Source organism: Alkalimonas sp. NCh-2, from assembly GCF_039631345.1.
Classification (GTDB): Bacteria; Pseudomonadota; Gammaproteobacteria; order Enterobacterales; family Alteromonadaceae; genus Alkalimonas; species Alkalimonas mucilaginosa.
Genome location: NZ_JBDIUV010000007.1, coordinates 57,672 through 115,342, shown reverse-complemented (window position 1 = coordinate 115,342; position 57,671 = coordinate 57,672). Strand labels below are relative to the sequence as shown.

General features: G+C 53.0%; 47 protein-coding genes and 1 tRNA gene (2 of these 48 cut by a window edge). 28 read left to right on the top strand and 20 right to left on the bottom strand.

Annotated elements, in window-relative coordinates:
- The 3 genes from tolC to ABC502_RS16300 form a co-directional block, all read left to right on the top strand.
- Positions 1 to 1,238, top strand: the 3' portion of a protein-coding gene (tolC, locus tag ABC502_RS16310) for an outer membrane channel protein TolC (RefSeq protein ID WP_330087528.1). 91 nt of this gene lie to the left of the window's left edge; the window shows 1,238 of its 1,329 coding nt (coding positions 92-1,329); the start codon falls outside the window, past its left edge; the stop codon is at positions 1,236 to 1,238.
- A 127-nt stretch (positions 1,239 to 1,365) separates the two neighbouring features.
- Positions 1,366 to 2,289 carry an LpxL/LpxP family Kdo(2)-lipid IV(A) lauroyl/palmitoleoyl acyltransferase gene (gene lpxL / locus ABC502_RS16305; protein ID WP_330087527.1) on the top strand — a complete coding sequence of 308 codons (924 nt, stop codon included), beginning with the start codon at positions 1,366 to 1,368 and terminating at the stop codon, positions 2,287 to 2,289.
- 40 nt (positions 2,290 to 2,329) lie between these two features.
- Positions 2,330 to 2,902 (top strand): TcpQ domain-containing protein, encoded by a 573-nt coding sequence (locus ABC502_RS16300; RefSeq protein ID WP_330087526.1) that lies wholly within the window; start codon positions 2,330 to 2,332, stop codon positions 2,900 to 2,902.
- On the opposite strand, the gene glnE is transcribed toward ABC502_RS16300, so the two are convergent.
- A complete protein-coding gene (gene glnE / locus ABC502_RS16295) occupies positions 2,899 to 5,694 on the bottom strand; it encodes a bifunctional [glutamate--ammonia ligase]-adenylyl-L-tyrosine phosphorylase/[glutamate--ammonia-ligase] adenylyltransferase (protein ID WP_345916652.1) in 2,796 nt (931 codons plus the stop codon). The genes ABC502_RS16300 and glnE overlap by 4 nt on opposite strands.
- Complete coding sequence (locus ABC502_RS16290) at positions 5,694 to 6,623, bottom strand: CYTH domain-containing protein (RefSeq protein ID WP_330087524.1); 930 nt, start codon at positions 6,621 to 6,623, stop codon at positions 5,694 to 5,696. The genes glnE and ABC502_RS16290 overlap by 1 nt, the downstream gene beginning before the upstream one ends.
- Before the next feature lie 153 nt (positions 6,624 to 6,776).
- On the opposite strand from ABC502_RS16290, the gene ABC502_RS16285 reads away from it, so the two are divergent.
- Complete coding sequence (locus ABC502_RS16285) at positions 6,777 to 7,373, top strand: TIGR04211 family SH3 domain-containing protein (protein WP_330087523.1); 597 nt, start codon at positions 6,777 to 6,779, stop codon at positions 7,371 to 7,373.
- Between the two features lie 74 nt (positions 7,374 to 7,447).
- Here ABC502_RS16285 and ABC502_RS16280 read toward each other — a convergent pair whose 3' ends face one another.
- Complete coding sequence (locus ABC502_RS16280; protein WP_330087522.1) at positions 7,448 to 7,933, bottom strand: winged helix-turn-helix transcriptional regulator; 486 nt, start codon at positions 7,931 to 7,933, stop codon at positions 7,448 to 7,450.
- A 144-nt stretch (positions 7,934 to 8,077) separates the two neighbouring features.
- On the opposite strand from ABC502_RS16280, the gene putA reads away from it, so the two are divergent.
- Together putA and ABC502_RS16270 are read left to right on the top strand one after the other, a co-directional pair.
- A complete protein-coding gene (putA, locus tag ABC502_RS16275) occupies positions 8,078 to 11,848 on the top strand; it encodes a bifunctional proline dehydrogenase/L-glutamate gamma-semialdehyde dehydrogenase PutA (RefSeq protein WP_345916651.1) in 3,771 nt (1,256 codons plus the stop codon).
- Between the two features lie 70 nt (positions 11,849 to 11,918).
- Positions 11,919 to 13,061 (top strand): HD domain-containing phosphohydrolase, encoded by a 1,143-nt coding sequence (locus ABC502_RS16270; RefSeq protein WP_345916650.1) that lies wholly within the window; start codon positions 11,919 to 11,921, stop codon positions 13,059 to 13,061.
- A gap of 1 nt (position 13,062) precedes the next feature.
- Here ABC502_RS16270 and ABC502_RS16265 read toward each other — a convergent pair whose 3' ends face one another.
- Together ABC502_RS16265 and ABC502_RS16260 are read right to left on the bottom strand one after the other, a co-directional pair.
- The gene (locus ABC502_RS16265) at positions 13,063 to 13,818 is read right to left on the bottom strand and encodes a general secretion pathway protein GspB (RefSeq protein ID WP_345916649.1); all 756 of its coding nucleotides are present in this window, start codon (positions 13,816 to 13,818) and stop codon (positions 13,063 to 13,065) included.
- 90 nt (positions 13,819 to 13,908) lie between these two features.
- Positions 13,909 to 14,823, bottom strand: coding sequence for an AAA family ATPase (locus ABC502_RS16260; protein WP_330087518.1), 915 nt, complete (start codon positions 14,821 to 14,823; stop codon positions 13,909 to 13,911).
- A 77-nt stretch (positions 14,824 to 14,900) separates the two neighbouring features.
- On the opposite strand from ABC502_RS16260, the gene ABC502_RS16255 reads away from it, so the two are divergent.
- Together ABC502_RS16255 and ABC502_RS16250 are read left to right on the top strand one after the other, a co-directional pair.
- Complete coding sequence (locus ABC502_RS16255) at positions 14,901 to 16,118, top strand: multifunctional CCA addition/repair protein (protein ID WP_345916648.1); 1,218 nt, start codon at positions 14,901 to 14,903, stop codon at positions 16,116 to 16,118.
- A gap of 145 nt (positions 16,119 to 16,263) precedes the next feature.
- Positions 16,264 to 18,696 carry a helix-turn-helix domain-containing protein gene (locus ABC502_RS16250; RefSeq protein WP_345916647.1) on the top strand — a complete coding sequence of 811 codons (2,433 nt, stop codon included), beginning with the start codon at positions 16,264 to 16,266 and terminating at the stop codon, positions 18,694 to 18,696.
- A gap of 8 nt (positions 18,697 to 18,704) precedes the next feature.
- Here ABC502_RS16250 and ABC502_RS16245 read toward each other — a convergent pair whose 3' ends face one another.
- On the bottom strand, positions 18,705 to 19,127 hold the full coding sequence (locus ABC502_RS16245) for a secondary thiamine-phosphate synthase enzyme YjbQ (protein ID WP_345916646.1): 423 nt from the start codon (positions 19,125 to 19,127) through the stop codon (positions 18,705 to 18,707).
- A 183-nt stretch (positions 19,128 to 19,310) separates the two neighbouring features.
- On the opposite strand from ABC502_RS16245, the gene ABC502_RS16240 reads away from it, so the two are divergent.
- The 5 genes from ABC502_RS16240 (at position 19,311) to ABC502_RS16220 (ending at position 24,727) form a co-directional block, all read left to right on the top strand.
- Positions 19,311 to 19,709, top strand: coding sequence for a BlaI/MecI/CopY family transcriptional regulator (locus ABC502_RS16240; RefSeq protein WP_345916645.1), 399 nt, complete (start codon positions 19,311 to 19,313; stop codon positions 19,707 to 19,709).
- A gap of 1 nt (position 19,710) precedes the next feature.
- Positions 19,711 to 21,120, top strand: a complete 1,410-nt coding sequence (locus tag ABC502_RS16235) for a M23/M56 family metallopeptidase (protein WP_345916644.1) — start codon at positions 19,711 to 19,713, stop codon at positions 21,118 to 21,120.
- 8 nt (positions 21,121 to 21,128) lie between these two features.
- A complete protein-coding gene (locus ABC502_RS16230; RefSeq protein WP_345916643.1) occupies positions 21,129 to 22,535 on the top strand; it encodes a peptidoglycan DD-metalloendopeptidase family protein in 1,407 nt (468 codons plus the stop codon).
- 47 nt (positions 22,536 to 22,582) lie between these two features.
- Entirely contained in the window at positions 22,583 to 23,518 is a 936-nt protein-coding gene (locus tag ABC502_RS16225) for a polysaccharide deacetylase family protein (protein ID WP_345916642.1), read from the top strand.
- A 159-nt stretch (positions 23,519 to 23,677) separates the two neighbouring features.
- On the top strand, positions 23,678 to 24,727 hold the full coding sequence (locus tag ABC502_RS16220; RefSeq protein ID WP_345916641.1) for a PDDEXK nuclease domain-containing protein: 1,050 nt from the start codon (positions 23,678 to 23,680) through the stop codon (positions 24,725 to 24,727).
- Positions 24,728 to 24,801: 74 nt separating this feature from the next.
- Here the strand turns inward: ABC502_RS16220 and acnB are convergent, their stop codons facing one another.
- On the bottom strand, positions 24,802 to 27,399 hold the full coding sequence (gene acnB / locus ABC502_RS16215; protein WP_345916640.1) for a bifunctional aconitate hydratase 2/2-methylisocitrate dehydratase: 2,598 nt from the start codon (positions 27,397 to 27,399) through the stop codon (positions 24,802 to 24,804).
- A 272-nt stretch (positions 27,400 to 27,671) separates the two neighbouring features.
- Positions 27,672 to 29,750 carry a M13 family metallopeptidase gene (locus ABC502_RS16210; protein ID WP_345916639.1) on the bottom strand — a complete coding sequence of 693 codons (2,079 nt, stop codon included), beginning with the start codon at positions 29,748 to 29,750 and terminating at the stop codon, positions 27,672 to 27,674.
- A 201-nt stretch (positions 29,751 to 29,951) separates the two neighbouring features.
- On the opposite strand from ABC502_RS16210, the gene ABC502_RS16205 reads away from it, so the two are divergent.
- A complete protein-coding gene (locus ABC502_RS16205; protein WP_330087511.1) occupies positions 29,952 to 31,289 on the top strand; it encodes an MFS transporter in 1,338 nt (445 codons plus the stop codon).
- A gap of 37 nt (positions 31,290 to 31,326) precedes the next feature.
- On the opposite strand, the gene ABC502_RS16200 is transcribed toward ABC502_RS16205, so the two are convergent.
- From ABC502_RS16200 to folB, 4 genes are read right to left on the bottom strand one after another with little or no spacing between them, the layout of a single operon-like run.
- Positions 31,327 to 32,046 carry a DUF445 domain-containing protein gene (locus ABC502_RS16200; RefSeq protein ID WP_345916638.1) on the bottom strand — a complete coding sequence of 240 codons (720 nt, stop codon included), beginning with the start codon at positions 32,044 to 32,046 and terminating at the stop codon, positions 31,327 to 31,329.
- An 18-nt stretch (positions 32,047 to 32,064) separates the two neighbouring features.
- A complete protein-coding gene (locus ABC502_RS16195; RefSeq protein ID WP_330087509.1) occupies positions 32,065 to 32,871 on the bottom strand; it encodes an undecaprenyl-diphosphate phosphatase in 807 nt (268 codons plus the stop codon).
- A complete protein-coding gene (gene folK / locus ABC502_RS16190; protein ID WP_330087508.1) occupies positions 32,872 to 33,363 on the bottom strand; it encodes a 2-amino-4-hydroxy-6-hydroxymethyldihydropteridine diphosphokinase in 492 nt (163 codons plus the stop codon).
- Positions 33,363 to 33,716, bottom strand: a complete 354-nt coding sequence (gene folB, locus ABC502_RS16185; RefSeq protein ID WP_330087507.1) for a dihydroneopterin aldolase — start codon at positions 33,714 to 33,716, stop codon at positions 33,363 to 33,365. The genes folK and folB overlap by 1 nt, the downstream gene beginning before the upstream one ends.
- A gap of 123 nt (positions 33,717 to 33,839) precedes the next feature.
- On the opposite strand from folB, the gene plsY reads away from it, so the two are divergent.
- Complete coding sequence (gene plsY / locus ABC502_RS16180; protein WP_330087506.1) at positions 33,840 to 34,445, top strand: glycerol-3-phosphate 1-O-acyltransferase PlsY; 606 nt, start codon at positions 33,840 to 33,842, stop codon at positions 34,443 to 34,445.
- 7 nt (positions 34,446 to 34,452) lie between these two features.
- On the opposite strand, the gene tsaD is transcribed toward plsY, so the two are convergent.
- The gene (gene tsaD, locus ABC502_RS16175) at positions 34,453 to 35,466 is read right to left on the bottom strand and encodes a tRNA (adenosine(37)-N6)-threonylcarbamoyltransferase complex transferase subunit TsaD (protein WP_330087505.1); all 1,014 of its coding nucleotides are present in this window, start codon (positions 35,464 to 35,466) and stop codon (positions 34,453 to 34,455) included.
- Between the two features lie 163 nt (positions 35,467 to 35,629).
- On the opposite strand from tsaD, the gene rpsU reads away from it, so the two are divergent.
- The 4 genes from rpsU to ABC502_RS16155 all read left to right on the top strand — a co-directional run bounded on the left by rpsU (position 35,630) and on the right by ABC502_RS16155 (position 39,942).
- Complete coding sequence (rpsU, locus tag ABC502_RS16170; protein ID WP_091338499.1) at positions 35,630 to 35,845, top strand: 30S ribosomal protein S21; 216 nt, start codon at positions 35,630 to 35,632, stop codon at positions 35,843 to 35,845.
- A 199-nt stretch (positions 35,846 to 36,044) separates the two neighbouring features.
- Positions 36,045 to 37,793, top strand: coding sequence for a DNA primase (gene dnaG / locus ABC502_RS16165; RefSeq protein WP_345916637.1), 1,749 nt, complete (start codon positions 36,045 to 36,047; stop codon positions 37,791 to 37,793).
- An 84-nt stretch (positions 37,794 to 37,877) separates the two neighbouring features.
- Positions 37,878 to 39,719, top strand: coding sequence for an RNA polymerase sigma factor RpoD (gene rpoD, locus ABC502_RS16160; RefSeq protein WP_330087503.1), 1,842 nt, complete (start codon positions 37,878 to 37,880; stop codon positions 39,717 to 39,719).
- A 146-nt stretch (positions 39,720 to 39,865) separates the two neighbouring features.
- Positions 39,866 to 39,942, top strand: a tRNA-Ile gene (locus ABC502_RS16155).
- 319 nt (positions 39,943 to 40,261) lie between these two features.
- Here the strand turns inward: ABC502_RS16155 and ABC502_RS16150 are convergent.
- Complete coding sequence (locus ABC502_RS16150) at positions 40,262 to 40,519, bottom strand: hypothetical protein (protein ID WP_345916636.1); 258 nt, start codon at positions 40,517 to 40,519, stop codon at positions 40,262 to 40,264.
- Positions 40,520 to 40,784: 265 nt separating this feature from the next.
- Here ABC502_RS16150 and ABC502_RS16145 point away from each other — a divergent pair, with 265 nt between their 5' ends.
- Positions 40,785 to 41,378: a DUF502 domain-containing protein gene (locus ABC502_RS16145; protein ID WP_345916635.1), complete on the top strand. Its 594-nt coding sequence runs from the start codon at positions 40,785 to 40,787 to the stop codon at positions 41,376 to 41,378.
- Positions 41,379 to 41,497: 119 nt separating this feature from the next.
- On the top strand, positions 41,498 to 42,706 hold the full coding sequence (locus ABC502_RS16140) for a GGDEF domain-containing protein (RefSeq protein WP_345916634.1): 1,209 nt from the start codon (positions 41,498 to 41,500) through the stop codon (positions 42,704 to 42,706).
- A gap of 49 nt (positions 42,707 to 42,755) precedes the next feature.
- Here the strand turns inward: ABC502_RS16140 and ABC502_RS16135 are convergent, their stop codons facing one another.
- The 3 genes from ABC502_RS16135 to ABC502_RS16125 form a co-directional block, all read right to left on the bottom strand.
- Complete coding sequence (locus tag ABC502_RS16135) at positions 42,756 to 44,405, bottom strand: methyl-accepting chemotaxis protein (RefSeq protein WP_345916633.1); 1,650 nt, start codon at positions 44,403 to 44,405, stop codon at positions 42,756 to 42,758.
- 151 nt (positions 44,406 to 44,556) lie between these two features.
- A complete protein-coding gene (locus ABC502_RS16130) occupies positions 44,557 to 45,447 on the bottom strand; it encodes a ribose-phosphate diphosphokinase (RefSeq protein WP_345916632.1) in 891 nt (296 codons plus the stop codon).
- 5 nt (positions 45,448 to 45,452) lie between these two features.
- Positions 45,453 to 47,033 carry a thymidine phosphorylase family protein gene (locus tag ABC502_RS16125; protein ID WP_345916631.1) on the bottom strand — a complete coding sequence of 527 codons (1,581 nt, stop codon included), beginning with the start codon at positions 47,031 to 47,033 and terminating at the stop codon, positions 45,453 to 45,455.
- A 227-nt stretch (positions 47,034 to 47,260) separates the two neighbouring features.
- On the opposite strand from ABC502_RS16125, the gene ABC502_RS16120 reads away from it, so the two are divergent.
- The gene (locus ABC502_RS16120; RefSeq protein ID WP_345916630.1) at positions 47,261 to 48,301 is read left to right on the top strand and encodes a prolyl oligopeptidase family serine peptidase; all 1,041 of its coding nucleotides are present in this window, start codon (positions 47,261 to 47,263) and stop codon (positions 48,299 to 48,301) included.
- A 57-nt stretch (positions 48,302 to 48,358) separates the two neighbouring features.
- Here ABC502_RS16120 and ABC502_RS16115 read toward each other — a convergent pair whose 3' ends face one another.
- Positions 48,359 to 49,180, bottom strand: coding sequence for a M90 family metallopeptidase (locus tag ABC502_RS16115; RefSeq protein WP_345916629.1), 822 nt, complete (start codon positions 49,178 to 49,180; stop codon positions 48,359 to 48,361).
- 100 nt (positions 49,181 to 49,280) lie between these two features.
- On the opposite strand from ABC502_RS16115, the gene ABC502_RS16110 reads away from it, so the two are divergent.
- A complete protein-coding gene (locus tag ABC502_RS16110) occupies positions 49,281 to 49,733 on the top strand; it encodes a TerB family tellurite resistance protein (protein WP_345916628.1) in 453 nt (150 codons plus the stop codon).
- Positions 49,734 to 49,757: 24 nt separating this feature from the next.
- On the opposite strand, the gene ABC502_RS16105 is transcribed toward ABC502_RS16110, so the two are convergent.
- Complete coding sequence (locus ABC502_RS16105) at positions 49,758 to 50,081, bottom strand: hypothetical protein (RefSeq protein WP_330087484.1); 324 nt, start codon at positions 50,079 to 50,081, stop codon at positions 49,758 to 49,760.
- A 156-nt stretch (positions 50,082 to 50,237) separates the two neighbouring features.
- Between ABC502_RS16105 and ABC502_RS16100 the strand changes: the two genes are divergently transcribed.
- Positions 50,238 to 51,401 (top strand): cellulose-binding family II protein, encoded by a 1,164-nt coding sequence (locus ABC502_RS16100; RefSeq protein ID WP_345916627.1) that lies wholly within the window; start codon positions 50,238 to 50,240, stop codon positions 51,399 to 51,401.
- Here the strand turns inward: ABC502_RS16100 and ABC502_RS16095 are convergent.
- On the bottom strand, positions 51,381 to 52,820 hold the full coding sequence (locus tag ABC502_RS16095) for a PLP-dependent aminotransferase family protein (protein WP_330087482.1): 1,440 nt from the start codon (positions 52,818 to 52,820) through the stop codon (positions 51,381 to 51,383). The two genes, ABC502_RS16100 and ABC502_RS16095, sit on opposite strands and share 21 nt — an antisense overlap.
- 105 nt (positions 52,821 to 52,925) lie before the next feature.
- Here ABC502_RS16095 and ABC502_RS16090 point away from each other — a divergent pair, with 105 nt between their 5' ends.
- The 4 genes from ABC502_RS16090 to ABC502_RS16075 all read left to right on the top strand — a co-directional run.
- Entirely contained in the window at positions 52,926 to 53,855 is a 930-nt protein-coding gene (locus tag ABC502_RS16090) for an EamA family transporter (RefSeq protein ID WP_330087481.1), read from the top strand.
- A gap of 96 nt (positions 53,856 to 53,951) precedes the next feature.
- Positions 53,952 to 54,665, top strand: coding sequence for a helix-turn-helix domain-containing protein (locus ABC502_RS16085; RefSeq protein ID WP_330087480.1), 714 nt, complete (start codon positions 53,952 to 53,954; stop codon positions 54,663 to 54,665).
- A gap of 72 nt (positions 54,666 to 54,737) precedes the next feature.
- Complete coding sequence (locus ABC502_RS16080; RefSeq protein WP_345916626.1) at positions 54,738 to 55,856, top strand: efflux RND transporter periplasmic adaptor subunit; 1,119 nt, start codon at positions 54,738 to 54,740, stop codon at positions 55,854 to 55,856.
- A gap of 11 nt (positions 55,857 to 55,867) precedes the next feature.
- Positions 55,868 to 57,671, top strand: partial view of an efflux RND transporter permease subunit gene (locus ABC502_RS16075; RefSeq protein WP_345916625.1) — the 5' portion only. 1,274 nt of this gene lie beyond the right edge of the window; only the first 1,804 of its 3,078 coding nucleotides appear in the window; its start codon is at positions 55,868 to 55,870; its stop codon lies off the right edge, out of view.

Sequence of the window (57,671 nt, the reverse complement as noted above, 5' to 3'; positions counted from 1 at the left end):
AATTGGCTACGCAAAAAGATCCTGTTATTCAGCGGGCGGCTGCCAGTCGTGATGCTGCCGTAGCCCGTATTGATATCAGTAAAGCTAGTTTACTGCCCAGCATTGGCTTTAGTACTGGCTTAACCCGGGCTGATCAGCGTGACTGGACCTTTGGTGACGACAGAACCACCCTCAGTGGTCGTATTCAATTGGACCAAAGCATATATGACCGGCGCAACTGGCAAAACCTGGATATTGCCGAAAAGCAGGCATTACAAGCCCAGACATCTTACAACAGTGCAGCTCAAGCCTTGATCGTACGGGTTACCGATGCTTACTTCAATGTGTTAAAAGCCAAAGATGACTTAACCTTTATTCAAGCCGAAAAACGCTCCATTGAGCGTCAGTTGGAACAAACCAAGCAGCGCTTTGCCGTCGGTTTAACCGCGATTACCGATGTGCATGAAGCTCAGGCCCAGTTTGATAATGCGGTAGCGCGGGAAATTGCCACCGAAAACAGCCTGGAGATTGCCCTGGAGCAACTGCGTGAAATCACCGGCCGTTACCACAGCGAGCTGGCCGGTTTGAATACGGATTTGTTCAGCACAGCACCGCTTAACCCAACCGAACCGCAACAGTGGTTAAACATTGCAGAAGAAAACAACTTCGAACTGCAGGCTCAGCGTATTGGGCTTGAAATCGCCCGTATCGAAATTGATCGGGCCCGTGCCGGCCACCTGCCGACCGTTGGGCTGGAAGCGAGTATTGGCAGCAGCAAAGCAAGGGGTTACGATCAGAACTTTATAGAGCGAGGTACAGGTCCGCGTCAGGATAATAGCTCCATTGGTATTACTGTCAGAGTACCTATCTACAGTGGTGGTGCAACTAACGCCGGCGTCAACGTGGCCCAGGCTAACTTCGTTGAAACCAGTGAGCTGGTGGAGCAAACCTATCGCAGCACCGTGCGGCAGGTGCGTAGCTCCTTTAACAATGTGCGGGCCCTGACCTCGTCCATCCGGGCGCTGGAGCAAGCGGTGGTCTCTGCAGAAAGTGCGTTAAAGGCTACAGAAGCGGGTTTTGAAGTCGGTACCCGCACCATCGTTGATGTGCTGGTCAGTACCCGTAACCTGTTTGATGCCCGGCGCAATTTGTCGCGTGCCCGTTACGATTACATCTTGTCGGTGCTGGATTTGAAGCTGGCAGCCGGTAATCTGACCGAGCAAGACCTGGCCGATATTAACCGTGCTCTGACGTTGTAATTCATACCAACCTTCTGGCCCTAAGAACGCAGCATTTGCTGCGTTCTTCGTTTTCTGCCCCTAACCTTTTGTCTGAACATTATTTTCCGCTACAATAGCCCCCTTTCTGGCAAACTGAGGGTTTGGGGTGGTTAAAGCACCGCAATTTCAAGGGTCTTTTCTGCATCCACGCTACTGGGGTATTTGGCTGGGCTGCGCTCTGTTGTGGCTGATTAGCTGGCTGCCGTATTCAGTATTGATGAAGCTTGGCGATGGTATCGGCCTGCTGCTGTTAAAACTGCTGAAGTCACGTGCCAAAGTAGCCAGACGCAATCTTGAACTGTGCTTTCCGGAACAAACCGCTGCTGAGCGGCAAGCCTTGCTGCGTGCTAATTTTAAGGAAAGCGGCCGGGCGCTGTTTGATACCATCATCGGCTGGTGGTGGCCAGCCTGGCGTTTAAAGCGGTTTGGCGCCTTAAAAGGCTTTGAACACGTTCAGGCAGCCCGTAATGCCGGCAAAGGAGTGCTGCTGCTGGCTTCGCATATGCTGCACTTAGAAGCGGCAGGCCGTATTTTCGGCTTTACCCTGCCAAGCGTCGGCTTTTATCGACCCAACAACAATCCCTTGATGGACTGGTTGCAGTACCGTGGTCGCATTAAAGCGAATAAATACATGATTGGTAAGCGTGAAGTCAAAGCCCTGCTGCAGGCTCTGGATGATGGCGAAGTCTGCTTTTACTTACCAGATCAGGATTATGGTCGGAAAACTGCCGAATTTGTGCCGTTTTTCGCGGTCGAACAAACAGCCACTACTACCGGCACCCTGCTGTTTGCCAGCAATGCCAACTGTCAGGTCATACCGGTGTACACCCGGCGGTTACCGGGTAATCAGGGCTACGAAATAGAATGTCTGCCAGCCTTGGACAATTTCCCATCTGGCGACAACGCTGCTGATGTGCGCCGAATCAATGCCTGGGTAGAGCAGGCGGTACTGCGTGCACCGCAGCAGTACATGTGGTTGCACCGACGTTTTAAAACCCGTCCCAATCCGAACGATCCGGGATTATACTAAAACAATGCCTTTGCAAGGCGAAGCACAAAAGGTGAGTGGTATGTGGTTCTGGATCCGAAGTCTTATTATCACAGTGCTGTTATCCGGATTGGTGTATTTGCTGCTGTTCCGGCCCGACTTTTTTAGCCTGGATCGTGAACAAAGCAATAGGGCAGCCGAGGGTCTGAGCAGTTTTTACGAACGCATCCGTGGCACCATTGCCGATATACAGCTCAGTGACTTTGTCATCAGCCTACCCGATACCAGCCACCGCTTAACGCAACAGCTGCAGCAACGGGCTTTGCAGGTATCGCCTTTGACTGAGCAGTGGCAAGGCCGGGAAACCGACCGTCGCTTTCGCGAAGGCGATACCGTTAAAACAAAATTGGAAGAATATGTGCAAGCAGAAGGGCTGGTACTGTACTGGACACTGCCGCGGGATTATGTGGTTAAACAATACTTTCAAACCAATGGCAGCATGACCGCAGCCATAACGGAAGTCACCGCAGCCATTCAGCCAGATTTTCCGAGCCCTCTACTCAGTTATCTTTGCCATAAAGAACGCGCATTGGTCATTACCGATCAACCCAATACTTACGTGCAGCAAAACTGCCAGCCTTTAAGCCGGCATTAATCCTTAAACAGCTTGTGCCAGACGGCCTGTACTGCAGCTTTTGCCTCCTCCAGCCCGGAGAGCTCCGGCGGCAGTACTGGCTGCAATGTCAGGCGATGCTGCACCGCCCGCATGAGCTGGTAGGCCTGCTGCAAGGCTTCCACTTCGGCCAGGGTTAAAAGTCCTACCTTGCCCGCAGCCTCCAGAATACGAATATTGTCGCTGTACTGGAAGAGCCCAGGGTGTTTGCAGGCATGTGCCAGCACCAGATACTGGCTGATAAACTCCAGATCTATCAAACCACCATTGGCGTGTTTCAGTTGCTCGTTATCACTGCCGTGATGCTGACGCAACTTGTCGCGCATGCCGAGCACATCCTGTTGCAGACTGGCCATTGCGCGCTCTTTGCTTAAAATATCAGCCCGGATCTGTGCAAACTGCCCGGCAATCAAGGCATCCCCATAAACCAGACGGGCTCTGACCAGCGCCTGATGCTCCCAGGTCCAGGCTTCGGTCGCCAGATAATCACGGTACGTATGGACATGAATGGCCAAAAGCCCGGAGTTACCGGATGGTCGTAAGCGGGTATCTACCTCGTACAGCACACCACTGGCCGTACGGGTGGTGCATAAATGCAGAATACGCTGCACCAGCTTCAGATAAAACTGCCGCGAGTCGATGGCCTTCTCACCTGAGGTGGGCGCCAGGCTATCGCAATTGTGCACAAACACCAGATCCAGATCAGAGCCATAGCCAAGCTCCAGCCCCCCCATCTTGCCATAAGCCAGCACCGCAAAGCCTTTGTCGCTCCCCATTGCCAAACCCGCCGGATAGCCATAACGCGCGACCATTTGCTGCCAGGCCAGCTCCACCACTTGCTCCATCATGGCTTCAGCCAGCCAGGTCAGGTGATCGCTGACTTGCATCAATGGCAAAGCCCCGCTGATATCGGCTGCAGCAATCCGCAGTTGCTGCGCCTGCTTGTGCTGACGCAGGCTTTCCATCAGTAGCTCCAGGTCCTCCTCCGGCACACGCAGCAGCCGTTGTCGTACCCTGTCCTGATAATCTGCTTTGGTCTGCACCTGATACAGCTGAGCCGGATCGATCAGTTCATCCAGCAAAATCGGGTAACGAGCCAGTTGCTCGGTCAGCCACTGACTTTGGCTACACAAGGTCACCAGTTGTTGCAAGGCTGGAGGATTTTCGAACAAAAGTTCCAGATAAGCGGTACGGGTCATCACACTGCGAAACACCAGCAGTACCCGCTCCAGCACTGAGACGCCCGCCTGATTAGAAGCCAGCAAATGCAGCACTTGCGGAATAAGACGAGCCAAATAATCACGGCCTCTGGGGCCTACGGCGCGACGCTGAGACTCCTGCCGGAAATCCAGCACCTGAGCCACCAGCTTACCGGCCTGTTCGGCACTTAGCCAATCCACTTGTTCGGCCAACTCCGACGCACTTTGCCCGCTGTCCCATAACAGCCTGCCCACCAGTAATTCATCCGGTTCAGCGGCCTCTTCCGGTTCGATGACCTGCAAAAACTCCTGGTGAATACGGGCCATGGCATCACTAATTTGTTGCTGCAGCTTTGGCCAGTCGTCTAGCTGCAACATGGCCAGCAGGCAGGCTTGTTGCTCCGCCTGATCTGGCAAGGTCTGGGTTTGCTGGTCGTCCATCCCCTGCAGCAACTGTTCGATCCGACGTAAAAGCAGATAATCATTGGTCAGTTGCTGTTGCTGGTCTTGCTGCAATAAACCGTGCGCAGTCAGTTGTGGCAGCGCCTGCAAAATAGAGGGCGTTTGTAATTGTGGGATGCGACCACCACGGATCAGCTGCAGCGTCTGCACAATAAATTCTACTTCCCGGATACCGCCAGCACCCAGCTTGATGTTATCGCTGCGATTACGACGTCGGTTTTCCTGTTCAATCAACTGCTTCATGCGGCGCAGCGATTCAATGGCGGAAAAATCAATGTAACGCCTGTAAACAAAAGGGCGCAGCAATTGCTTAAGCTCAGTGCTGTGCTGGCCATCCGGATTCATCACCCTGGCTTTGAGCATGGCGTACCGTTCCCAGTCCCGTCCTTGCTCCTGATAATAATCTTCCATCGCAGCAAAGCTCAGCACCAGGGGCCCACTGTCGCCAAAAGGCCGTAACCGCATATCGACCCGATAAGCAAAACCATCGGCAGTAACCTGGTGTAAGGCTGCGATCACCTTCTGGCCGAGCCTCAGAAAAAACTGATGATGCTCGACACTGCGGCGCCCCCCCTGGGTTTCACCATTATGGGGATAGGTAAAAATCAGATCGATGTCGGAGGAAAAGTTGAGCTCACCACCACCCAGCTTGCCCATCCCTAAAATGAGCAAGGGCATCGGTTGACCATTGTCCGTCAAAGGCGTGCCCCACTGGGGGGTTAACTGTTGATAGGCCCAGTGATAGGCACTGTTGATACAACGCTCCGCCAGTGCCGATACTTCTCGCAATGCCTGGGCGATGGGCTTTAACTGCACTAAATCAGCCGCCAGCAGCAGAGCCAGGCTACGATGCCGAAACAGGCGAATAGCCTTAAATACACGGGCTTCATCCTGCTCCACCAGGCCGGCCAGCGGATCGGTCAGATCAAGCGGCGCGGCCAGTACAGCATCATCCAGCAGTAACGGCATTAGCTCCGGTTGCTGCTGCAGGCAACGGCCTAAAAAAGCACTACAGCGGCACAACCAAGCCAGGCGCTGTTGCTGTGGCTCCGTCAGTTCGGTAAAACCTGGAAGGTGCTGGCAGAGTGCCAGCGCTTTGTCATGTGCATTCATCAATGATGTGATAGCTCAGCGTTCAGGAAATACTCAGTCAGTGCCAACAGCAATAAATTGTAGTCGGAGCCAAAAAACAGCTGTTGATCAGCTTTACTTTGTGCAGCCTTAGCGGAGAGCTGAGTACAAATTGGCTGCCAGCGCTGCATGGCAGGGACAGTTTTCAACCACTGGGCGATTCGGTTCAGTGCCAACGAGACTGTTAACATGGCATCGGGGCTCTGCTCCTGCATATAGCAAGCTTCGTTGTGTTGCAGCAGACGGAGTAACAGTGCCGGACCAGCCTCTGTCGGCAATGCCTTGACTTGCAGTGGTTTTGAGCCTGTCAGGCGGTAGCCACGTTCAGCTTTGGACTGCACCCCCAACCGCAGAGGTAAAGCTGTCACCAGTTGTCGGGCCAGTACAAATAGCTGACTGACATCACCGGTTTTTAGTTCCAGTTCCAACTCACAGATCGGCTGCTGGCTATCGGCAGTCACAATGTGCCCTTCATCCTGCACCAGCTCAATTTGTGTGTGCTGTGCCAGAGTTAGCAACCAGGGTTGACGACAGAAGTCGGTCCTGAACAGTTCAGTCAATTGTTGCTGCAAAACCTGCACATCGGTGTGTTCTGGCCAAATAACCGCAGGAAAAGCTGCCAATTGAGGTATCAGTTGCTTGGCTTGCACATTGTATTCCTGGCGGGCATGCAAAGCACCATGCTGTTTCCCTGCCAACTTAATGGTATGCTCGATGTTACCGTCTTGCTGGCGACTGCGTAATCCCATGCCATGCTGCTGAAACCAGTATTCAGGCGTGTCGTAATAGCCATTCAGCAGATGCATCGGCTCAGCACTTTGGAGCTGCTGCACCATAGGTTTAAGTAGGGCTTCCAACTCCTTGGCAGCCACCGATTGCAGCAAAAACTTCAGTTCAATTTCCATCGCCATCGCATTTTCCCGCCAGTTGTTGTTTCGATACCTTAAAATAACTCGTCAGCCCCAACAAGACTTTTCCTGTCGGACTTGTCAATTCAAGCACAACTCCCTATCATCCTGATACGAACTCTGTAAAACCAAATGATTACCGTCACAGGATGGCCCATGTTCAGAACCTCCGCTTTCGTATGTACTCTTCTGTTTAGTGTAGCTTTGTTTTTCCCATCGCACAGCTACAGCAACACCGCAGAACCTGCTTTTATCAGTGATGCCTTGTTTGTTTACATTCATTCCGGCCCAAGCAACCAATACCGCATTATCGGCACCGTTAATGCAGGAGATGCCGTCCAGCTGTTGGACAGAGATGCCGACTCAGGTTATGTACAGATCCAGTTTGAAGGCAATCGCCGCGGCTGGTTACCCGGCCAGTATGTGTCAACCACACCAGGCATGGCAGTGCAGCTGCAGCAACTGAATGAACAATTGGCGGAACAACAATCGGAACTCAGTCAGTTGCAGCAGCAAAACCAGCAGCTGAGTCGCGATCTGTCGGCACGTAACGAGGAATACAACCGGATGCGTGATCAGCTTCAGGTGGCCAATACCGCCTATGAACAGCTAAAAGTGCAGTTTGATGCCGAGCACAGCTCGGTCTGGCAAAACCCCAAAGTGCTGGGGGCAGCCATTCTGGGCTTTGGTTTGCTGTTGGGTCTGATCCTGCCACTGCTGATACCACGACGGAAGAACAAGGAGCGCTGGTAAAGCTTGTCAGGCCTGTCTTAGCGAGTTTCCTCCCAGCATCGCCTGGTTGTGATGGAAACAAAAGACAGGCCAGTTTACAACTGCTCGTTGGCTTTCAGCGGCAACCCTTCGTCTTTTTTTACCTGCTCAATCACTACATAGGTATGGTTTTTAATGACGCCAGGTAAATCCACAATTTCGGCCAGAATAATGCGATAGGCATCCATATTCGGTAGCCGTAGTTTCAGCAAATAGTCAAAGCCACCGGCTACCATATGGCACTCCACCACATGGGGGATCTTTAACACATCCTCTTTGAAACGATCAAACACATCACTGGTGGTATTATCCAGCGTGATTTGAATAAAAACTGTGGTACCAAAGCCAAGCCGGCTGGCATTGAGCTGGGCCCCATAACGCTCTATATAACCTTCCTGCTCCAGACGCTTTACCCGGTCAATACACGGGCTGGCACTTAAATTCACCCGCCGTGCCAGTTCTACATTGGAAATGCGCCCTTCCCGCTGCAGCGTTTCCAGGATATTCATATCAATACGATCAAGAGGCCGGACTTTCACCATGGCAGGGCTCACAGTATTTTTTTGGGTGATTGGGCAATTTCGCCGAATTATATCCGGTTTAACCGCAAAATAAACCACCCTATTTGGTCAACTTTTTCCTAAAATGCGCATCCTACTTGAACTGGGTTTTAGCGGGAGCTGTTGATGTTATTTCGTGACTCACTGGAGGCGACCAATCCTCTGCGCCAACACATTCGTGACTTCTACCGTGCCGATGAAGATCAGGTGCTGGAGTTTTTGCTGCCACAAGCCGATATTGGCAACAACGCCCGCAGCCGCGCCTGGGAACGGGCACGCCAGATGGTGCTGGCCATCCGTAAAGCCCAAACAGGTAAAGGCGGTGTCGATGCACTGCTGAATGAGTTCTCGCTCTCGACTGAAGAAGGACTGGTGCTGATGTGTCTGGCCGAAGCCCTGCTGCGGGTGCCTGACAACAACACCATGGACCGGCTGATCCGTGATAAGTTGTCCAAAGGCAACTGGAGCTCACATCTTGGCAACAGCTCCTCCATTTTTGTCAATGTCTCAGCCTGGGGTCTGCTGATGACCGGTAAGATGGTCAACTACAGCGATGAACGCAAAGCCCAGCAATTTGGTTTGTTAAAGCGTACCTGTGGCCGGCTGGGTGAGCCGGTCATTCGTCAGGCTGTCCGCTACGCCATGCAAATCATGGGCACTCAGTTTGTGATGGGTACCACCATCGCAAGCGCAATAGAGCGCGCGAAAGAACAGGAGAAGCGCGGCTATACCTACTCCTACGATATGCTCGGCGAAGGCGCCCGTACTATGGCCGATGCTGAGCGGTATTTCCAAAGCTATCTCACGGCGATTGACACCATAGGTAAAGCCGCAGTTGGCAAAGGCCCCTTTAAAAGCCCGGGTATCTCGGTTAAGTTGTCAGCCATTCATCCGCGCTACAAATTCGCTCAGCGTGATCGGGTACTGACCGAGTTGATCCCACGCCTGAAACAACTGGCCGTAGCCGCCAAACAGTACAATATTGGTTTTACCGTTGATGCCGAAGAAGCCGACCGACTGGATCTATCGCTCGATATTATCGAAGCCGTATTCAGTGATCCGGCGCTGGACGGCTGGGAAGGCTTTGGTCTGGCGGTGCAGGCCTACCAAAAACGCGCCATTCATGTGATTGACTGGTTGCGTGAGCTGACAGAGAGCGTTGGCCGAAAAATGATGGTTCGACTGGTGAAAGGCGCCTACTGGGATACTGAAATCAAACTAAGTCAGGTAGAAGGCTTGCACGACTTCCCTGTCTTTAGCCGCAAACCATCTACCGATGTGTCGTACCAGGCCTGTGCCAAAAAACTGCTGGCCTATCGCGATACCATCTACCCACAGTTTGCTACCCATAACGCCTACACCGTAGCCACCATTTTGGAAATGGCACCGGATCGCAGCGGTTTTGAGTTCCAGCGATTGCACGGCATGGGGGATGCCCTGTACGATCAGGTGGTCAGCGCTGATAAGGTGCCTTGTCGCATTTATGCGCCCGTGGGTGAACATGCCGACTTGCTGGCCTATCTGGTTCGTCGTTTATTAGAAAACGGTGCCAACAGCTCCTTTGTGAACAATATCATTGATGAGACCATCCCGGTGGAAAGCCTGCTGGCCGATCCGGTAGAAACCGTGCGCAACTGGCGGCAAAAACGCAACCGCCAGATCCCGTTACCCGCCGATGTCTATGGTGCTGAGCGGTTAAACTCACGCGGCACTGATATCAGCGATTGCGATCAGTTGATCCCCATCAAGCAAGCGATGGAGTCCTGGCTGAGCCTCATTGCCAAGCTGGAACAGCCAGCGAATGGCCAGCCGGTGACCAATCCGGCCAATCTGGATGAAGTGATTGGCTACATCCAGTACGCCGATGCAGAGGCGATGCAGACCATTCTTAGCAAAACCCAGCAAGCTTTTGCCACCTGGTCACAAACCCCGGTGGCCGTGCGGGCCAACCTGCTGCGTAAAGTGGGGGATGCGCTGGAAGCTCATCAGGACGAACTGCTGGCAATTTGCATCAAAGAAGCCGGTAAAACCCTGCAAGACAGCATTGCCGAAGTGCGTGAAGCCGTAGATTTCTGCCGTTATTACGCAGCCCGTGCTGAGGAGTTACCGGAGGATAGCGAAGCACGCGGCGTGGTTCTTTGCATCAGCCCCTGGAACTTCCCGCTGGCAATTTTCTTAGGTCAGGTGGCTGCAGCTATCGTTACCGGCAATACGGTGGTGGCCAAGCCCGCCGAGCAAACCAGTCTGATAGCCATTCGTACTGTCGAATTGATGAAGCAGTGCGGTTTACCGGAAGGCGTGGTGGAGCTGGTGATTGCTCCAGGCCGGCAGGTTGGTGAGCATATTGTACCGGATGAGCGTATTCAGGCGGTGATGTTTACCGGCTCGACCGAAACCGGTTGCTGGATTGCCCGTAAATTAGCCGAACGTGAAGGTGAGCCGGTACCTTTGATTGCCGAAACCGGTGGTCAAAACTGCATGATCGTCGACTCCACCGCCTTGCCTGAGCAGGTGGTCGATGATGTGATTGCCTCTGGCTTCCAGAGTGCTGGCCAGCGCTGTTCAGCACTGCGGGTCTTGTTCCTGCAGGAAGATATTGCCGATCAGGTGATCGAGATGGTGGTTGGCGCCATGAAAGAGCTAACCGTGGGTGATCCTGCCTATTTGTCCAGCGATCTGGGCCCGGTGATTGATGCCAAAGCGCATGAACGCCTGAGCAGCCATGTGCAGTACTTAAGCGATAAAGCCACGCTGCATTACGCCTGTCCTATCCCGGAAGGCGATCGCCACTTTTTCTTCGCGCCACATCTGTATGAAATCAGCGATCTGACCTTGCTGGAGCGGGAGGTATTCGGCCCTGTGGTGCATGTGATCCGCTTTAAAGGCCCAGAGCTCGATAAAGTGATCGAACAAATCAATGCCACCGGCTATGGCTTAACCATGGGTGTGCACAGCCGGATTGAAGAGGTCACCGAGCGGGTTGCCAAATCCATCAAAGCCGGCAACATTTACGTTAACCGCAATATGATTGGCGCAGTGGTCGGCGTACAACCTTTTGGTGGTTGCGGTTTGTCGGGCACTGGCCCTAAAGCCGGTGGCCCTTTCTATCTAACCCGACTGGTGAAAGACAACCTGGCAGTTGAGGATGCAGCCCTGCCTGCAGAAAAGCGCTCACAACTGCTGGCAGAAACCACCAGCCGTGCCGTCGCCTATGCCATGCCGGCAGCCGCTAGCGCTCAAACCAGTTGGCAACAAATGCCTATAGTACAGCGCAGCTCGGTGCTGCGTCAGTTCCTGGCATCGCTGGCCTCCAATACGGTGGTCGCTAAGCTGGAACCGGATCTGGAACAGGTGATTGCCATCGCCCGCAGTCAGTTGCGACTGATTGAACAGGAGCTGGCAAACCCCGTCCAACTGCCTGGCCCTACCGGTGAACACAACAGCCTATGGTTGGAACCTCGTGGCACCCTGGCTTTGCTACGTGATGACACCGCTGATTTTAGTCACTGGCTGCTCAGCGCCCTGACGGCCATTGCCGCGGGTAATGCGGTGATCACCGCTGTGGAAGAGCAAGACCTGGCCGAAGCCGAAGCAGTGGTCAAAGCGCTGGTGCAAGCGGGTATGCCCGTTCATTTGATGGCTGTGATCAAGCTCAGCAGCATGACCACCTTATTGGCTGCACCGGGACTGGCTGGGGCTATCGTGCAATCCGGTACGGCCATCAAACCATTGGCCGCTGAATTGCTTGCCAGCCGTGAAGGAGCCATCCTGCCGTTGATCACCACTCCGGCTGATCACCGTCTACTGCACCGACTTGTCACAGAAAAAACCATTACAGTAAACACCACTGCGGCTGGAGGAAATGCATCGCTAATGACTATGGCAGATAACATCTAACTGCTGTTAAATTCCGGTTACTAGGCTACAATAAAGCAGTAGTAAGGTAGTTTAAGGAACCTCCGGAACCATGGCATTACAGGAAGTATCTCTGCAACAGTTACAACCCGGTGACTTTGTGGTGCGCGTTAGTCAGCAAACTGGCGATGTGCTCATCAAAGAAGCCGGTTTGGTGCGTAGCCAAAAAACCATTGAGCTGCTCCGTAAAAAAGGGGTGCAACGCCTTTGGATCGATCCGGATTTGGCCGATCTCAGCCTGCGGCCAGGATCCGGACAATCTGACGATAGTGATACCAGTGAGTCCTCCGAATATCCGCAGGGGGGGCGGGCCGATTTCTCTGCAGAGTTGCCTAAAGCAGAGCGCGCCTGGCAACAATTGCAGCGCAAACAAAGCCGTCTATTTGATAGCTGTCGCCGCCAGCAGCCTATCGATCTCGAACTGGTTCAGGAAGTCAGTTGCGGGCTGGCCGACTCAGTCAGCCGCAATCAAGATGTATTGCTGTGCTTAAGCCGCATCGCTCAAAGCAGTGACCAACTGCTGCAACATGCCATTAATTGTGCGGTTTATATGGCGGCATTTGGTCAACACCTGCAGCTATCAAAAGGTAAAGTGCAGGATTTGATTATGGCTGCGTTGTTGCATGATGTGGGAAAAGTAACGCTTGGCGAAACAACCAGTGATGCCGATGCCATCCAGACCAGCCTGAAACTGCTGGCACCACTCAATCGCTTACCAGCAGAAGTATCGCTATGGATTGCTCAGCACTGTGCCTATCTTGACGGTAGTGGCGCCCCCAAAGGGTTGAAAAACAACCAAATTAGTTTAGGTGCCCGCATGCTGGCTATTGTCAACCATTACGACAATCTGTCACACCCTGCGGGCAAAAAGCCAATCAATCCGCAATTAGCCAGCAAAAAACTCCTTGAGAAAACGCCAGAGCAGCTCGACAGCGAATTAACCCAACGCTTTATTCGCTGCATTGGCATATATCCGCCGGGCAGTGTGGTGAAGCTTCATAGTGGTAAGCTGGCGCTGGTGCTGGAAAATAACCCTAAAAAACCGACTCAGCCAAAAGTAAAGGTGTTCTACCACAGCCAACATCAGCATCATTTACCAAGCAAAATTATTGACCTCGCCAGGCACATGGAAGAGCACATTGATTACTGTGTAGATCTGGAGCAATACGGCTTGCAAGCCAGTAATTACCTCTGATTCAATTGGGCCACTCAGCCAGCGCCGGCATACTGAACTCCTGCTGACGATAGCGCAACACCACATGATTCGGATAAATTTCCACCAATTGAATATCGGTACTAAGCCACTGGCCCTGTTGTAAAGTGCGGCCATTGACCTTTACCCAGCGCCGCGAAGGAACGCTGGCAAATACATGGGCTTCGAAACGCATCGGCGGCAGCTGCTGCAATAACTGGGGAGGTAGTTCTGAAATAGTACGTGCCGGTGCATCGTGCACCCTAACCTGCTCACGACGCTGTCCGGCCTGTTCAAGTTCATCCACTACCTGTGAAAAACGCTGTTGTAACTCTGCCGACACCTCGGTTACCTCTAGTTCATCCAGTGACGGTAAAGCCGCACGGGCAGGACGCGACTGCGGCTCAGCGGCAATAATCGCAGGCTCAGGCTCTGTGGGCTCAGCTACTGTGGTCGCAGTGCGCTCTGCTACAACAGCAGGCTCCACAGCAGAAGATCCATTGGCATCGGCTGAAGGCACTTCGGATAAAGCGGCCAAAATCTGTTGCTGGCTGGCAACAGCCACCGGCTCAGCTTGCCTGGCAGGCTCTGTCGCAGCCCCTCCTTGTTGCGTTCCAAGCCAGTATCCTGCGGCCAGTGCCAAACTAAGAATAGCTGCGCCAGCCAGCACCCCCAGCCAAAAAGGTGCCACCCGACTACCAGGTGTCGAACTGGTTGTCATGTTTTGTTGCTGTTTTAATGCATCCATCAAAATGGACATGTGCTACTCCTGCAAAGCTGTTCGCTTTGTCTTGCAAGTTGCCAACCCAAAACGCTGTTTCTGGTTGGCACAATACTATACCCAAGCCACTTAACCCAAAACACGGGCTAAAACAAAACCAAGACCTGCCATCAGCGGCACCAACGCCAGCAACCAAAGCCAGAGCGCAGGCCGCATTGCCTGAGCTTGGCCAGTACTGGCCGGTAAAATTTCTTTGGCGGCCTGCTGCACTTCCGCTTTGCCTACCAGTGGTTTCTGGCGGGCAAAGGCTGCCAACATGGCCCTGTCGGCCAGCAGGTTCAATAAGCGCGGGATGCCCTGACTGCGCTGATACAACTGGCGAATTGCACCCGGCTCAAATACCGGCCGCTCGGAACCGGCGACCTTTAACCGGTAGCTTAAATACTGCTGCACTTCTGCTTCAGTCAATGGCATCAGATGGTACCGTGCCGTGATGCGCTGCGCCAGCTGCCGTAAGTCAGAACGCTGCAATAATTGCTGCAACTCGGGTTGGCCAATTAAAATCACCTGCAGCAATTTACGGCTGTTGGTCTCCAGATTGGTCAGTAGGCGCAGTTGCTCCAGCACCACTGGCTGCAAGTGCTGCGCTTCATCGATAATAAGCAAGGTTTGTTTGCCCTGCTGATGGTTTTTCAGCAAGCGATTTTTAATTTTATCGCCCAGTAATTTCAGGCTGGCATCGGATTTTTTGTAACGAATGCGTAATTCGTCGCAAATGGTGGCTAAAAGTTCCAGCTCTGACAGGGTGGGATTCAAAATAAAAGCCAGCTCAGTCTGCTCGTCCAGTTCCTGCAGTAAAGCCCGCGATACCGTGGTTTTACCGGTACCCACCTCGCCCGTAAGCAAGACAAAACCGCCGGCATCGCCGAGGCCATAGCGTAAATGCGCCAGGGCTTCAGCGTGACGTCCGCTCAGATACAGAAAATCCGGGTTCGGAGCAATCGAAAATGGCTGGCTGTGCAGGCCAAAAAAGCCGGTGTACATGCGCGCTTCCTGTGCTAATCGCTGAAAAATTTCAGTGGTTGGGTATAATGGCAAAAAAAGCGACGTTGGAAAAGCCTGTGCAGATCTATCTTGTTGGCGGTGCAGTTCGCGATGAGCTGCTTGGTTATCCCTTTCACGAGCGGGATTGGGTGGTGGTGGGCGCGCATCCGCAGCAACTGCTTGATTTAGGCTACCAACAAGTTGGCAAAGATTTCCCGGTTTTTTTGCACCCGAAAACCAAAGAAGAGTATGCACTGGCCCGTACTGAGCGCAAGCAAGGCTCGGGCTACACTGGTTTTGTCACTTACGCCGCACCCGATGTCACCCTGGAGCAGGATTTAGCCCGGCGCGATCTGACCATCAATGCCATCGCCAAAGCAGAAGACGGCAGTCTGGTCGACCCTTATGGCGGTGTGGCAGATCTGAAAGCACGGCTGCTGCGCCATGTCTCGCCGGCTTTTGCCGAAGATCCATTGCGGGTGCTGCGAGTGGCCCGTTTTTATGCCCGCTACTACCACCTCGGTTTTCAGGTGGCCGACGACACCCTTGCCCTGATGCAGCAACTGAGTGACAGCGGTGAGCTGCAGGCATTAAGCGCAGAGCGGGTCTGGCAGGAACTCAGTAAAGCGCTGAGCACCCAGCACCCGGAAGCCTTTATTGAGCTGCTGAGGCGCTGTGGCGCTCTAAAACAACTGATGCCGGAACTCGATGTGCTTTGGGGCGTCCCCCAGCCGGCTAAATGGCACCCGGAAATTGATACCGGCGTGCATACGCTGCTGGTATTACAGCAAGCAGCGCAGCTATCAGAGCGCATTGATATTCGTTTTGCTGCCCTGGTGCATGATTTGGGTAAAGGCGTTAGCCCACCAGAGCACTGGCCCTCGCATCATGGTCATGAGCACACCGGTTTGCCGCTGATCCGCCAGCTGTGTGTGCGTTTAAAAGTGCCGAACGATTGCCGGGATCTCGCGCTCTTGGTCTGCCAGTACCATCAACTGATCCACCGGGCAGCCGAGCTCAAAGCCAACACCGTGTTAAAACTGTTCGATGGCATTGATCTGTGGCGCAAACCCGAGCGGCTGGATGCCATTATCCGCTGCTGCATCGCCGATTTGCGCGGCCGTACCGGCTTTGAAAAGGCCGAGTACCCGGCCGAGCAGTTGTTACCGAAACTCGCTGCCGCGGCTCAGGCCGTTGATGTCAAAGCTTTGATTCAGCCAGGTATGAAAGGCGATGCCATCAAGCAAGCACTGCAGCAGGCACGGTTAGAGGCAATTCAGCAAGCAAAGCGCTAAAGAGTATGGATTGATACCGATCGGCTGCAATGTCGAAAAGGGCCTGCACAGGACAACTCCCGCACAAAACAATAAATTTGCATTTTTGCATCATAAAGTCTAACTTTTGGTGAGGATACCACTCCAACAGCAAGGACGACAACCCATGGCACAGACCCCAGTCTCAACCGTCAACGAACCGCTGCAGCTAGCCAGAGAACTACTGCAGCACACTGGCCGCAACCTGTTTCTAACCGGCAAAGCCGGTACCGGCAAAACCAGCTTCCTGCGTGAGTTGAAACAGCAGTCGCCCAAACGCATGGTGGTAACAGCGCCTACCGGCGTGGCCGCGGTAAATGCCGGGGGTGTTACACTGCATTCTTTTTTTCAATTGCCTTTTGGGCCCTGGCTGCCGGGTAGCACCCTGCCACAACCACAGCGCTTTAGTCAGGAAAAAATCAACCTGCTCCGTAGCCTGAATCTGTTGGTCATTGATGAAATCAGTATGGTCCGGGCCGACACCCTGGATGCGGTCGATGCCGTGCTCAGGCGTTACCGGCGCAATAGCCAGCCCTTTGGCGGGGTGCAATTGCTGATGATTGGCGATCTGCACCAGTTGGCGCCGGTGGTCAAAGCGCAGGATTGGGAGCTGCTCAAAAGCAGCTACGACAACGGCTACTTTTTCTCAAGCAAGGCGCTGCAACAAACGCCCTGGCTAACCATTGAATTGGAGCAGGTCTACCGCCAGTCCGATCCGCACTTTATTGAGCTGCTGAACAAAGTGCGCGACAACCAACTGGATGACGCCGCTCTTGCCCTGCTGAACAGCCGCTATCAACCCAACTTTCAAGCCGTGCCAGGGGAAGATTACATCACCCTGACCACCCACAATCACAGTGCCGATGCCATCAACGAGCAGCAATTGGCCAGGCTGCCAGACCCAGGACTGGAGTTTACCGCCGTGATTGAAGGCGATTATCCGTCGCAAAATTACCCGGTAGCCGAAACACTGTTGCTAAAAGTAGGGGCTCAGGTGATGTTTATGCGAAATGATAACGCCGAGCAGCGCTATTACAATGGCAAAACCGGTGTCATCACCCAACTGGATAAAGAGTCGGTACGGGTGCGCTGCCCCGGCGAAGCACAGGATATCCAGCTGTCGCCCGTCAGCTGGGAAAACATCAAGTACGGTTTGGACAAGGCATCAGGCGCTATCCAGGAGCAGGTGATTGGCAGCTTTAAGCAGATCCCACTACGACTGGCCTGGGCGGTCACCATTCACAAGAGCCAGGGCCTGACGTTCGAGCGAGCCATCATCGATGGCGAAGCGGCCTTCTCGCATGGCCAGATCTATGTCGCCCTCAGTCGCTGCAAACGCTTTGATGGCTTGGTATTAAAGACGCCACTCTCGGCAAGCTCGGTGCTGACCGACCAGGCCGTCAGCCAGTTTAGCCGTGAGCAAGCGCTGCCAGACCAAGCTCAGGTGCAACAGGCCAAAATTGACTACCAGCAAGCGCTGTTGCTGGATGCATTTGATTTCAGCCAGTTGGGCCGCCAACTTAGCAACCTCAGTACTTTGCTGCACCAGCAGCAGTCCCTGATCCGCTGCAGCAGCGCCGACCAGTTGGCGGATATCCGCCAGAGCCTGGATACTGAGGTGCTGGTGGTGGCCAGCAACTTCGAACGTCAACTCAAGTCGCTCTTCCATCCGCAGCAGGAGCCACAGCAGCAACCACCATTGCTGGAGCGACTGAACAAGGCCGGCAATTATTTCAGTGATAAGCTGACGGCCTTGCAAGCCTGGCTGGATGCATTTGCTTTTGACACAGACAACCAAGCCATTCGCAAACAACTGACCAAAACCATCGAGCAGCTGCGCCAGCAGCTCGCCATTAAACAGGCTGCACTTCACTGCATGCAGCAAGGCTTTACCAGCAGCCACTACCTGGAAGCGGTGGCGCGGGCACAAATCGATACCAGCAAACAAAACGCCGCCAAAAAAGCCGCCGCAAAAATTGCGCTGGATGATCTACAACACCCAGAGCTGTTTGAAGCGCTCAAGCGTTGGCGCGCTGACAAGGCCAGCAGTGAGCAGGTCCCGCACTTTCGAGTTTTGCATCAACAGGTGCTGCTGCATATTGCCAATGCCCTGCCAGGCAATGCTTCCGCCCTGCTGGCCCTGCCCAAAGTAGGCCCTGCTACCGTTGAAAAATACGGTGATGCACTGCTGCAGCTGGTGGCCGATTATTGCCAACAGCAGGAGCTGGAGCCCAACCTGGCGACAGCCAGCCCCACCAAAGCCACGGCGCGCAGCAGCAAAGTAAATAGCAGGCAGGAGAGCTTTACCCTGTTCAAGCAGGGGCTCAGCCTGGAGCAAATTGCCGAGCGTCGCGGCCTGGTCCGTAGCACCATCGAAAATCATCTGGCGCATTACGTCGCACAGGGGGAGCTGGAACTGACCGCGCTGGTCTCAGCAGACAAGCTAGCCACCATTCGTCAGGCAGCCAAACGGTTGGGTGCAGATAGCCTGAAGGTCCTGAAAGAAGCACTTGGCGAGCAGTACTCGTACGGGGAGATTAAACTGGCTTTGCTGGCCTGATAGCGGGCTTAACTGCCATGCAGCGTCAGCACCAGGCTTCGGCCGCTGGCGTGATCGCGGTGCTCGCCCAGATAAATACCCTGCCAGGTGCCTAAGTTCAGCCGCCCTGCCGTGACCGGCACCGTCACACTGCTTCCTAGCAAGCTGGCTTTCAGGTGGGCCGGCATGTCATCCGGGCCTTCATCGGTATGCTGGTAGTAAGGCTCGTTTTCTGGCACCGCCCGATTGAAAAAACGCTCAAAATCGCCGCGTACGGTCGGATCGGCATTTTCATTGATGGTCAGCGATGCCGAGCTGTGCTTAATAAACGCATGCAGCAACCCCTGCTGCAGCATCGCCAGCTCTGGTAACTCACGGATAATATCCTGCGTGATCAAATGAAAGCCACGCCGATATGGGGATAACTGAAGCTCTCGTTGAATGTACTGCATGGTTTTGCTACCTGTTCATTTCACTGGCCATAGTGCTTCATAGTGTACCGCAAGAATGGCTAACGGTTCGAGCACACAGCTCAATGGAATGCCAACCTGCGACACTTGTCGCAAAAACAACTTGACGGATCTGTGACAACTGTCGCAGTATAGCTACCATTGCTAATTTGCGAATGGCCTTGCATGCACCAACCCACTGCACCCGAACTGGAAATTCTAAAACTACTCTGGTCTAAACAACCGCGGACAGCCCGTGAGCTGCATAACGAGCTGGAGCCATTGCTCGGCTGGGGCTATTCCTCGACCCGTAAAACACTGGAGCGTATGGTTGCAAAAGGCCTGGTTGCTTGCGAATCGCATGGCAATAAAAACAGTTACAGCGCCCTGGTCGATAAAGTGCCGACCCTGGCCGCTTATGCGCAGGATTTTGCCAGCCGGGTGTTTGAATTGAACGGGCCTTTACCCGTTGCCATGTTTGCCAACAGCAAGCTGGTCAATGCCGACGAAATTGCCGATCTGGAACAGCTGCTAACCGATTTAGCGCAGCAAAAATCCAACCCAGCACAAGACAAGGACGCTTAAGATGGCACAGCAGCTGCTTTTATCCTTGTTACTGTGCAGCCTGTGGACTCTGCTGTTGTGGCAGGTCAGCCGCTTGCTGCTCAAAAAATTCAGCGCCTTGCAGCAATGGCCGCCCTACTTTTGGTGCCTGCTTGGCTTGTGCTTCCTTCCGTTGCTACCGCTGCCGGAGCTGGGCCAGCAATGGACCATTCCATCAGTGCTACTGCAAGATACGCTGCATGCCATCCAAGCCGAGAGTGCCCAACCGCTTCACCCCGGCCTGTTGCAGCCAACGGCCAATAGCCAGTTCATCTGGTGGTTGCTGCTCGGCGGCCTAGGCACAGTGAGTCTGTGGCAGTTGTACCGACTTGTCCGGCAATGGCAGCAGTTGCAACGGTTGATCCGGCAGTCCAAGCCGCTGGCTGCCGCCAGCCTGTTCAGTCCCGAGCAATTGGCAGCGCTTCCCGCCCGGTTTGAGCTCCGCCAGACTCAGACCAGCATTTCGCCTTTTATTGCCGGCTGGCGCCATATGGTGTTAGTGGTACCGGCCTACATGTGGCAATTGACCGCCGAGCAGCGTCGTTTGTTGCTGCAGCATGAACTCACCCACCTGCAGCGACGCGATCCGCAGCAGCTGTTGCTGCTTCGGCTGCTGGTAGCGCTGTGCTGGTTTAACCCGCTGCTGCGCCAACTGGAGCAGGCCTTTATTCAAAGCGTGGAGTTGGCGGTGGATCGGGCCGTACTGGCCAATGAACCCGGCTCGGCTCTGCTGTATGGCCAGACCTTACTAAACAGCCTGAAGCGTTGCCAGCACCAAGCCCAACCGAAACTTAACGCAGCTTTTATGCACGCCAACAGTGGGCACAGCTTCTATCAGCAACGTTTGCAGCAATTGTTTCACCCGGCTCCGGCGCTATCCTCCTGGCAGCGCTGGCGTATTCCTCTGCTACTGGGCTTCGCTGCTTTGTTGCTGAATATAGGCTACGCCCAACTAAACTACAGCGCCCCGCCAACACAGTGGCTGTTGCCCGTTGGCCAGGTACCGATCACCTCCGCCTATGCGACCCAGCATCCGCTGCGGCAAAACCGGCCGCATCAGGGGGTGGATTTTGGTGCTGCTCGGGGCTCTGATATCCAGGCAGCACAACGAGGTAAGGTGTTGATTGCCGATGCAACCAGCCTGCATAGCCGGTACGGCAAGGTGGTGCTGATTGACCACGGCCATGGCTACCAGACGCTGTATGCCCACCTGGATGCTTTTTACGTCACGGCCGGCCAAAGTGTCGCGGCCGGTGAGCCGATAGGCACCGTTGGCGCTTCCGGGCAGGTCACCGGGCCACACTTGCATTTTGAGCTGCTGCTCGATGGTCAGCATCAGGATCCGGCTCTTTATCTGGCACTTCCCAAACGTTCCTATTCCCAAGCAAATTAAGGAAGGCGATGTTTCGCCTGGACAACAACGATGCAAAAGAGCCTTACGTGATGAAAAACCTATGGATGCTTACCTCTCTGCCTCCGCTGCTAGCACATTGTAGTAAGCATCATGGCAGAGCCTTGCTGTCGCTGCTGCTGTTGTCTGCGGCTCTGGTGATTTGGTCCAGCCAACCGGATCAATCAGCCACCACTTCGGCCGCTTGGCTGCCCGCTGGTTTACAACCTGCAGAGCTTCAAACAAACTGGCACCATTGGCAACTGGAAGAAAAAGTCCAGCAGCAGCTGCAACAGTTGACGATGACGACAGAGCCAGAGTTGCCCACTCTGGATAATCACCTTCACCACTATGCCATTGAGCCCGGAGACAGTTTAAGCCGGATCTTTTCCCACCATGGTTTGGATCAACAGCAGCTGCGCCAGTTAATGGCCGCCGATCAATCCTTATTGGCACTGGATGTATTGCGCCCGGGCCATCAACTGATCTTTAAACTGGATAGCGAGCAGCAATTGCAGTCGATGGAGTTGCTGGTGCATGCTGGCCACAGAGTACTGTATCAACGCGACGACGATGGTGATTTTAGCTATCAGGAACTGCTGGATGCCGGCGACTGGCACAGCACCACCCTGGTGGGTGACATTCAGGGCAGCTTTTACGTCTCGGCGAAAGATGCCGGCTTAACCGATGCGGACATTGCCACTGTCCAGCAGCTGTTTCGAAACCAGCTTAATTTTTCCCGCGACATTCAGGCCGGGGCCCGTTTTCAGATCGTGCGCGGTGACAACTATGTTGCTGACCAAGCGACGGGGCAAAGCCGGATTGAAGCTGTGCGGCTGTTTAATCGCCGCCAGCAGTTTAGCGCCTTCCTGCACGACAATGGCCAGTTCTACGATGCTAATGGCGAAAGCTTAGAGCCAGCCTTTCTGCGTATCCCACTGGAGCGCAGCTATCGAATCAGCGATGATTTTAATCCTCGGCGTCTGCATCCGGTCACCGGACGGGTACGGCCACACAATGGCACCGACTTCGCCACCCCGGTTGGTACCCCGGTGCTGGCAGCAGCCGATGGCACCGTGATCCGGGTTGAAAACCATCCTTTTGCTGGCCGTTACGTGGAAATTCAGCATCATGGTCAGTACAAAACCCGCTACCTGCATCTGAGCCGGGCACTGGTACGCGCAGGTCAGCGCGTCGGCCGTGGCCAGCGCATTGCGCTGTCGGGGGCTACCGGCCGGGTCACCGGAGCTCATCTGCATTACGAATTGCACAGCAACAACCGCCCGGTCAACCCCATGACTGCCTCAATCCCGATGGCACAACCGCTGCCGGATGAAGGTCGGGACGCTTTTTTTAGCCGGGTTGCTTTTTTGGTGCAGCAGATGGAAGAAGAAACCTTACTGGCACAGCAGCGTTGAAAGACCGCTGCACGGCTTAGCCGCTCACTTAGACAACAGGGATCCTGATGAAATTATTTTTCGCCATTCTGGCCTGTTTTAGCCTAGGCCTGCTGGCCAAAGAACAGCTGGCTGTGCAGCCGCAGACAGCGCCCAAACGCATAGCCATTAGTTTTGATGATGCGCCAACCCCCAGCAGCGGTTACTTCAGTGGCGAGGAAAGAACCAGTTTGCTGCTTGAGTCCCTGGCAAAGGCAGGCATACAGCAAACCGCCTTCTTTGCTGTTAGTCAACACATCACGCCAAAGGGACATCAGCGACTACTGGCTTACAGCAAAGCGGGGCATATTATCGCAAACCATACCCACAGCCATCCGGATTTGAACAGCACCAGCCTTGCCGACTTTATCGCCGGCATCGAACAAGCCGATAGCGCTTTGCAGCAGTACCCAACGTTCAGAAGGTGGTTCCGATTTCCCTATTTGAGGGAAGGCGATACATTGGAAAAACGTGATGGTGTCAGGCAATACCTGGCTGAGAATCACTACATCAATGCTTACATCACCCTTAACAATTACGATTGGTATCTGAACCAGTTGTTTCAACAGGCCATTCAGGCAGGGGAAGCGGTTGAGCTCGCAGCCATGCGCAATTTTTACGTGGATACCCTAATGGCAAGTATTCACTACTACCATGAACTTGCACTGCAGTACCTTAATCGCTCGCCACAGCATGTGTTACTGCTGCATGAGAATGACCTGGCGGCCTTATTTATCGGCGATCTGATAGCCGAGTTGCGATTGCAAGGCTGGGAAATCATCCCGATGGAGCAAGCCTATCAGGATCCTTTACTCAGTTACCAAAGTAGCCGCTTATTCACCTTCAACCCTGGCAGAATTGGTGAAATCGCCGCTGATCAGGGTCAGAGAAAAGGGCTCTGGCATAGCACACTGAATGAAGCCTACTTAAAAGCGCGCTTTAGCAGCGAGGTACTGCAGCGATGAAACCACTTTGGTTTGACATTTAACCAGCATCAACCGATTATTTCTGCATCACGGCCACTAAACAACCAACACAAAGCAGGTAAGCATTGAGCCAGGCCAGCCAATGAATTAGCCCAGCTAAATGCCACGAAATGGAAGATTACCTAAAGGAGTTGGGTTATGAGCAAGCACGCTGACACTGATCCGCTGTACCAGATCATCCGTGAACTGGTTCAGCAAGCACGCCAACAGGTCCAGCGCCAGGTCAACAGCGCTATGGTACACACCTACTGGCAGATTGGCCGGCTGATTATCGAACACGAGCAGCAGGGTGAGCAACGCGCAGCCTATGGTAAACAACAGTTGGAGCAACTGGCTAGCAGATTGACCGGTGAATTTGGCAAAGGCTTTGATGTAACCAACCTGCGCAATATGCGCCGGTTTTATCAGGCCTTTCCAATTCGAGAGACAGTGTCTACCGAATTGAGCTGGTCGCACTACAACCAACTGGCCCGGCTGGAAAATCCGGCGGCACGTCAGTGGTATCAACAGGAAGCCATTCAGCAACATTGGAGTGTGCGTGCTCTGGAGCGTCAGATCGGCACCCTCTATTACGAACGCTTGCTATCCAGCCGTGAAAAACCCACTGTAGAAGCGGAGGCACAAGCCAATACCCTGCCGTTAGCCGACACCCCCAAAGATTACTTGCGCGATCCTTATATTCTGGATTTTCTTAATCTGGATACCAGTCGCTATCAAGAAGCCGATCTGGAGCGCGGCATTATTCAGAACCTGCAACAGTTTCTGTTGGAAATGGGTAAGGGTTTTGCCTTTGTCGAGCGTCAGCAACGCATCCGCACCGACGATGGCGACTATTACATCGATCTGGTGTTTTACAACTACCTGCTGAAATGCTTTGTGTTGATCGACCTGAAACTGAACAAACTCAGCCATCAGGATGTTGGCCAGATGGATATGTACGTGCGTCTGTACGAAGAACAAAAACGCTCGCCCGACGACAACCCCACCATAGGCCTGATCTTGTGCAGCGAACACAACCACACCGTGGCGCAGTATTCGGTGTTAAAAGACAGCCAGCAGTTGTTTGCCTCCCGTTACCTTACTATTTTGCCCAGTGAAGAAGAGTTGCAGCGTGAACTGGAACGAGAACGGCGCAAAATAGAGCAACAGATAAAAGAGCAGCGCGGTGAATACCGCATAGTGCAATAGCCTTCGCAGCTGAGTGGTTCCGTTTGAAACAAAAAGACCTGCCGCAGCAGGTCTTTTAGGATTGCAGGTGCTAATTACACTGCTTGCTGAATAATCACATTGTCCGCTTTTTTGGTGTACTGCGGCATTTTGTGGAAGTTCAGGTAGCGGTAGGTATCGGCCGCTGTCGCATCGATCTGCTTGGCGTACTCCAGATACTCTTGCACCGTTGGTAAACGGCCGATAATGGAGCTGACCGCAGCCAGTTCGGCCGACGCCAGGTAGACGTTTGCGCCCTGCCCCAAGCGGTTCGGGAAGTTCCGGGTAGAAGTAGAGACCACGGTGGAGTTCTCGGCCACCCGTGCCTGGTTACCCATACACAGCGAGCAACCTGGCATTTCGGTGCGGGCACCGACTTTGCCGTAGATGCTGTAATAGCCTTCATCGGTCAGCTGCGCCTGGTCCATCTTGGTTGGCGGAGCAATCCACAAACGGGTTGGCAGCTGACCTTTGTGTTTGTCCAGCAGCTTACCGGCGGCGCGGAAGTGACCGATGTTGGTCATGCAAGAGCCGATAAAGACTTCATCAATCTTATCGCCAGCCACTTCCGACAACAGACGGGCATCGTCCGGATCGTTCGGTGCACAAAGGATCGGCTCTTTGATTTCGCTCAGGTCGATTTCAATCACTTCGCTGTACTCGGCATCGGCATCGGCTTCCATCAGCTCTGGCTTGGCCAGCCATTCCTGCATCGCCTGAATACGACGCTCGATGGTGCGGCGATCGCCATAGCCTTCGGCAATCATCCACTTCAGCATCACGATGTTGGATTCCAGGTACTCGGCAATGGAGGCTTCCGACAGCTTGATGGTACAACCGGCGGCAGAGCGCTCTGCAGAGGCATCGGACAGCTCAAACGCCTGCTCGACGGTCAGGTTCGGCAAGCCTTCGATTTCCAGAATACGGCCAGAGAAGATGTTCTTCTTGCCTTTTTTCTCCACCGTCAGCAAACCTTGTTGAATGGCGTAGTACGGGATCGCATGCACCAGGTCACGCAGGGTAATACCCGGTTGCATTTCGCCTTTAAAACGCACCAGCACAGACTCTGGCATATCCAGTGGCATCACGCCGGTTGCCGCCGCAAAAGCGACCAGACCAGAACCTGCCGGGAAAGAAATACCGATCGGGAAGCGGGTGTGTGAATCACCACCGGTACCCACGGTATCTGGCATCAGCATGCGGTTTAACCAGGAGTGGATAATGCCATCGGCCGGACGCAGTGACACACCGCCACGGTTCATAATGAAATCAGGCAGGGTGTGGTGGGTATCGACATCGACCGGCTTTGGATAGGCTGCGGTATGGCAGAACGACTGCATTACCAAATCGGCCGAGAAGCCCAGACAGGCCAGATCTTTTAGCTCGTCACGGGTCATAGGGCCAGTGGTATCCTGGGAGCCGACCGTAGTCATCTTAGGCTCACAGTAAGTACCAGGGCGAACACCCGCTACGCCACAGGCTTTACCGACCATTTTCTGCGCCAGGGTGAAGCCTTTACCGCTGTCGTCTTTCGCACTTGGGCGACGGAACACCGTGGATGGTTCCAGCTTCAGGAACTCACGGGCACGGTCGGTCAGGCCACGGCCGATGATCAATGGGATACGACCACCCGCTTGTACTTCATCCAGCAACACTTCGGTCGCTAGGCTGAATTCAGCCACCACCTCGTCACTGCCATGACGGCACACTTTGCCCTGATACGGATAGATATCAATCACATCACCCATGTTCAGGTTGGATACATCGACTTCAATTGGCAGCGCACCAGAGTCTTCCATGGTGTTGAAGAAAATCGGCGCAATCTTGCCGCCCAGTACGAAGCCACCACCGCGCTTGTTGGGCACGTAGGGAATATCGTCGCCCATAAACCACAGCACCGAGTTGGTGGCGGATTTACGCGACGAGCCGGTACCGACCACATCACCAACATAGGCCAGTGGGAAACCTTTTTCTTTCAGGGCTTCCAGTTGCTTGATCGGGCCACGCACGCCCTGCTCTTCCGGCTCAATGCCTTCGCGGCTGTTTTTCAACATTGCCAGCGCGTGTAGCGGGATATCCGGCCGTGACCAGGCATCCGGTGCCGGTGACAGGTCGTCGGTATTGGTTTCACCGGTGACTTTAAACACTGTCAGGGTAATTTTTTCTGCCAGCGCTGGTTTGGCTTTGAACCATTCCGCTTCGGCCCAGGAGGCCAGGACTTGCTTAGCAAAGGCATTGCCCGCTTCAGCTTTGTCGGTGACATCGTGGAAAGCATCAAAAATCAGCAGGGTGTGCGACAGCGCTTTGGCAGCCAGCGGTGCCAACGTAGCATGGTCCAGCAGGCTGATAAGGGGCTCAATATTGTAACCACCCATCATGGTGCCCAGCAACTCAGTGGCACGCTCTGGGGTGACTAAAGGGGATTTGGTCTCGCCCTTAGCGACCGCAGCTAAAAAGCCGGCTTTGACATAGGCAGCTTCGTCCACGCCAGGTGGAATACGGTTTTCCAGCAGCTCGACCAGAAAGGTTTCTTCACCCTGAGGTGGATTTTTCAGCAGCTCGACTAAGGCTGCCACTTGTTCAGCATTCAGCGGCTTGGCCGGGATGCCTTCTGCCGCGCGCTCGGCGACGTGATCACGATATTCTTGTAGCACTGTAATGTCCTCTTGGTCGTTGGTGACGCTGCATGGTTCAGGCCGGAACTGCGCTGCCTGCTGGCGTCGACTCTGGAATTGTACCTGCGTGATTATAAGAAATTAGCTGCCGGATTAACATTCGCCTGCAGTCGTATCCGGTTATAGCCGGTATAAACTGGCTGAATAAAATGGTTAGACCAGTTGTAGCATGCTTGCAGGGCGTGTTGGCACGAAAACAGGCAACCGCATTGCGATTGCCCGTTAACCGATGAAAGTATAACAGAAAATGATTACCAAATCTTGACGCGTTCTTCCTCAGGCAGATACATGGTATCGGTTGGCTGTACATCAAAGGCCTGGTAAAACTCCGGGATATTCGGCAGCACACCAATCACCCGGTAGTACGGTGGTGAGTGCGGCCCGGTACTTAACTGACGGCGCAGGGCTTCTTCGCGGTAATTCGAACGCCAAATCTGCGCCCAACCAATAAAGAAACGCTGCAAGCCGGTAAAGCCATCCAACACCGGTGCTTCTTCACCGCCCAACGACAGTTTGTAGGCACGCAGTGCCACCGTCATGCCCCCCAGATCGCCAATATTCTCGCCAAGGGCCACATCGCCATCGACAAAGACACCAGGGAAAGGCTCAAACTGGCTGTACTGTGCACTTAAACGAGCCCCCAGTTGCTGGAAACGCGCTAAGTCTTCGGCAGTCCACCAGTCACGCAGATTGCCATCACCGTCGTACTTGGCCCCCTGATCATCGAAACCATGGCCAATTTCATGGCCAATGACAGCGCCAATGCCACCATAGTTGACCGCATCATCGGCATTCATATCAAAGAAAGGGGGTTGCAAAATAGCGGCCGGGAAGACAATTTCGTTCATCACCGGGTTGTAGTAGGCATTTACGGTTTGTGGCGTCATAAACCATTCGTGACGCTGGATAGGACCACCCAGTTTCCCAACCATTTGATCATAGCCACGGTGGCTGGCGCGAATGCTATTGCCAACCAAATCATCGGCTTTAATGACCAACTCCGAATAGTCTTCCCACTTATCCGGGTAACCAATTTTAGTGGTAAAGGTACTGAGCTTTTCCAACGCCGCGACCTTAGTAGCTTCCGACATCCATTCCAGTTCTTTGATCGACTCGCCAAACGCCAACAGCACGTTTTCTACCAACTCTTCCATCCGCGCTTTGGCGGCTTCGTTAAAGTGCCGCTCGACATACAATTGCCCTACCAGCTCACCCAGTACGCTGTTGGTAGTATCGACCGCCCGCCGCCAGCGAGGTTGCTGCTCTTCGACCCCTTGCAGTGTCTGGCTGTAAAAGGCAAAACGCCGATCGGCCACGGTTTCGCTCAGCTGCGGAGCGAAGCTATGGATGGTGCGGTAGGTCAGATAGGCCTGCCAGGTCGCCAGGTCGGTATTGGCAATAATGTCCGACAAGCCAGAGAAATACGATGGCTGTGCCACGATCACATCCTGCTCAACAGGTACGCCAAACACAGTGGCGTAAGCAGCCCAGTCAAAGTTACCAAGCAGAACGCTCAGTTCCTTTGCTGTTTTCTTGTTGTAAGTTTTGTCGGCATTGCGGCTATCCAGCCGGGTCCAGTGATGCTCGGCCAGCGCATGCTCAAGCTTCAGGATTTGCTCGGCGGCTTCAGCCGCATCCGCCACGCCTGCCAGGGCCAGCATATCCGCGACATACTCCTGATAGGCTGCTTTTAAACGCAGCGAGTCGTCATCCTCGTTAAAGTAGTAATCGCGATCCGGCAAACCTAACCCGCCCTGAAACAAATACACTCCGTACTGGGTCGACTCACGGGCATCGTTATTGACGTACCAGCCAAACAAACCAGCTACGCCATCACGTTGCAATTCCGCTTGCACCTGACCTAACTGTTCAGTGGATTCCATAGCAGCAATGCGCTCCAATAAAGGCTGGATTGGCTGAATACCCAGTTGGTTCAGCCTGTCCTGATCCATAAAGCTGTTGTAGAAGCTGGCCAGCTTGTGCTCATTCGAACCTTCAACCAAATCGGTGCGGGCTGCCACGGCTTCGATAATGTCCAACACTGCTTGCTGTGCTTGCTGATGCAAAATATCAAAAGAGCCGATACGTGAGCGATCGGCCGGGATAGGGTTATTTTCTATCCATTTGCCATTGACGGCATAGTAAAAGTCATCCTGAAAGCGCACGCTGCTATCAAAATTTTCCAACTCTACCCCAGAGGTTAATGCCACCTGAGCAGGAACAGTCGCTGTGGTTGATTCATTTGCCGGTACGCGTTGCTGGCCATCGCAGGCAGCCAAACCCAGTGCCAATGCCACACTGGCTGCCAGCACACTGATTTTCTTTTTCATCGTGGTAAGATCCTGTGGTCGAAAGTGGTTATCGCTATGCATAGTACGAAGCCCTTGCTGCAAGTGCAAACATGTTTTGTAACAAAACCTGACAACCCTGTTACCCTTTTGCCGGCATTGCCTGACAAGCTCAGCTCCGTTACAGTATTAGCCAAATAACAAAGCATCCCCAGATGCACCCAGCATGAGAAACCACCCACTATGAACCCAACCCATCAGGCCCTACCCCGGCCTACCCCATTGCACCGCTGGCTGGTGCTGCTGTTTGTCAGCCTGGCAATGTTTGGCAATTACTATGTCTACGACTCGCTTGGTCCGGTGATTGATTTACTGCAAAGCGATCTGGGCTTTAGCAATCAGCAAACAGGCTTTCTGATTTCCATCTACAATCTGGGCGCCATCGCAGCGCTGTTGATTGGCGGTATTATTATCGACCGTTACGGCACCAAGCGCGCTTTGTTGCTGTTTGCCAGCATTTGTCTGCTTGGCGCCATTATCACGGCCATCAGCCCCCGCTATGAAATCATTGCCAGTGGTCGTTTGCTGCTGGGGCTAGGCTCCGAGCCTTTGATTGTGGCCGCTACCACCGTGCTGGCCAAATGGTTTAAAGGCAAAGAGCTGAGCTTTGCCTTTGGCATCAATTTATCGCTGTCACGCTTAGGATCGGCTTCGGCCGATTGGTCGACCAACTTTGCCAGCCCGCTGTACAGCAACTGGCAGGACCCGCTGTGGCTTGCCACCGCCTTTGCCGGTATTTCGGTGACGGCTGCCATGCTGTACTGGCTGCAGGAAAAACGCTGCGAAGGGCGCTTTGATCTGGGCGCCACCGGCCAGACCGACAAACTGAAATTCAAAGAGTTATTTTTCTTTGGCCAGCGCTACTGGTTTATTGTGGCGCTTTGCGTGGTGTTTTATTCCACCATTTTCCCGTTCCGTACCTTTGCTATTATGTACTTTCAGGAGGCGCATGGCCTGGCGCGGGAAGCTGCCGGTATGCTGAACAGCATGATGATGGTATCCGCCATTATTGCCACCCCGCTGTTTGGTTTGCTAATCGATAAAGTCGGCCGGCGTGGTCTTTTTATGACGGTTGGTTGTCTGATGATGCTGCCACTGTTTCTGGCAGTCACCTACCTGCCAGCCGGCGCACCGGTGATGGTGTTTGGCAGTAGCATTCCACTGACCTTGTTGCTGGTGATGCTGCTGCTTGGCTGCGTCTTTTCGCTGGTACCAGCGGCGATGTGGCCTTCGGTGGCTTATACCGTCGATCAGCGCCGTTTAGGCACCGCCTATGCCACTATGACGCTGTGCCAGCAAATCGGCTGGTCCATCGTGCCACCGGTAATTGGCTATCTGAATGATCTGAATCAGGCCAGTGCCGACAATGTCGCCGGCTATGCGCCTGGTATGTGGTTTTACACCGGCCTGGCCGTCACCGGCCTGGTGTTTGCGCTGTTGTTATGGCGTCATGAAAACAAACCGATGGCCACACCGGGCCATCACCAGGAAACCGCCGCCGAGCACCAGCACCCGGGCTAACGGGGATAAAAATAATCAGCAGGCCTGCGCCTGCTGATTACAAACCATTCAGTACCAAAGCGGCCAGCAAGCCCAGCAGGCCGCCAAAGAAACCACCCCACACCACCAGCCAGCCCAGATGCTCTTTGATCATCTGCTGCAGCATCTGCTTCACCAGCTCAGGCGTGAGCTCATCCAGTCTTGCTTCGACAATGGTTTCAATGTGCTGCTGAATTTGCTGCATCTGCTCTGGGCGTTCCAGTTGCAGTAAGACTTGCTGCTGGAAGGCATCGGAGTCAGCAATCTCGGTCAGAGCAGCTTTGAGTTCTTGTATAAAGGGGTCGCGCAGTGGCAGCAGCACTTTTTTACCACCCACCATCATCAGCATCGAGCCAAAGGACGACTCTTCCACCACCTTTAGCAGTGCATCAAAAGCCGGATCCAGCTCCACCTGTTCAATAACCGGGCCAAGCTCCAGCTTCATCGGCTCGCCGTATTCATTTTGCTGATGCAAAAAACGGTCGATGTTGTCGCTGCTAAAGAACTGCGTCATCAACAGCTGCTGCAGGCTTTGTTTGAGCTGCTCAAAGCGGGCCGGGATCACGCCGGAGCCATAAAGACCAGGCACTTTCTCAAACAACATATGCACGGCCAGCCAGTTGGTCAGACCGCCGGACAAGGCAAATAAGCCGGTGGTAAGCAACCAGGGCTGCGCCAGACCAAAACCAGCGATGGTGATCGCCAGCGCCACACCATTGGTCAGCATACTTTTGTTCATCCAAATATCTCCTAAACGTTAAGCTGCAAACCAGGTTAAAAAGATAACCAAACCTATCCCCAAGGCCAGCCGGTAAATCACAAAGGGCAGCATACCCATCCGGCTAATGATTTTTAAGAACAAATGAATGCACACCAAGGCACTGAAAAACGATAGCAACATGCCCATACCAAGCGCCGGAATGTCGTAAATCTCCGGGTTTTTAATCAATTTGCTGGTCTGATAAAGCCCAATCAGCACAATAATAGGAATGGACATTAAAAACGAAAAGCGGGCGGCACTGGCACGATCCAACCCCATCATCAGGCCGGCCGTCATGGTAATGCCAGAGCGCGACGTGCCCGGAATGAGCGACACAGCCTGCGCCACCCCAATCACCAGCACCTGACGCCAGCTTAAATGCATCACATCGGTTTGCTGTTTAGCAGTACGGTCGGCGTACCAGAGCAAGCTACCAAAAATCAGCGTGGTGCAGGCAATCACCCAAGGCGAGCGCAGCACGGTTTCAATCAGACCGGAAAACAGCAAACCTGCCAGCCCTGCCGGTATGGTCGCCACAATCAGCATCCATCCCAAAGTGCCATGGGTGCTTTGCTGGCCGCGCAAGGAATTGAACCAACCCAGCAGAATCTGCCCCACATCGCGACGAAAGTACAGTACCACCGCTGCCAGAGTGCCAACATGCACGGCGACATCAAAAGCCACCCCCTGATCTTCCCAGCCTAAAATGGCCGAAGGCAAAATCAGGTGCGCCGAAGAGGATATAGGAAGAAATTCAGTAATGCCCTGAATAATGGATAAAATTAGGATTTCTATGGTACTCACTTAGTCTTCACTCCATGAAAAAGGCACCGTCCACAGTTTTTGCTGTTTCGGGTAATGTTGCCACAATTGGCGGTAGCTTTGCCCGGTGACCGGATGGATTTGATCCGGCACCAACTCTGCCAACGGCAGCAGTACAAAGGCATTTTTGGTAATTTCATCACGCGGAAGTTCAATCGGCTGCTGACAAATAATCTGATCGTAGGTCAGCAAATCCAAATCCAGTGTCCGACCGGAAAAACGAGCCACATTGCGCTTACGGCCATGACGATCTTCAATGCCTTTAAAAAGCTCAACGCAGGCCTCAATTGATAAGTCGGTGTTGGCACCGACCACCAGATTGTAAAAAGGCTCGCCGTCAAAACCGACCGCCTCACTTTCGTATACAGAGGAAATTTGCAAGGAACCAAACGCTTGTTTCAGCTCACGGATAGCGAGCCGAACATGCTTTTCGCGCTCAATATTGCTGCCAATGCTGATTAGAATAAAGGCCATCAACCAGCCTCCCGTTCAATGCATACACCCACCGTTTCAGCTGTAGGTACTGCCCCGGGCTTACTGACAGTGACCTGAACCCTGTTGGTAGCAAAATTTTGTAACAACAAAGCAGCCACCCGCTCTGCCACGGTTTCTATCAGCTCTATGGGTTCGCGCTGCACCAGCTCGGTCACCTGGGTCGCGATCACACTGTAATCCAGTGCTTGACGGATATCGTCGCTGGCAGCAGCCCGGCGGGTATCGCACTGCAGCTCCAAATCCAGCTCCAGCCGCTGTTGGATGGACTTTTCCCACTCGTACACACCAATAACCGTATCGATGCACAATTTTTTAATAAAAACAGTATCCATCAGTTCATTCCGCAGCAGGTTCAGGGTAAGATGAAGACAGAAGCCAATTGGGTAGATTGCCGCCACCTTAAGATCAGGCGAGGCCGATCTTATCGTAAAAAGCCAGGCTGAGGAACCGCATTGATGACACCTATGATCCTGACACTTATGTTGCTGGCATATCTGCTGGGATCCATCTCATCGGCGGTGCTGATTAGCAAGCTGTTCCGGCTGCCAGATCCCAGAACCACCGGCTCCAACAATCCGGGCGCCACCAATGTGTTACGCTCTGGTGGTAAATTGCCAGCGGCCCTGGTCTTACTGTTCGATATTCTTAAAGGTACCATACCCGTTTGGGGCTCGTATTTTCTGGGCATTGAGCCCATTTATCTGGGTCTGATTGGTATTTGCGCTTGCCTTGGCCACATTTACCCGCTGTTTTTTGGTTTTAAAGGCGGTAAAGCTGTCGCCACCGCGCTAGGTACCATGATGCCGATTGGACTGGATCTAACCGGCCTGTTACTGGCAACCTGGGTACTGGTGTTGGCAATCAGCGGTTACTCATCACTGGCGGCTATTATCACCGTTGGCCTGGCACCGGTCTTTACCTGGTTTATCAAACCGATGTATACCCTGCCGGTACTGATGCTCAGCGTGCTGATTATTGCCCGCCATCACCAAAACATCACCCGGCTGCTGCGGGGCAACGAAAGCCGGGTTTGGGATAAAGATAACAATCTGAAAGAGTAGACAAGGCTTAAAGTGGCGACAACTGCTGCATCGGCCAGCGTGGCTGCACGGCAATGGCCAGGTCCTGCTGCTGACCTGCCAGCAGGCGCTGATGCCCAGCCAAGGCAATCATGGCACCATTGTCTGTACAAAACTCTTTGCGTGGATAAAAGACCCGGCCACCACGTTGTTGCAACAAAGCCGCTAATTGTTCACGCAGCGAAGTATTGGCACTGACCCCTCCCGCAACTACCAGTCGATTTAAACCTGTTTGCTCCAGTGCCCGTTCGCACTTGGCCACCAAAGTATCGACTACCGCCTGTTGAAACGAAGCAGCAATATCGGCCCGGGCACTGCTATCCGTGCCGGCTTTTGCAATTACGTTAGCCGCGGCAGTTTTCAGGCCGCTAAAACTAAAGTCCAACCCGGGCCTGTCCAGCATCGGTCGTGGAAAACGGTGTGCTGCCGGGTTGCCTGCTGCTGCCATCTTCGCCAACAAAGGCCCTCCCGGATAATCCAGTCCCATCAGTTTGGCAGTTTTATCAAAGGCTTCACCAGCGGCATCATCGATCGACTCGCCCAACAACTGATACTGACCAATGCCGGCCACCGCAACTAATTGGGTATGGCCACCGGACACCAACAGCGCCAGAAAAGGAAAGGCTGGCGGCTCAGCCTCCAGCATCGGTGCCAGTAAATGGCCTTCCATATGATGCACACCTATGGCTGGTTTTTGCCAGGCAAAGGCCAGGCTACGGCCAATGGAAGCGCCCACCAACAAAGCTCCCGCCAGGCCAGGCCCGGCAGTATAGGCCACGCCATCGATATCACTGGCACTGCAATTGGCTTCTTTTAGTGCAGCCCGGATCAGTGGCAGCGTTTTGCGGACATGGTCACGCGATGCCAGCTCTGGTACCACACCGCCATAATCGGCATGCAGCTTGATCTGGCTATACAGCTGATGGCTTAATAAACCAAGTTTAGTATCGTAAATGGCAATGCCCGTTTCATCACAGGATGTCTCAATTCCCAGTACCCGCATCGTTACCTCCGGCCGAAAACCCGCGAATTGTACTGGGATCCAGGATAAATCACCAGCGATCCACAGAATCCCTTTACAAGGGCCCCGGCTTTTGAGTAAAATGCGGCACCATTTTTAATCGTATTGGTCGCTGACTGACCAGATAAACCGAGGTGAGAATTTAATGCCTGTTGTTAAAGTAAAAGAAAACGAACCCTTTGACGTAGCTTTGCGTCGTTTCAAGCGCTCTTGTGAAAAGGCTGGCATCCTGGCTGACGTGCGTGCGAAAGAATTCTACGAAAAGCCAACCTGGATTCGTAAGCGTAAGAAAGCAGCTGCGGTAAAACGCCACGCTAAGAAGCTTTCTCGCGAAAATGCACGTCGTATCCGTCTGTACTAATTTGTACTAAAGACGTCACAGCGACGGCTGCGTTTCATTGCCAGGCAGGCAGCTGCTGTTTTCAAACAGCTTTTGATTGCAATGAAACGCCCCCCAACTCTTGATTGTTAGAATGCAAAGAGTCGGGAACTGGCATATGCTGACCACACCGTGCTTTCAGGCACGGTTTGTCTTTTTCTGAGCAAAGTGAAACTATCCAGTGGCCGGACAGATCCCGCGACAGTTCATTGATGATTTACTGGCTCGAACCGACATTGTCGAGTTGATCGATCAACGTGTGCCTTTGAAGAAAAAAGGCCGGAATCATTCTGCCTGCTGCCCTTTCCATAACGAAAAAACGCCCTCTTTTACTGTCAGCCAAGACAAGCAGTTTTACCACTGTTTCGGTTGTGGAGCACACGGCAACGCCATCACCTTCTTGATGGAGTACGAGCAACTGGAGTTTCCTGAGGCCATTGAAGAATTGGCGGCAATGCATCATCTTGAAGTGCCACGCGAAGGCGGTGGTCCTGCCCGCCCCAGTGGTCAGGCCGATGATTACGAACTGATGCAAAAAGTCAGTAGCTTATGGCAACAGCAATTGCAGCATGGTCCTGCCAGTGCACAGGCGCAAGCCTACTTAAAGCGCCGGGGTTTAAGTGCCAACACGGTACAGAAGTTTGGTATTGGTGTCGCACCGGATAGTTGGGATTTTGTGCTGCGCCAGTTGGGCAAGGACAAGAAAGTACGCGATCAGTTAGTTGAGCTGAAACTGACCAGCCGCAATGAGCAAGGCCGCGAGTACGATTTTTTTCGTAACCGGCTGATGTTCCCCATTCGTGATCGTCGTGGCCGGGTGATTGCTTTTGGTGGCAGGGTATTCGATGACGGCACCCCCAAGTATCTGAACTCACCGGAAACCCGCTTGTTTCATAAGGGCCGTGAACTCTATGGCTTATTTGAGGCCCGTCAGCAGCAGGAACGACTGGAGCAGGTGCTGGTAGTCGAAGGCTATATGGACGTGGTGGCTCTGTCGGAGCAAGGCATTGATTTTGCTGTCGCCAGCCTGGGGACTGCGACGACCAACGACCACATGCAAACGCTGTTTCGCTATTGTCGATCCGTGGTCTGTTGCTACGATGGTGACCGTGCCGGCCGTGACGCAGCCTGGCGTGCCCTGCAAAATGCCCTGCCGCAATTAAAAGATGGTGTGGAGCTTAAATTTGTTTTTTTACCGGATGGCGAAGATCCGGATAGCATGGTACAAAAAGAAGGCAAAGAGGCTTTTCTAACGCGTGTTGCCGCAGCCGCCAGCTTGCAGCATTATTTCTTTGAGTACCTGCTGACACAACACGATGCCAGTTCCGATGCTGGAAAATCAGCGCTATTGGCAGAAGGAAAAGCTCTGATCGGTCAGATCCCCAGTGAGTTTTACCGGGAACAACTCAGTGATAAGCTGCACAACCTGATTGGCAAGCCCAAAGAGGTCAAAGCAGCTCCGGGCAAAGGCATAACCGCCCGTTATCTGCCCAAAGCACAAAGCATGACCCCAATGCGCCGAGCCATTGCTTTATTACTGCAATACCCGGCGTTGGCCAACAGCATACCGCAAGCACAAGAGCTGGCAGGAGCCCAGTTACCGGGCTTTGATTTATTGCTGGCATTGCAACAAAAAATCCTGGAAATCCCCGGGGTTCGCACTGCCCAGCTGTTAGAACATTGGCGGAATAGTCAGGAATATCCGATACTCAATAAACTGGCAGTGTGGGATCCTCAACTGGAACCCGAGCAAATCGAGCCAGAATTTGTGGATACCTTTGCCGCGATAGAAGATCTTTACCTGCAACAACGCCTGGAGGCGCTGGAGCGTACAGCCAAACTGCAAAAGTTGACCTCTGTAGAGCAACAGGAATACGTATTGTTACTTACAGCACTAAAAAGCAGAAAACCGCGATCGGCACCCAGCTAATTGCTGGCTAGAAATGCCGCAGTTTGTTATAATTGCCAGTTCGCAATTCGTTTATTAATTAACTTGAGTGGAAGCATAGCCTCTATGGAGCAAAGTCCTCAGTCGCAACTCAAACTCCTGATCTTGAAAGGTAAAGAGCAAGGGTACCTCACCTTTGCGGAAGTCAATGACCACCTTCCACAAGACATTATCGACTCGGAGCAAATCGAAGATATTATCCGCATGATCAACGACATGGGGATCCAGGTGTTTGAATCCGCCCCGGATGCCGATGATCTGATCATGGCCGATGCCGCCGCCGATGATGATGCCGCTGAAGAAGCTGCTCAGGCGCTGGTCAGTGTCGATAAAGAACTCGGCCGCACCACTGATCCGGTGCGGATGTACATGCGGGAAATGGGCACCGTCGAGCTATTAACCCGGGATGGCGAAATTGAAATCGCCAAGCGCATCGAGGATGGCATCAACCAGGTACAAACCTCGGTTGCTGAATATCCGGAAGCTATCACCTACCTGCTTGAGTTGTGGGATAAATTCGAAGCCGACCAGATGCGACTGAGTGACATCGTCACCGCATTCGTCGATCCGAATGAGCTGGATGAAGCACCGGTAATTGCAACCAACATTGGTTCAGATGTGCCGGAATCCAACAACGACGATGACGACGATGACGACGATGACGACGACAGCGACGATGCCGATGATGGTGATAGCGGTCCGGATCCGGAAGTTGCCCGCATTAAATTCGGTGAATTGCGTCAGCAATACGATGTTACCCGTAACTCCATTGTCAGCAATGGCCGTGAGCACGATACCACCAAAGAAGAAATTCTGAAGCTGAGTGAAGTGTTTCGCTGTTTCCGCCTGGTACCGAAGCAATTCGATCGCCTGGTCAAAAACATGCGCGAAATGATGGACCGGGTGCGGGTGCAGGAACGTCTGCTGATGAAGCACAGCGTCGAACATGCCAAAATGCCGAAGAAAGCTTTCGTAAAAGCCTTCACTGGCAATGAAACCTCTACCGCCTGGATCGATGCTGAAATTGCAGCCAAAAAAACGCACTCTGAAAAACTGAGCGATTTCAAAGACGATTTGTATCGCTGTGTTGAAAAGCTGAAGAAAGTTGAGGAAGAGACCGGCCTTAGCATTACCAAAATTAAAGACATCAACCGTCGGATGTCCATTGGTGAAGCCAAGGCCCGCCGGGCGAAAAAGGAAATGGTCGAGGCCAACCTGCGTCTGGTTATTTCGATTGCGAAAAAATACACCAACCGTGGTTTGCAATTCCTTGATCTGATCCAGGAAGGCAATATTGGTCTGATGAAGGCCGTCGATAAATTCGAATACCGTCGTGGTTACAAGTTTTCGACCTATGCCACCTGGTGGATCCGTCAGGCCATCACCCGCTCCATTGCTGATCAAGCCCGTACCATCCGTATTCCGGTGCATATGATCGAAACCATCAACAAACTGAACCGGATCTCCCGGCAGATGTTGCAGGAGATGGGCCGGGAGCCAACACCGGAAGAATTGTCCGAACGCATGCAAATGCCAGAAGACAAAATCCGCAAGGTGCTGAAAATCGCCAAAGAGCCAATTTCGATGGAAACCCCGATTGGCGATGATGAAGATTCGCATCTGGGCGACTTTATCGAGGATACCAGCGGTGAATCACCACTGGACTCAGCCACGATGGAAAGTCTGAAAAACGCCACCAACGAAGTACTGGCCGGCCTTACCGCCCGTGAAGCCAAAGTACTGCGGATGCGGTTTGGTATCGACATGAATACCGATCACACCCTGGAAGAAGTCGGCAAACAGTTCGACGTTACCCGGGAGCGGATCCGGCAGATCGAAGCCAAGGCGTTGCGCAAACTGCGCCACCCATCGCGCTCGGAAGTACTAAAAAGCTTCCTCGACGAGTAAATACCAAAGGCGCCTACCCGGCGCCTTTTACTTTTAGCAGAAAAAATAACCGCTTGATAGCAATAAGCCAGCAAAGTCAGATGACAACGGCAGCAAAACTTTCTATACTGCAAGCCGTTTTTGCTTAGCAAGAATGTCCACACCATGGCCCTATAGCTCAGTTGGTTAGAGCGCTCGACTCATAATCGATCGGTCGCTGGTTCGAGTCCAGCTGGGGCCACCATTTCCCTCAACCTTCTCCTTTATTATCAATAACTTAAAGGGGCAGTTGTTTTTCTGTCGTGCCTTCTATCGTGCCTTTATATCCTATCCCAGCCTTATTCCTGTGTCTAGATGTGCCTGATGTCGCTACTTATTCGCACAACCATTGCTTTGTTTGGTTCGGGTATTTCACTAAGAATTTCTGGTTAGCCAGTACATTCGAGCTTTGAGTCGCAAAATTGCTTCATGCAAAACTTACTGGCCAACCAAGGCCACAGCTAACCACAGATAAGCTATGGTTTCGCCCACAGCTTCTAAGAGCAGTTAAGTGGCTTTAATCACTACACGGAGGTATTGTCTTGAAATCGCTTAGTAAGGGTTTCAATAGCAGATCTGTATTCGGGGAATTGCTCGCAGATAGAGTCAAATTTCTCATCTTTAAATTCGCGCTGTCTGCGATTGGTCAAATTACCATAGCTGATATTTACATCACTTAGGTAGTGGTTAAACGCATTCTTCTTCTCAGCTTCGTAGACGTTAATTGCCTGCAACAGCTTTTCATTCAACGCACGAAGCCGGTGCTGTGTAAATGAACGCACAGCAACAATATCCTCATCGAAGTGAGTGTTCGGATCATTTCCAGTTTTCCGGTTTTTGTTATGGTTTTTAGCAGTCGTGTTATATCAATAGCACCAGTAGCAAACCAACGCCACAAAAATTGATGTCGGCATAGTAGGTAGGCCCAGTTAAAGCTCATAAAGTGCAGGAGGGATATATGCGTACAAAAGAGCTTAGTCTGCTCGCTTTAGCGCCTGTTCAGCTGGTATGCTGCTCAGTAGTTTCGTTTTCAACCGTGAATACCCTATGAAAATTATCGCTAAAAGCCTGGCTAAAGGCCTGGCCATTATTCTGCCCATTGTCATTACCATCGAGCTGATCCGCTGGTTGCTGGTGACCATTGAGTCCAGGCTGGCTCCAGTGCTGGAGCTGGTGTTGCCGCCGAGCTGGTATCTGCCGGGCATGGCGATTGCTGCCTTTGTGCTGCTGTGTGTGGTGATTGGCTTTAGCGCCCGCTGGCGCGGTTTTGACTGGTTGTGGCAGTTGCCCGGCAAGCTGCTGCTCAAACTGCCGGGTACCAAGCAAATCTACGGCATGCTGCAGGATTTAATGGATGTAATGTCCGGCAAAAACTTTGCCGATGAGTCGGTGGTGATGGTCAAACTGCCGGGCACAGATATAGAACTAATTGGTATCGTCACCAAAAAAGGTGGCCTTGATGGCGATCGCATGTCCTCTTTAATGAATGAAGAACAACTGGCGGTGTTTATTCCAATGGCCTACAACGTCGGCGGCTACACCATCATCGTACCGCGCAGCTGCACCCGAAACCTGGAGATGAAACCGGCCGAAGCACTGCAGCTGGTGTTAAGCGGTGGCCTGGGCTCAACTAAAAGTTAATGGAAAAAACAGGGATATTTTGCTCTTGAAGTAAACCTCTTCTGCCAACAAAAAATCCCTGTTAGACTTTCTCAAAAGCATGGACGCTGGATACCCAAGTAACCCCTCAGAGGTATGGCGTGCGCTTTTTGATCCTGACTCCTGTTGTACTATTAGCCATGCTGCTAACTGGCTGGCCTGACCATGTGCTGTTCACCGCACTGCCCTTTCCGCTTGCAGCCTGGCTTACACTGGCCTTTGTTGCTTCGCTGGCACTTCTAATGCGCCAAACCGACTGGCTGTATTGGCTGGCTTTTTTGGCCGGGCATTATTTTACTGTGCAACAGGGCTTGCAACGCCCAATCAGCGAGCCTGATGTTGCCTTGTTGTACAGTTATCTTCCTGTAGTTAGTGCACTTTGGCTCGGCTTATTGGTGCTGCTGCCCCGCCCCCCGCTTCTTACCAAAGCCGGGATCGCTTTATTGCTAAGCTGTGCCTTGCTGCCTGTGAGTTTACTCTATCTGCCTTTACCCAACTGGCAAACCAACCTGCCCGATTACCATTGGCTACTGCAGCCGGTGTTGAGTACAAGTCAGCTAAGCTGGCTACAAGCAGCAACACTCTTGCTGGTAGCTACTATCTGGCTGGCATTGCTCAGTTACCGCAACTGGCCCAAGCCTATGCTGGGGCAACTGGCGGTGCTGCTTAGTCTTACGCTGTTTTATCTGTGGCTGGCGCAGCCTCATCTGTCTGGCTGGGCAACCTTAACTGCCAGTTTGTGTTTGCTGCTGACCCTTGCCTTGCAAATGCTGCAACTAGCTTACATCGATGAGCTGACTCAGTTACCACAGCGCCGGGCATTGATGGGGCATTTAAACCGGCTTGGTAAGAAAAGTGCCGTGACCATGCTGGATGTCGATCACTTTAAAAAATTCAACGACACCTATGGCCATGATGTGGGCGATCAGGTGTTGCGGCTGCTGGGTGCCATTTTGGCCAAACAACGCGGTATGACCGCCTATCGCTACGGTGGTGAAGAGTTTACCCTGGTATTTCACCATGCCAATCCGAACAAGCTGAAAGAGCAACTGGAACAGGTGCGTCAGCAAGTGGCTGACTACCCACTGGTGGTGCGCCAGGGCGGCCGCCCCAAAGATCACGAGGCCGGCAAAAAGCAGCGCTCGGCCAAGAACAACAGCAGCAGTAAAACCGTGCAAATTACCATCAGCCTGGGCTGCGCTATCCGACAGGGTAGCGAAAAGCCCGAGCCTTTGCTGAAGCGGGCCGATGAGGCTTTGTATAAAGCGAAGAAAAAAGGCCGTAACTGCGTGGTACTGGCCACCAGCTAACAACAAGCCAGGCATAAGCCTGGCTGAAAACGTTTGTATGCCTTGCCAATCAGCTGGTTCTAAAGCGGGCTACCTGCTGCCCTAAGCCTGTGGCAACGCGCTGCAGCGCCGCAACAGCACCACGGTTTTGCTGCATCACCACCGCATTATCCCGCGACATACTGGCAATTTGCTCAATGTGTTTGGCAAGCTCGGTGACAGCCATCGATTGTTCATTGGTTGAGCGGGCAACATCGCGAACATTGTTCAGCGAGTCCATCGCCTGGCTGCGAATTTGTTGCAGCATACTGGCAGCATCATTGGCTCTGGATAATCCTTCCGCCACCCTCGGCGCTGCCGTTTCCATCGAGGCAACCGCTAACTGAGTATCATCCTGCACCAGCTGTATCATACCGGCAATCTCAGTGGTCGCCTTGCTAGTGCGCTCTGCCAGCTGCCTTACTTCATCGGCAACCACCGCAAAACCGCGGCCAGACTCACCGGCTCTGGCTGCTTCGATGGCCGCGTTCAGTGCCAGCAAATTGGTTTGTTCCGCAATGCTTTTAATCACATTGGCGATACCAGCAATTTCCTTAGAGCGCTGTTGCAACTCACCTATTTTGCTTGCTGACTGCTCAACGGTCTCGGCAACGACTGCAATCTCAGTGGCAGCGTCTTGTACCAGGCGCGCCCCCTGATCCGACAAATCTGCAGTTTTTTGTGAGTTTTGTTCTGTCAAATCGACCACACTGGCCACCTGCTTCAGACTCACCGTCATTTGTTCAATGCTGGCAGCTGAGGCTGTGGATGAATGCGCCTGTCGCTCGGTGGCTTCCAGTGCTTCCAGTGCGGCCTGATCCAGCTCATCGGCCTGGGTCTTGACTGTGTTTGCTGCCCCTACTACCTCGCTCAGGGTCTGCCGTAATTGCAGCTGCATATTCGCCACAGCCGCCAGCATGCTGTTTGGCAGGCTGTCGCGGATCTGCGTCGTCAGATCACCGGCTGCAATCTGGCTCACCAGCTCGGCTGCTTCATCCGGCTCACCTCCCAGTGCCTGACGTAAGTAACGCAGGATCCAGACGGCCATGGCAATACCTATGAAAATTGCCACCGCAGTCAGCAATACCATGGTCAGAGCAAAAGCCCCGGCGATACCCTGGGCATTATCGGTGGCTTGTTGATTTTTTGCTTCCTGATAATCAATAAAGGCATTGATGCTGGCCAACCAATCGACAAAGACTGGGCCGACTTGTGCCAGCAACAACCGCTGTGCCTCGCTTTGCTGGCCTTGCTGCCGTAATTGAATGACCTGATTTGCCAGCGGCAAGGCTCTCGCTTCCACCGCATCGATTGCCTGCAACAATTGCCGCTCTGTTGCGCTAACGCCATTGCGCTGCTGGAAGATATTATCCATCAGGTGACGGGAGTTAAGATAAAATGATTCCAGTTGTTCAATATCACGCAGTAACGCTGGGATATCACGCGCATTGTCGACCAAGGTGACATCGCGCAGTGAAATAGCCCTATCGTGCACACTGCCACGAAAGTTAATGGCGTAGCGTTGTTTGACTGAATTCAGCTCGGTCATCTCAGTCAATGTTTGATTAATTCGCTGAACCCGCTCCACCCCAATCAGGGTAAGGCCCACCATCAGGAGCAGCACGATGCCAAAACCCAAACCCAGCCGCTTGGCCACCGTCATCGATTGTTTTTTTTGCATTGCACACCTCATTACAGCTTAAAGGCGAAGTGCCTGTAATAGCGTGCACAATACATGCTTAGTTAAAACATCTCTAATGAAATAAACGCTTCCTTACTATCGAAAAATATTGCTGATCCAGGGTGATCGTTGTGTCGTAGTGCACTTTAATTCAAATCAAGAGGGGCGCTAAGGCCTCTGCTAATATGGGTGCCATACTGATGGCATTGCTATCGTGCGCAATGCAGTCGGTACTCCAGATATGCCGTACACCAGCCTGCTGGATAGTCGCCAGTGCATCACCGGCAAAGAGTGCATGGGTCACCGCCACATCCACCGAGGCGGCACCTGCCGCCAGCAACTGCTCGGCGGCTCTGGCCATGGTGCGCCCAGAACTGGCAACATCGTCCATCAACACCACCTGGCGCCCGCTAACCGGCACATCTGGCAAGGCTATGACCACCTCTTTATCGCCATGCCGTACCTTGCTACAGACCCCATAATCGCAGACAATGCGGGCTGCGGCCAGTTCGACCCATTGCCGCGACTCGGCATCCGGCCCAATCAGCAAAGGCTGCTGACATTTTTCCGCGATTAAATCCGCCAGCCTGGGGGCGCCACTCAGCGCAATGGCGTCGCCTCTTGGGATGGCTTCACGCAAATGTTCGATGCGATGCAGATGCGGATCGACCGTGATCACCGCATCAAATAACTCCGCCAACAGGTTGCCAATGATTTTCTGGCTGACAATTTCACCAGGGTAAAACGCAATGTCCTGGCGCATATACGCCAGGTAAGGCGCGACCAACAGCACACGCTTTACACCGCAGCCTCGCAGGTGTTTTGCCAGCAGAATCAGTTCGACCAACTTATCGTTTGGCCGATCCAGGCTGCGATACAGCACCAGTTGTGTTGGGGCATCGCCATCGGCAAACGGCAGGGTCAGCTTTAGCTCATCATCCGGGAAACGATGCTGCTGGTAGCACAGCAGCGGCAGCTTACAGGCATTGGCCAGCCGCTCTGCGGCAGCTTTTTCATCAGGGGAACACAACAAAATCGTCATCAGATTCAATACTCCACATGCAGGGACAGTAGCTGACTGGCATCACCAATCCGGTAGCCAGAGCTGCGTTCACAGGCCTGGCGGGCAAAGGTCAGCTCGGTTGGGTAAGCGGCATACACGCGATAAAGCGGCTGGCCGGCAACAACCGACTCACCCAGCTTGACCAAGAGATCAACCCCGGAACCCTTAGCGCGCGGCGCTCCGGCCGAGCGGGCAATACGAGCCAGCTGAATGTTATCTATCGCTACCACAGTACCGGACTCTGCTGCAGCTATTTCAAACGACAACGGCGACAGAGGCGGCTTATCCGGATCAAAATCACGCTGCCCCTGAGCCGCAATAATCGCCTGCATCTTTTCCAGCGCCCGGCCCGAGTCCAGAATATCGCGGGCAATGCCAAAACCATCACCACCACGCACATCGGGGTCAAACTCCAGCATGCGGCCAGCAAGGCGTAAGGATTTTTGTCGCAAATCATTGGGCGCTTTGGGGTGATTTTGCAGCACCCGCATCACATCGCGCGCTTCCAGGGCCGGGCCTATGCCATTGCCAATCGGCTGACGACCATCGGTAATCACCACATCGATGGTCAGGCCCATACGCTTGGCCACGAACTCAAAGAGTTTACGCAGTCGCTGGGCTTCCGGCATGCTACGCACCTTAGCCGTTGGGCCAATCGGAATATCCAGCAGCAAGTGACTGGAGCCTGCAGCTACTTTTTTCGATAAAATAGAGGCCACCATCTGGCCGGGCGAATCAATCGACAAGGGCCGCTCCACCGAAATCAGCACATCATCGGCCGGCGATAAATCGCTGGTACCGCCCCAGGCCAGGCAGCCGCGGTGCCGGTGCACAATCTCGGTCAGTTGCTCAAAGGGCATTTCCACCGCAGCTAACAGCTCCATGGTATCGGCCGTACCTGCTGGCGAGGTAATGGCGCGGGATGATGTCTTGGGACACAGCATGCCATGGGCGGCCACAATCGGCACCAACAACATGGAAGTGCGGTTGCCAGGGATGCCGCCAATACAGTGTTTATCCACCACCGGATGCTCCTGCCAATCCAGTCTGCGGCCTACTTTACTCATGGCATCGCTTAAAAAGAACACCTCTTCCCGGTCCAGCTCGCCCTGATTGCAGGCCACCACAAAAGCTGTCAGTTCAATTTTGGAATAGCGGTGAGCTGCGATGTCTTGCACGATGCTGGTAAAATCCTCCCGGATTAACCGTTCGCCGGCAATTTTACGATGCAAAGCCGGAATGGAGTGTGGTGGCTCGGCCGGTGCAACCCGAACGGCATCGCCATCCGGTGCACCCAGCATGGCAAAAGCTTCTTCCGATAATCCCAGTTGCTGTCCATCCACGATGCCAGCATCGTCCACCACGTTCAAACTGGCCAGAATACGCTTGCCATTGGCTGCCACTTCTACTTTTGCTAATGCCTGGAATCCTTCGGCACGGTAAATTTCGCAATCCCGATGCAGATAGGCCACGTTTTCATAGTAGGTATCAATCCCTACCCGCTTTAAGGCTAAGGTCTTGGAGCTGAAGGATTTCGCCGCTGCTTGCTTTGTTATTGGTTTCATAGCTGCATCCAAAGTAGCTTTGCTCTACTGTAACGCTCTGTACTAACAGTTCCAAGCTTTGCCATCATGAATCCGTCAACTCTTTGATGTAGATCCAGACTACAGCCTGCTAAAACATAACACTTTTGCCCGTACAGTAGTTGGGATCAAGCAACGATCTGCGCCATGCAGCTTGCCAATACAGGACAGTCAATTTATGGTGTATCTCAATTTTGCCTGGAGTCACTATGAAAACTTTTAATATTCTACTCAGTGGTTTATTGCTCGCAGCGAGCAGCTGGGCTGAACCAACCTATGCTGCTTCCTCCCCGGAGTTATTACCGGCTTTTTCCACATCACCATCGCTAAAAGAAAACTTTAGCTGTTATCACGGCCCCTTTGCCAGTTATGACAGCTGGCTGGCCATGCTGGGGAGAAATCCTCAGTTTAATGCCGAACGCTTTGCACAGTTTTTGCCAAGAGCCGATGTGGAGCGGCGTCAGCAGGCCTTGGATTGCCGTATCTTCGCCTATGAGTCCGATGGCATCTTGGTGGAGGCTGTGATGGTTCGCCCCAAAAAAACAACCGCTGATACCAATCAGTTGCCCGTAGTGATTTACAACCGCGGCGGTAATGCCAAAGGGGGGACTCTGGTCTATGGTAGCATTCAGCACAGCTTAATGCCGTTGGCAGAGCAGGGTTATATTGTAATTGCCAGCCAGTACCGCGGTGCAACCACCTTTCCCACCTCGGTTACCGCGCATATGCAGTTGGATCAGTTTGGCGGGTATGATGTGAACGACATTAAAAACCTGCTGCCAATTATTCATGGTATGCCAGAAGCCGACAACGAGCGTATAGCCATGGTTGGGTACAGCCGGGGCGGTATGATGAGTTATCTGGCGGTGCGCGATATGCCACAGATAAAAGCATTAATTGTCCTGGCCGGTGTTGCTGATTTAGAAGCTAGCCTGGCCGTTCGCCCAGAGATGGAGAACATCTATACCAGATTTATTCCGAACTATGCGACTGAAAAAAGCGCGCAGTTAACAGCCCGCTCTGTCTTGCACTGGCTTGATAAACTACCACCACAACTCCCAATACTATTGCTGCATGGCGATAATGATAGACGGGTAGAAGTGGCTCAATCACAAGCTCTGGCCAAGGCTCTGGCAGAACATGGCCAGCCTCACAAACTGGTGATATACCCGGGTGCCGATCACAACTTCGCCCCCAACACTGCAGAAGCCAATGCTGAAACAGTAGCCTGGTTAAAACAGCATCTTTAACTCAATTGGCCATTGCAGCACGACCAGTTGGATGGGCACACAGTTGTGTGCCAGCCCTCATAGCCACAACACTGGGTTAAGCCGGTAAAACTGCTGTAACTGCTGATAGAGCTCCGGCTCTTGTTGTTGCATGCTGTGGGGTTGCTCGAAAAACACCTCACTTGCAACAGCAAAAAACTCAGCCGGATTGGTAGCCGCATAGGGATCGAATACACCAGGCTGCCCACGGCTTAACTGCTGTTGCAAGCGATCAAAAGCGCGCTGAAATACCTCAGACCAACGCTTTACATCCAGACCGGCACCCAAATCGGGAGCACCATTGGCATAGCCCTTTTGCTGATCGAGCTGATGGGCAAACTCGTGGATCACCACATTATGGCCATCAAAGGGATCGGCTGCGCCTTGTAGCGAATCCTGCCAGGATAAAATCACCTGGCCCTGGCCCCAGGACTCGCCCAGCAATACCCCGGCCCCATGGTGCACCACACCGGCAGCATCCGGCTGCCTGTTTGGCACCACAAAGGCCGCCGGATACACCAGAATCTGTCGCAAACCAGGATACAAATCATTCGGCCGGCCCAACAGCAGCAAACAAGCCTGTGCGGCAATGGTCACCCGGATCTCATCATCCATCACCAGGCCAGCACAACCAACAAAGTCTTTTTCTGCTATAAACAACTGGATCAGCTTTTTTAGCTTCAGTTGCAAGTCGGCCGGCAAGGCCCGAAAATAAGGCAGCCGGCGTTTTAAAATCTGCCGCCAGCTGTGTGGAAAAGGCTGTTTCAATAACCGCTGGCGCTGCCAGCGCCGCCAGTAAGGTTGCCCCAGCAGCCAGCCTAGTAGCAACAAGGTAATTAGCGCCAGCAGAACCATTGGCATAAAAAGCACTCAGATAAAAGTGAACTGATCTGTACAATTGGGTAGCAGAGTAAAAAAATCAAGCGGCCAATCACGGCAAAAGCTGGAGACAGGAGCAGGTATGTTTCAATTATTTAAGCAATTACTGGAGCGTAGTGGTACAGAGCCGGTCGCCGATTGCCCGGCACTAAAGCTGGTCAGCGAAGCGCAGTTGATGTCGGTAGTGCTGATGCTGGAAGTGGCTGCAGCTGACTTTCAGGATGCCAGCGCCGAACACGATGTGGTGCTCAATTACCTGACTGATGAGTATCAATTAGCTGCTTCAGATGCCGAAGTGGTGTTCAGCCGGGCCAAGCAGCTCAGCAGTGACTCGGTTTGCCTGCACCGCTTTACTTCCAAAATGAAAGATCTGAGCTACCCAGAGCGGTTGGAGTTACTGGAGCAGCTCTGGCGTATTGCCTACCATGATGGCCAATTGGACCCACATGAAGAAGCCATGCTGCGTAAAATTGCCGACTTGCTCTTTATTCGCCACAGCGATTTCATTCAATGCAAACTGGCGGCGCAACGGTAACGAAAACGGCTTGCATGCCGTTTTCTATTCTTCTTTTCTATCAACCACTTCACCTTCAATCACCCGGTGGCCAGATCGGCGTGGCTGCTCGCTATGTTGCTGGTACTGTTGTTGTGCCTGGCTAGCTGCCTGCTGAAAAGCCCGCAGCTTACGGCGATAACGCCAGTAAAACAGTGGGATAAGCAGCCAACTGAGTAACAGCATCAACAGGATCAGGAAAAAGCCAGCGACCAGTAAAACCCCCATTACCAGCCAGGCCAAAATACGCTGCAATGGGCCTGCTGCTTGCTGTTGCCGCCAGAGCCGTTGCCACTGGTTGTTTTGCCGCTGAAATGAAAACATGATCATACCTATTCCTTAGTGTCCGCCCATTGCGGTAAACAGTCCCGCTGGCGTCACTTTCATTGCATACTAATCAGCTCAGACTGAGCAGAAACTGAACAACAGCAAGATAACTCATTCCTGCTATACTTGCCCTACGATTTAATTACAGATAAACGGTAAATGTTTACACTTCCGTTTTTCAGCTTACTCCTCAGTGTCAACCAGCCTCTGCAGCTTGGCACCAATGTGCCTGTGACATCCCCAACCAATGCCACCCGCCAGGTCCATTGTATTTTGCAACAGATGCGCACTCCTTACCAGTTGCAAACATTGCCCTGGCTACGGGCGCAACGGGAAGTCCAGATGCAGCGGCTGGATGGCTATTTCACGGCTATCCTGTTGGCTGAAATGCAGCACTATGGCGAGCTATCCGCACCAATGTTTCTGGAAAACTGGTATTGGTTCACGCATCCGGATAGCATTGGTAAAAGCAGTGCTACTACCCGATATGGGGTCATTCGCGGCAGTCATCAAGCCAATTGGTTCGATGTCATGGGAATTCGGCCAGAGGTTGAGGTCAATACCCTGTCAGAGCTGATACAAATCCTGCGGCGCCAACGAATTGATAAAGTATTGCTGGACCTGGAGGATTTTGAATTCGCCGCAGAACAATTGGCGCTGGACAGCAGCAACTACCAGCGCACCTTTTTTCGCTATGTACCGCTGGGGCTCTTTGTATCTCACCAGTATCTGCAAGCCCGGCCTGATTTTTTGCAGCAATTCAATCACCATATCCACAGCTGTGCCCAAAGCCCCTTCACCCTTTCCCCGATAGAACAAGAGCAGATCCTGCATGTTTTCCTGCCATTGGCCACAGCTCTGGCCAGCCAACAACATCTGCTTGATGCCGTACAGGCCAGCAATCAGCAGCCGATGGCACAGAGTCAACTTATGCAATTGGATCAACAATGGATGGACGAAGTGGAGCAAATGCAGCCTCAGTTAGGCCAGCAGATGCTGCAACAGCCATTATCGCAGTACTTGCTGCATTGGCAACAGCAGCAACAAGGTCTGGTGACCGAGCTTATCCTGACCGATCAGCAGGGCAAGAATGTTGCTATCAGTGCTATTACCTCGGACTACTGGCAAGGCAATGAAGCGAAGTTTCTCAATGTATACCAACAAGCCACGCCTTACTTTCTGGATGCCGTAGTCTTTGATGCCTCGACCCAACGTTTCCAGGTACAGTTGAGTATCGCGGTCAGCGATAGCAACAACCAGCATATCGGCGTGCTGACATTAGGTATCGATGTGGAACAAGCATTACGACGCCCGAATGGCTAACTGACCTAATCGCTGAATAGCCAGCTCCAACTCTGGCTGCCAACGCACACCAAAGCTAAGCCGAAAGCAATTGCGAAACTTTTGCGAAGGCGAAAATAAGGTGCCTGGCGCTATGCTGATGCCCTGCCGCAGGGCTTGCTGAAACAAGTCGCTGCAATCGGCCTGCTCGTTGAGCTCTATCCAGAGCACAGCACCACCCTGCGGATTGCTGACTTTAGTTCCCGCCGGGAAATACTGCTGCACCAGCGCCATCATCCGCTCTTTATTCAATGCAAGCACTTGCCGCAGTTTTTTCAGATTGCGATCGTAATCGCCACTGGCAATAAACTCCGACATAGTCCACTGATTTAACAAAGAAGAGGCAAAAGACAAAGCTCGCTTTAAACGCCAAACTTCCGAACCAAATCGTCCGGGCAGCAGCCAACCGACCCGATAACTGGGCGCAACGGTCTTGGAAAAAGAGCTGCAGGTCAGTACCAGTCCCTGGTGGCTAAAACACTGCGCTGGCCGGCCACGGGCTGCGCCAAAGTAAAGCTCACCATAGACATCGTCTTCAATCAACGGAATACCGCGCTGCTCCAGCAGCTGCACCAATGCTTCACGTTGTGCATCCGGCATAAAAGAGCCCATCGGATTACTGATGGACGAAGAAAAGACGCAGGCTCGAATGGGCTGATGCTGCAACGCATGCTGCAAATCGGCCAGCCAGATGCCATCGTCCGGACACACCGGGATCTCCACCGCCATCATCCCAAGGGTTTCAATCAGTTCCAGCACCCCGAAGTAGGTAGGTGACTCTACCGCGATCACATCACCTGCTTTGGCCACGGCCTGCAAAGCAATCGCCAGCGCTTCCTGCCCGCCATTGGTAATGATCAACTCATCCGGTTGTAAGGATAAACCAACATCCAGATAACGAAAGGCCAGTTGACGCTTGAGCGGCGCAAAGCCATCAATAGGCCCGTAATGCATAACCTGCTGACCAGCCAGGGTGGTCACTCTGCGCATGGTACGCAGCAAAGCTTTTTCGGAAGGCTGCGCCATGCTGGGCTGGGCAATGCCAAGCGGCAAAATCCCAGGCTGATGCACCGCCTGATAAAACTGCTCCAGCAAGCTTTGCTGACGGACCGGTACTGGCTCAGTACTAAGTGGCAGTCGCACTGGCCGGCATTGTGGCCGGTTCTCCGCCTTCAGGTAATAGCCTGAACGATCTCTGGCCTCGATGATGCCAAGCCGCTCCAGCTCTTCGTAGCCCTGCCGTACCGTGGGAATACTGATTCCTAATTGCTGACTGAGCTGACGCAAGGAGGGCAGACGGTCACCAACCCGCAGCAATTGCTGCTGTTGCAGCTGCCGCACCAACCGCACCACCTGCTGGTACAAGAATTCGGTTTGGTCGCGTTGAATCGCAGGGTTCATCATCACCTCAACTGTACAGGTCGTATTTTTTATTTTCTGTGCATGGTGAGTATACAGAAATTCGCTACCATACACAGGCCTGCTTAGCCCGCTTTGGAGATACTTATGCAAACCGCCATGCTGTACTTGCTGACCGTACTGATCTGGGGATCCACATGGTTTGCTATCGAGTTTCAATTGGGCGATGTAGCAGTTGAAGTATCCCTGGTGTATCGCTTTGGCCTGGCTGCGCTGCTGCTCTGGCTCTGGTGTCTGTGGCGTAAATTACCAATGCAAATGCCTATACCGATGCACCTGAGTGTTGCTCTGATGGCTGTGCTGAACTTCGCCCTGAATTACTTCCTGCTGTATCAGGCTCAGCTGTACCTGACATCAGCCATGGCAGCCATTGCCTTTTCCACCATGTTGCTGATGAACATCGTCAATACCCGGTTGTTTTTTGGCCAAGCTATTGCCAAACGCATTTATGCAGGGGCTCTGCTTGGTATTGCTGGCATTGCGGTGTTGTTTGCACCGGATCTCACCGAGTTGTCACTGGCCAATACCAGCTTGTTGGGATTGCTGCTGGTACTGTCCGGTACTTTAAGCGCTTCTTTTGGCAATATGCTCAGTGTGCGTAACTCCCGACGCGGCCTTGCGATCTTGCCCATGAATGCCTGGGGCATGCTGTATGGCAGCCTGGCACTGGCAGCCCTGGCCCTGCTGAATGGCAAAACCTTTACCATCAGCAGCCAACCGGCTTATCTGTGGTCACTGCTTTATTTATCAGTGTTTGGCTCTGTGATTGCGTTTGGCAGCTATTTTGCGCTGCTAAAACGGATGGGGCCGGAGAAAGCCAGCTACGTTATCGTACTGTTTCCTTTAGTGGCGGTAGTTTTTAGCTCCTTGTTTGAAGGTTTTCAATGGCAACTAAGCACTGTGACCGGCTTCTGCCTGGTATTGATCGGCAATGCGCTGGTACTCACTCCTTTTGACAAACTGAAACAGCTCTGGCTGCGCATCAAACCAGCGAAGCGCCTGCCTGCCGCGACTTAGCCTTGCACATGTTTTGTTACAAAGGTTCATAAAATGAACGCTTGATCGTTTTTTGAATCTGATTCAAAATATGCCACCTTATCAACTGAGGTGGTTATGGGTACATCGGAACGCAAGCAACGGGAACGGGAAGAGCGGGAACAACTGTTTCTGGATGCTGCCGAACAATTAATTGCAGAAGAAGGCTTTATTCAGCTGCAGATGGCGAGGCTGGCGAAAGCCTGCGACTACGCGACCGGTACCTTGTATCAGCACTTTACCTCGAAAGAGGATCTGCTGATGGCATTATTGGTTCGTCACTCAGCCCTGCACCTGGAAATGTTTGAACGAATTCAGCAATGGCAGGCTCCGTCACGCCAGCGAATTTTCGCCATTTGTGTGGCCGAGCAGGATTTCAACCAGCGTCAGGCCAACTACGTCAAACTGACACAATATGTGATGACCGAAGCCGTCTGGGAGAATGCCTCCGAAGCACGGCGGCAACAGTTTTTGCAGTGTGGTCAGCCCATTTGTCATATTGTCAGCAGCATAGTGCAACAGGCCATTGATGACGGGGATTTGGATCCGCAAGGTGCCAGCACCATGGAGTTGGGCTACGCAACCTGGGCTTTGTGCCAGGGCAGTCATAGCCTGGAGCATACACAAGGCCTGCTGGAGGCTTTTTCCATTCCACTCGGCCCTACGACCATGTACCGCAATATGCACCGACTGTTGAATGGCATGGGTTGGCAACCACTGCTGGATTTAACCCAGCCCGCGGAGTTGACCAGGCTGGTACAACACATAGAACGACATTTACAGATTAACTAAGGGCAGCAGACAACCTTAGCAACGGCTTTCATCTAAACAGCAGACTGCACAGCAGTCTATCAAGGAGCAATCATGTTTAAGCGCATGAGTCTGATGTTACTCGCCGCCATCATCGTGTTTGGCGGCATTTTTGGCTACAAAGCTATCGGCAATCATTTTATGAATGAGTTTTTCGATAATATGCCCATGCCTGTAGCAAATATTACCGCCGCCAGTGCCAACGCTGATCGGTGGGAAGCCTCTATTACCGCAGTAGGGAGCTTTGTTGCCATGCAAGGTACCGAGTTAACCGCAGAGACCAGTGGCATCGTTCGGGAAATATTGTTTGAAAGCGGTACCGCTGTCGAGCAAGGACAGCTCCTGGTAAAACTGGATGACAGCATCGATCAGCCTGAACTTGCCCGCTTAAAAGCGGCTGAGAAGCTGGCGCAAATCGAGTTAAACCGTAATCAACGCCTGTTCCAGGAGCGCAGTGTCTCGGAGCTGGATTTACGTCGTCGTGAAAGCGAAGCAGAGCAGGCTACAGCGGCAGTGCGTATCCAGCAAGCGCGTATTGCCCAGAAAGAAATCCGGGCCCCCTTTAGTGGTATCACTGGCATTCGGCGGGTGAATTTAGGCCAATTGGTCTCACCGGGCTCTGCCGTGGTCTCGATTGAATCCCTGGACCCCATTTACCTGAACTTTACCCTGCCTGAACAACGCCTGGCAGAGATCCATGAAGGCCAACAGTTGCGGGTCCGGGTGGATGCCCATCAAGAGCAAAGCTTCGATGGTGTGATTACAGCCATTGCACCAGCCGTTCGTGCTTCCAGCCGTAGCGTGGAAGTACAAGCTACTTTGCAAAATCCGGAGCAAAAATTGCGACCAGGTATGTTTGGCCGGGTAGAAGTATTAACCGGCGAAGCACGCGATGTTTTGCTGGTACCGCAAACGGCCATCCAGTTTAACACCTACGGCAACTCAGTCTTCGTCTTGCGCGAAGAGGATGGTCAGTTGAAAGCCTTCCAACGCTTTGTTCAGACCGGTGAAAGCCGGGGTGATCTGATTAATGTTACGGATGGTTTAGCACAAGGGGATCGGGTAGCAACGTCTGGCTTGTTGAAACTGCGTAACGGAGCCGCCGTTCAGGTCAGTGAAAATGGCAACGCTCAACCCAGTGCCGAACTGAACCCACAACCGGCCAACCAATAAGGAACCCAAAGATGCGTTTTACCGACGTCTTTATCCGCAAGCCTGTACTGGCTTCGGTGGTGAGCCTGTTTATTATTCTGCTGGGGATGCGCTCCATATTCGATATGAATGTGCGGCAATTCCCGGAAATTAAAAATGCCGTGGTCACAGTATCCACGACCTACATCGGTGCCGATGCCGATCTGATCCAGGGTTTTATCACCAGCCCACTGGAGCGGGAAATTGCGGCAGCCGAAGGGATTGACTACATTGTATCAACCTCTGTAGCAGGCATGAGCTCCATTGAGGCTTACCTGCGGCTGGATTACGATCCCAACGAAGCCCTGACCCAAATCGCCGCTCAGGTGAACAAGGTGCGTTCGGAGTTGCCGGAAAATGCCCGTGATCCGGTAGTCAATTTGAAAGTTGGCCAGGACGTGGCCGCTATGTACTTGTCGTTTTACAGCGAAGTGCTGGGCAACAACCAGATCACCGACTATCTGGTACGGGTGGTCGAGCCTCAACTCGCCACTATCCCCGGTGTACAACGGGCTGAAATTCTGGGTGCCCGCACCTTTGCTATGCGCATCTGGCTGGATCCAAACCGGATGGCCGCTCTGGGTGTCACCGGCAGTGATGTCAATCAGGCGCTGCGAAGCAACAACGTACTGGCAGCACTGGGCCGCACCAAAGGCCAGATGGTGGCTGTCGACTTAAATGCCGCCACCGATCTACGCAGCGTCGAAGAATTTGAACAACTGGTGATCCGTACCGATGACGATGCCTTGATCCGGCTAATGGATATCGCTGAAGTAGAGCTGGGTGCCGAAAGCTACGAAAGCTCCGTCAGCTTCAATGGGCTGGCGGCTACTTTTATGGGCATTGAGATTGCGCCGGATGCCAATGCGCTGGATGTAATTGCCGATGTACGCCGCATTTGGGACAGCGAAATACTGCCGCAATTGCCGGAAGGTTTAAGCGCCGATATTCCATACGATTCTACCGAGTACATTGAAAACGCTATCAACGAAGTGGTTGTGTCCATTGTGCTGGCACTGCTGATCGTTGTCCTGGTGATTTACGCGTTCCTTGGCTCGATGCGCAGTGTGATTATTCCAGCAGTTGCTATACCTGTTTCGCTGGTAGGTACTTTCTTTTTGATGTGGCTGCTGGGCTTTTCCATCAACCTCCTCACTTTGCTGGCGATGGTACTGGCCATTGGTATCGTGGTAGATGATGCCATCATTATGCTGGAAAACATCCACCGCTTTATGGAAGAGGGCAAATCACGCACTGAAGCAGCGATCCTGGGTGCCCGCCAACTGGCCTGGCCGATCATTGCCATGTCTACCACTCTGGTGGCGGTTTTCATCCCCATTGGCTTTGTTGGTGGCCTGACCGGCGTTCTCTTTGTCGAGTTTGCCTTTACCCTGGCCGCTACGGTAATTCTATCCGGTGTAGTAGCCTTGACCCTGTCACCGGTGATGTGTGCCTATATCTTAAAAGCGCACAAAACCGAAGCTGATAAACCGCGCCTCGAAGCCTGGTTGGATCGACGCTTTGCCAGCCTGCGCAATGGTTATCAAAAGCAGCTGCATGGTGCGCTGAATTACCTGCCTGTGCTGCTCACTTTTGGTGCCATCGTACTGGTCTCCTGTTACTTCCTGTTTATTACCAGCCCATCCGAGCTGGAGCCTGCTGAAGATCAGGGCTTTGTGTTCTCCATCCTGAGTGCTGACAGTTACGCCACGCTGGACTATCTGGAACGCAATACCAAAGAGCTGAACCGGCTGCTGGATGATATCCCGGAACTGGATAATGTATTTATTATCAATG

Coding starts and splice junctions, on each gene's coding strand:
- ABC502_RS16200 (WP_345916638.1), bottom strand. CDS start 32,046: ATGAACAAAAGTATGCTGACCAATGGTGTGGCGCTGGCGATCACCATC.
- ABC502_RS16210 (WP_345916639.1), bottom strand. CDS start 29,750: ATGAAAAAGAAAATCAGTGTGCTGGCAGCCAGTGTGGCATTGGCACTG.
- ABC502_RS16280 (WP_330087522.1), bottom strand. CDS start 7,933: ATGGTGAAAGTCCGGCCTCTTGATCGTATTGATATGAATATCCTGGAA.
- rpsU (WP_091338499.1), top strand. CDS start 35,630: ATGCCTGTTGTTAAAGTAAAAGAAAACGAACCCTTTGACGTAGCTTTG.
- ABC502_RS16130 (WP_345916632.1), bottom strand. CDS start 45,447: ATGACGATTTTGTTGTGTTCCCCTGATGAAAAAGCTGCCGCAGAGCGG.
- plsY (WP_330087506.1), top strand. CDS start 33,840: ATGACACCTATGATCCTGACACTTATGTTGCTGGCATATCTGCTGGGA.
- rpoD (WP_330087503.1), top strand. CDS start 37,878: ATGGAGCAAAGTCCTCAGTCGCAACTCAAACTCCTGATCTTGAAAGGT.
- ABC502_RS16100 (WP_345916627.1), top strand. CDS start 50,238: ATGTTTACACTTCCGTTTTTCAGCTTACTCCTCAGTGTCAACCAGCCT.
- ABC502_RS16250 (WP_345916647.1), top strand. CDS start 16,264: ATGGCACAGACCCCAGTCTCAACCGTCAACGAACCGCTGCAGCTAGCC.
- ABC502_RS16220 (WP_345916641.1), top strand. CDS start 23,678: ATGAGCAAGCACGCTGACACTGATCCGCTGTACCAGATCATCCGTGAA.
- ABC502_RS16085 (WP_330087480.1), top strand. CDS start 53,952: ATGGGTACATCGGAACGCAAGCAACGGGAACGGGAAGAGCGGGAACAA.
- ABC502_RS16145 (WP_345916635.1), top strand. CDS start 40,785: ATGAAAATTATCGCTAAAAGCCTGGCTAAAGGCCTGGCCATTATTCTG.
- ABC502_RS16205 (WP_330087511.1), top strand. CDS start 29,952: ATGAACCCAACCCATCAGGCCCTACCCCGGCCTACCCCATTGCACCGC.
- putA (WP_345916651.1), top strand. CDS start 8,078: ATGTTATTTCGTGACTCACTGGAGGCGACCAATCCTCTGCGCCAACAC.
- ABC502_RS16120 (WP_345916630.1), top strand. CDS start 47,261: ATGAAAACTTTTAATATTCTACTCAGTGGTTTATTGCTCGCAGCGAGC.
- ABC502_RS16225 (WP_345916642.1), top strand. CDS start 22,583: ATGAAATTATTTTTCGCCATTCTGGCCTGTTTTAGCCTAGGCCTGCTG.
- ABC502_RS16300 (WP_330087526.1), top strand. CDS start 2,330: ATGTGGTTCTGGATCCGAAGTCTTATTATCACAGTGCTGTTATCCGGA.
- ABC502_RS16135 (WP_345916633.1), bottom strand. CDS start 44,405: ATGCAAAAAAAACAATCGATGACGGTGGCCAAGCGGCTGGGTTTGGGT.
- ABC502_RS16080 (WP_345916626.1), top strand. CDS start 54,738: ATGTTTAAGCGCATGAGTCTGATGTTACTCGCCGCCATCATCGTGTTT.
- ABC502_RS16260 (WP_330087518.1), bottom strand. CDS start 14,823: ATGTACACCGGCTTTTTTGGCCTGCACAGCCAGCCATTTTCGATTGCT.
- ABC502_RS16105 (WP_330087484.1), bottom strand. CDS start 50,081: ATGATCATGTTTTCATTTCAGCGGCAAAACAACCAGTGGCAACGGCTC.
- ABC502_RS16235 (WP_345916644.1), top strand. CDS start 19,711: ATGGCACAGCAGCTGCTTTTATCCTTGTTACTGTGCAGCCTGTGGACT.
- ABC502_RS16110 (WP_345916628.1), top strand. CDS start 49,281: ATGTTTCAATTATTTAAGCAATTACTGGAGCGTAGTGGTACAGAGCCG.
- ABC502_RS16125 (WP_345916631.1), bottom strand. CDS start 47,033: ATGAAACCAATAACAAAGCAAGCAGCGGCGAAATCCTTCAGCTCCAAG.
- ABC502_RS16290 (WP_330087524.1), bottom strand. CDS start 6,623: ATGGCGATGGAAATTGAACTGAAGTTTTTGCTGCAATCGGTGGCTGCC.
- folB (WP_330087507.1), bottom strand. CDS start 33,716: ATGGATACTGTTTTTATTAAAAAATTGTGCATCGATACGGTTATTGGT.
- ABC502_RS16230 (WP_345916643.1), top strand. CDS start 21,129: ATGTTTCGCCTGGACAACAACGATGCAAAAGAGCCTTACGTGATGAAA.
- tsaD (WP_330087505.1), bottom strand. CDS start 35,466: ATGCGGGTACTGGGAATTGAGACATCCTGTGATGAAACGGGCATTGCC.
- ABC502_RS16095 (WP_330087482.1), bottom strand. CDS start 52,820: ATGAACCCTGCGATTCAACGCGACCAAACCGAATTCTTGTACCAGCAG.
- glnE (WP_345916652.1), bottom strand. CDS start 5,694: ATGAATGCACATGACAAAGCGCTGGCACTCTGCCAGCACCTTCCAGGT.
- ABC502_RS16090 (WP_330087481.1), top strand. CDS start 52,926: ATGCAAACCGCCATGCTGTACTTGCTGACCGTACTGATCTGGGGATCC.
- ABC502_RS16115 (WP_345916629.1), bottom strand. CDS start 49,180: ATGCCAATGGTTCTGCTGGCGCTAATTACCTTGTTGCTACTAGGCTGG.
- folK (WP_330087508.1), bottom strand. CDS start 33,363: ATGGCCTTTATTCTAATCAGCATTGGCAGCAATATTGAGCGCGAAAAG.
- ABC502_RS16240 (WP_345916645.1), top strand. CDS start 19,311: ATGCACCAACCCACTGCACCCGAACTGGAAATTCTAAAACTACTCTGG.
- ABC502_RS16245 (WP_345916646.1), bottom strand. CDS start 19,127: ATGCAGTACATTCAACGAGAGCTTCAGTTATCCCCATATCGGCGTGGC.
- ABC502_RS16285 (WP_330087523.1), top strand. CDS start 6,777: ATGTTCAGAACCTCCGCTTTCGTATGTACTCTTCTGTTTAGTGTAGCT.
- ABC502_RS16270 (WP_345916650.1), top strand. CDS start 11,919: ATGGCATTACAGGAAGTATCTCTGCAACAGTTACAACCCGGTGACTTT.
- ABC502_RS16265 (WP_345916649.1), bottom strand. CDS start 13,818: ATGTCCATTTTGATGGATGCATTAAAACAGCAACAAAACATGACAACC.